This window comes from Bradyrhizobium sp. CCBAU 51753 (assembly GCF_015291565.1).
In the GTDB taxonomy this organism is placed as follows: Bacteria; Pseudomonadota; Alphaproteobacteria; order Rhizobiales; family Xanthobacteraceae; genus Bradyrhizobium; species Bradyrhizobium ivorense.
In genome coordinates this window covers 3,490,876-3,548,546 of the sequence record NZ_CP030037.1, presented here as the reverse complement: position 1 = coordinate 3,548,546, position 57,671 = coordinate 3,490,876, and the positions used below count along the sequence as shown (strand labels likewise).

Annotated in this window: 45 protein-coding genes (2 of these 45 only partly in view); 24 read left to right on the top strand and 21 right to left on the bottom strand. The window is 60.9% G+C overall.

The window, feature by feature from the left end; translation table 11 throughout:
- Positions 1 to 924, top strand: the 3' portion of a protein-coding gene (locus XH93_RS15690; protein WP_194474215.1) for a hypothetical protein. Its footprint begins 246 nt before the window's first position; the window shows 924 of its 1,170 coding nt (coding positions 247–1,170); its start codon lies beyond the left edge, outside the window; it ends in the stop codon at positions 922 to 924.
- Positions 925 to 1,021: 97 nt separating this feature from the next.
- Here the strand turns inward: XH93_RS15690 and XH93_RS15685 are convergent, their stop codons facing one another.
- The 7 genes from XH93_RS15685 to XH93_RS15655 form a co-directional block, all read right to left on the bottom strand.
- Entirely contained in the window at positions 1,022 to 5,977 is a 4,956-nt protein-coding gene (locus XH93_RS15685; protein WP_194474214.1) for an Ig-like domain-containing protein, read from the bottom strand.
- 319 nt (positions 5,978 to 6,296) lie between these two features.
- Positions 6,297 to 8,129, bottom strand: a complete 1,833-nt coding sequence (locus tag XH93_RS15680) for an ABC transporter ATP-binding protein (protein ID WP_194474213.1) — start codon at positions 8,127 to 8,129, stop codon at positions 6,297 to 6,299.
- Entirely contained in the window at positions 8,129 to 9,121 is a 993-nt protein-coding gene (locus XH93_RS15675; RefSeq protein WP_194474212.1) for a glycosyltransferase family 2 protein, read from the bottom strand. Before XH93_RS15675 ends, XH93_RS15680 begins: the two co-directional genes overlap by 1 nt.
- Positions 9,118 to 12,057: a trifunctional glycosyltransferase/class I SAM-dependent methyltransferase/polysaccharide deacetylase gene (locus tag XH93_RS15670; RefSeq protein ID WP_194474211.1), complete on the bottom strand. Its 2,940-nt coding sequence runs from the start codon at positions 12,055 to 12,057 to the stop codon at positions 9,118 to 9,120. The genes XH93_RS15675 and XH93_RS15670 overlap by 4 nt, the downstream gene beginning before the upstream one ends.
- On the bottom strand, positions 12,054 to 13,217 hold the full coding sequence (locus XH93_RS15665) for a glycosyltransferase family 2 protein (RefSeq protein WP_246799630.1): 1,164 nt from the start codon (positions 13,215 to 13,217) through the stop codon (positions 12,054 to 12,056). Before XH93_RS15665 ends, XH93_RS15670 begins: the two co-directional genes overlap by 4 nt.
- Before the next feature lie 12 nt (positions 13,218 to 13,229).
- Positions 13,230 to 14,213 (bottom strand): UDP-glucose 4-epimerase GalE, encoded by a 984-nt coding sequence (gene galE, locus XH93_RS15660; protein WP_194475157.1) that lies wholly within the window; start codon positions 14,211 to 14,213, stop codon positions 13,230 to 13,232.
- A 646-nt stretch (positions 14,214 to 14,859) separates the two neighbouring features.
- Positions 14,860 to 15,177 (bottom strand): hypothetical protein, encoded by a 318-nt coding sequence (locus XH93_RS15655; RefSeq protein ID WP_139482387.1) that lies wholly within the window; start codon positions 15,175 to 15,177, stop codon positions 14,860 to 14,862.
- 569 nt (positions 15,178 to 15,746) lie between these two features.
- Here XH93_RS15655 and XH93_RS15650 point away from each other — a divergent pair.
- From XH93_RS15650 to XH93_RS15630, 5 genes are all read left to right on the top strand, one after another.
- Positions 15,747 to 16,961 carry a glycosyltransferase family 4 protein gene (locus XH93_RS15650; RefSeq protein ID WP_194474210.1) on the top strand — a complete coding sequence of 405 codons (1,215 nt, stop codon included), beginning with the start codon at positions 15,747 to 15,749 and terminating at the stop codon, positions 16,959 to 16,961.
- Positions 16,961 to 17,953, top strand: coding sequence for an NAD-dependent epimerase/dehydratase family protein (locus XH93_RS15645; protein ID WP_229173220.1), 993 nt, complete (start codon positions 16,961 to 16,963; stop codon positions 17,951 to 17,953). The genes XH93_RS15650 and XH93_RS15645 overlap by 1 nt, the downstream gene beginning before the upstream one ends.
- 104 nt (positions 17,954 to 18,057) lie before the next feature.
- Entirely contained in the window at positions 18,058 to 18,885 is an 828-nt protein-coding gene (locus XH93_RS15640) for an FkbM family methyltransferase (RefSeq protein WP_194474209.1), read from the top strand.
- Positions 18,872 to 19,927 carry a glycosyltransferase family 2 protein gene (locus XH93_RS15635; RefSeq protein WP_194474208.1) on the top strand — a complete coding sequence of 352 codons (1,056 nt, stop codon included), beginning with the start codon at positions 18,872 to 18,874 and terminating at the stop codon, positions 19,925 to 19,927. The genes XH93_RS15640 and XH93_RS15635 overlap by 14 nt, the downstream gene beginning before the upstream one ends.
- On the top strand, positions 19,848 to 21,269 hold the full coding sequence (locus XH93_RS15630; protein WP_194474207.1) for a family 16 glycosylhydrolase: 1,422 nt from the start codon (positions 19,848 to 19,850) through the stop codon (positions 21,267 to 21,269). The genes XH93_RS15635 and XH93_RS15630 overlap by 80 nt, the downstream gene beginning before the upstream one ends.
- A 30-nt stretch (positions 21,270 to 21,299) precedes the next feature.
- Here XH93_RS15630 and XH93_RS15625 read toward each other — a convergent pair whose 3' ends face one another.
- The 5 genes from XH93_RS15625 to XH93_RS15605 form a co-directional block, all read right to left on the bottom strand.
- The gene (locus tag XH93_RS15625; protein ID WP_194474206.1) at positions 21,300 to 22,181 is read right to left on the bottom strand and encodes a polysaccharide pyruvyl transferase family protein; all 882 of its coding nucleotides are present in this window, start codon (positions 22,179 to 22,181) and stop codon (positions 21,300 to 21,302) included.
- Positions 22,178 to 22,990 (bottom strand): glycosyltransferase family 2 protein, encoded by an 813-nt coding sequence (locus tag XH93_RS15620; RefSeq protein WP_246799711.1) that lies wholly within the window; start codon positions 22,988 to 22,990, stop codon positions 22,178 to 22,180. Before XH93_RS15620 ends, XH93_RS15625 begins: the two co-directional genes overlap by 4 nt.
- A 150-nt stretch (positions 22,991 to 23,140) precedes the next feature.
- On the bottom strand, positions 23,141 to 24,646 hold the full coding sequence (locus XH93_RS15615; RefSeq protein WP_194474204.1) for a lipopolysaccharide biosynthesis protein: 1,506 nt from the start codon (positions 24,644 to 24,646) through the stop codon (positions 23,141 to 23,143).
- A gap of 425 nt (positions 24,647 to 25,071) precedes the next feature.
- Positions 25,072 to 25,977, bottom strand: a complete 906-nt coding sequence (locus XH93_RS15610; RefSeq protein ID WP_194474203.1) for a beta-1,6-N-acetylglucosaminyltransferase — start codon at positions 25,975 to 25,977, stop codon at positions 25,072 to 25,074.
- A 320-nt stretch (positions 25,978 to 26,297) separates the two neighbouring features.
- Positions 26,298 to 27,431: an acyltransferase gene (locus tag XH93_RS15605; RefSeq protein ID WP_194474202.1), complete on the bottom strand. Its 1,134-nt coding sequence runs from the start codon at positions 27,429 to 27,431 to the stop codon at positions 26,298 to 26,300.
- Positions 27,432 to 27,700: 269 nt separating this feature from the next.
- Between XH93_RS15605 and XH93_RS15600 the strand changes: the two genes are divergently transcribed.
- On the top strand, positions 27,701 to 28,507 hold the full coding sequence (locus XH93_RS15600; protein WP_194474201.1) for a galactosyl transferase: 807 nt from the start codon (positions 27,701 to 27,703) through the stop codon (positions 28,505 to 28,507).
- Positions 28,508 to 28,580: 73 nt separating this feature from the next.
- Here XH93_RS15600 and XH93_RS15595 read toward each other — a convergent pair whose 3' ends face one another.
- Entirely contained in the window at positions 28,581 to 29,936 is a 1,356-nt protein-coding gene (locus XH93_RS15595) for a family 16 glycosylhydrolase (protein ID WP_139857582.1), read from the bottom strand.
- Between the two features lie 297 nt (positions 29,937 to 30,233).
- Here XH93_RS15595 and XH93_RS15590 point away from each other — a divergent pair, with 297 nt between their 5' ends.
- From XH93_RS15590 to XH93_RS15575, 4 genes are all read left to right on the top strand, one after another.
- Positions 30,234 to 31,031, top strand: a complete 798-nt coding sequence (locus XH93_RS15590) for a glycosyltransferase family 25 protein (protein ID WP_172627908.1) — start codon at positions 30,234 to 30,236, stop codon at positions 31,029 to 31,031.
- A 13-nt stretch (positions 31,032 to 31,044) separates the two neighbouring features.
- Positions 31,045 to 32,295 carry a glycosyltransferase gene (locus tag XH93_RS15585; protein ID WP_194474200.1) on the top strand — a complete coding sequence of 417 codons (1,251 nt, stop codon included), beginning with the start codon at positions 31,045 to 31,047 and terminating at the stop codon, positions 32,293 to 32,295.
- Positions 32,296 to 32,395: 100 nt separating this feature from the next.
- On the top strand, positions 32,396 to 33,649 hold the full coding sequence (locus tag XH93_RS15580; protein WP_194474199.1) for a hypothetical protein: 1,254 nt from the start codon (positions 32,396 to 32,398) through the stop codon (positions 33,647 to 33,649).
- 319 nt (positions 33,650 to 33,968) lie between these two features.
- Positions 33,969 to 34,979 carry an acyltransferase gene (locus XH93_RS15575; RefSeq protein ID WP_194474198.1) on the top strand — a complete coding sequence of 337 codons (1,011 nt, stop codon included), beginning with the start codon at positions 33,969 to 33,971 and terminating at the stop codon, positions 34,977 to 34,979.
- Positions 34,980 to 34,997: 18 nt separating this feature from the next.
- Here XH93_RS15575 and XH93_RS15570 read toward each other — a convergent pair whose 3' ends face one another.
- Entirely contained in the window at positions 34,998 to 36,071 is a 1,074-nt protein-coding gene (locus tag XH93_RS15570) for a glycosyltransferase family 2 protein (RefSeq protein WP_194474197.1), read from the bottom strand.
- A 254-nt stretch (positions 36,072 to 36,325) separates the two neighbouring features.
- Here XH93_RS15570 and XH93_RS15565 point away from each other — a divergent pair, with 254 nt between their 5' ends.
- From XH93_RS15565 to XH93_RS15530, 8 genes are all read left to right on the top strand, one after another.
- Positions 36,326 to 38,248 carry an HAD family hydrolase gene (locus XH93_RS15565; RefSeq protein WP_194474196.1) on the top strand — a complete coding sequence of 641 codons (1,923 nt, stop codon included), beginning with the start codon at positions 36,326 to 36,328 and terminating at the stop codon, positions 38,246 to 38,248.
- Positions 38,249 to 38,306: 58 nt separating this feature from the next.
- Positions 38,307 to 39,743 carry an MBOAT family O-acyltransferase gene (locus XH93_RS15560; protein ID WP_194474195.1) on the top strand — a complete coding sequence of 479 codons (1,437 nt, stop codon included), beginning with the start codon at positions 38,307 to 38,309 and terminating at the stop codon, positions 39,741 to 39,743.
- Between the two features lie 35 nt (positions 39,744 to 39,778).
- Entirely contained in the window at positions 39,779 to 40,900 is a 1,122-nt protein-coding gene (locus tag XH93_RS15555; RefSeq protein ID WP_194474194.1) for a hypothetical protein, read from the top strand.
- 57 nt (positions 40,901 to 40,957) lie between these two features.
- Positions 40,958 to 41,197 (top strand): acyl carrier protein, encoded by a 240-nt coding sequence (locus XH93_RS15550; RefSeq protein WP_139857573.1) that lies wholly within the window; start codon positions 40,958 to 40,960, stop codon positions 41,195 to 41,197.
- A gap of 6 nt (positions 41,198 to 41,203) precedes the next feature.
- Entirely contained in the window at positions 41,204 to 41,665 is a 462-nt protein-coding gene (locus XH93_RS15545) for a VOC family protein (protein ID WP_139857572.1), read from the top strand.
- A complete protein-coding gene (locus XH93_RS15540) occupies positions 41,662 to 42,123 on the top strand; it encodes a hypothetical protein (RefSeq protein WP_139482365.1) in 462 nt (153 codons plus the stop codon). Before XH93_RS15545 ends, XH93_RS15540 begins: the two co-directional genes overlap by 4 nt.
- A 135-nt stretch (positions 42,124 to 42,258) precedes the next feature.
- The gene (locus tag XH93_RS15535; protein WP_194474193.1) at positions 42,259 to 43,242 is read left to right on the top strand and encodes an NAD(P)-dependent oxidoreductase; all 984 of its coding nucleotides are present in this window, start codon (positions 42,259 to 42,261) and stop codon (positions 43,240 to 43,242) included.
- Between the two features lie 500 nt (positions 43,243 to 43,742).
- The gene (locus tag XH93_RS15530; protein WP_194474192.1) at positions 43,743 to 46,157 is read left to right on the top strand and encodes a polysaccharide biosynthesis tyrosine autokinase; all 2,415 of its coding nucleotides are present in this window, start codon (positions 43,743 to 43,745) and stop codon (positions 46,155 to 46,157) included.
- A 385-nt stretch (positions 46,158 to 46,542) separates the two neighbouring features.
- On the opposite strand, the gene XH93_RS15525 is transcribed toward XH93_RS15530, so the two are convergent.
- Both XH93_RS15525 and XH93_RS15520 read right to left on the bottom strand, forming a co-directional pair.
- Positions 46,543 to 47,670 carry a polysaccharide biosynthesis/export family protein gene (locus XH93_RS15525; RefSeq protein ID WP_139482767.1) on the bottom strand — a complete coding sequence of 376 codons (1,128 nt, stop codon included), beginning with the start codon at positions 47,668 to 47,670 and terminating at the stop codon, positions 46,543 to 46,545.
- Between the two features lie 343 nt (positions 47,671 to 48,013).
- On the bottom strand, positions 48,014 to 48,199 hold the full coding sequence (locus XH93_RS15520) for a hypothetical protein (RefSeq protein WP_194474191.1): 186 nt from the start codon (positions 48,197 to 48,199) through the stop codon (positions 48,014 to 48,016).
- A 171-nt stretch (positions 48,200 to 48,370) separates the two neighbouring features.
- Between XH93_RS15520 and XH93_RS15515 the strand changes: the two genes are divergently transcribed.
- The 3 genes from XH93_RS15515 to XH93_RS15505 all read left to right on the top strand — a co-directional run bounded on the left by XH93_RS15515 (position 48,371) and on the right by XH93_RS15505 (position 51,247).
- Positions 48,371 to 48,889, top strand: coding sequence for a hypothetical protein (locus tag XH93_RS15515; protein ID WP_210340489.1), 519 nt, complete (start codon positions 48,371 to 48,373; stop codon positions 48,887 to 48,889).
- Between the two features lie 178 nt (positions 48,890 to 49,067).
- A complete protein-coding gene (locus XH93_RS15510) occupies positions 49,068 to 50,372 on the top strand; it encodes an O-antigen ligase (protein ID WP_194474189.1) in 1,305 nt (434 codons plus the stop codon).
- Positions 50,373 to 50,656: 284 nt separating this feature from the next.
- Complete coding sequence (locus XH93_RS15505) at positions 50,657 to 51,247, top strand: hypothetical protein (protein ID WP_210340488.1); 591 nt, start codon at positions 50,657 to 50,659, stop codon at positions 51,245 to 51,247.
- Between the two features lie 108 nt (positions 51,248 to 51,355).
- On the opposite strand, the gene XH93_RS15500 is transcribed toward XH93_RS15505, so the two are convergent.
- On the bottom strand, positions 51,356 to 51,682 hold the full coding sequence (locus XH93_RS15500) for a hypothetical protein (RefSeq protein ID WP_194474187.1): 327 nt from the start codon (positions 51,680 to 51,682) through the stop codon (positions 51,356 to 51,358).
- Positions 51,683 to 52,891: 1,209 nt separating this feature from the next.
- Between XH93_RS15500 and XH93_RS15495 the strand changes: the two genes are divergently transcribed.
- Positions 52,892 to 53,560: a metallophosphoesterase family protein gene (locus XH93_RS15495; RefSeq protein WP_229173195.1), complete on the top strand. Its 669-nt coding sequence runs from the start codon at positions 52,892 to 52,894 to the stop codon at positions 53,558 to 53,560.
- Positions 53,561 to 53,724: 164 nt separating this feature from the next.
- Here XH93_RS15495 and XH93_RS15490 read toward each other — a convergent pair whose 3' ends face one another.
- The 4 genes from XH93_RS15490 to XH93_RS41895 all read right to left on the bottom strand — a co-directional run bounded on the left by XH93_RS15490 (position 53,725) and on the right by XH93_RS41895 (position 57,204).
- A complete protein-coding gene (locus tag XH93_RS15490; RefSeq protein WP_246799629.1) occupies positions 53,725 to 55,101 on the bottom strand; it encodes an undecaprenyl-phosphate glucose phosphotransferase in 1,377 nt (458 codons plus the stop codon).
- A gap of 697 nt (positions 55,102 to 55,798) precedes the next feature.
- Positions 55,799 to 56,083 (bottom strand): hypothetical protein, encoded by a 285-nt coding sequence (locus XH93_RS15485; RefSeq protein WP_194474185.1) that lies wholly within the window; start codon positions 56,081 to 56,083, stop codon positions 55,799 to 55,801.
- Positions 56,084 to 56,605: 522 nt separating this feature from the next.
- Complete coding sequence (locus XH93_RS15480; RefSeq protein ID WP_194474184.1) at positions 56,606 to 56,758, bottom strand: hypothetical protein; 153 nt, start codon at positions 56,756 to 56,758, stop codon at positions 56,606 to 56,608.
- A 224-nt stretch (positions 56,759 to 56,982) separates the two neighbouring features.
- The gene (locus XH93_RS41895) at positions 56,983 to 57,204 is read right to left on the bottom strand and encodes a hypothetical protein (RefSeq protein WP_210340487.1); all 222 of its coding nucleotides are present in this window, start codon (positions 57,202 to 57,204) and stop codon (positions 56,983 to 56,985) included.
- 130 nt (positions 57,205 to 57,334) lie between these two features.
- On the opposite strand from XH93_RS41895, the gene XH93_RS15470 reads away from it, so the two are divergent.
- A protein-coding gene (locus XH93_RS15470; RefSeq protein WP_194474182.1) for a UDP-glucuronic acid decarboxylase family protein crosses the window boundary here: on the top strand, positions 57,335 to 57,671 show its start. It continues 692 nt past the right edge of the window; only the first 337 of its 1,029 coding nucleotides appear in the window; the start codon lies at positions 57,335 to 57,337; its stop codon lies beyond the right edge, outside the window.

Below are 57,671 nucleotides of genomic sequence, written 5' to 3'. Positions count from 1 at the left end.
GCCGCCATTCGTGGCGTCGAGGAGTTTTCAAAGCAGCAGATCGCGCTCGCACCACCGCAGGTTCCGAGACTGGAAGACGGTTCCGGCGCGGCGCGCGGCCTCCCTGCCGGCGACCTCGACCGACCGGTTCGGCAACGACGGCCGGCCGTTTCGATCGATCCTGCTGCTGCCGCACGCAGAAGGGCCCGCTACCCATTTTCGCCCCTCGCCGTGAGGACCATCGCGGTGTTGCTCGTCGTGGGCGGGGCCGCGGGCGTCATCCAGCAGAGGGAGCGGCTGGCATCCTGGCTGCAGGACCGGTCGCACGCGCAAGAACCGGCCGCGGTCTCCATCCAAGGGCGCGCGCCGATCCCCGCGATCGCTGCCGTCGCGCCGTCCCCGCCCCCGCCCCCGAAGCCCAATCCGCTACGACCAACGGATTACGGAGTCTATGCGATCGAAGGCGATTCCCTGACCGAATTGCAGCTACTGCCTGCCCGCCCGCCGGACATCCGCGTCGCCGTGTCGCCGGCGCTGAGAACGCCGAGCCACACGATGCTGTCGAAGAAACAGCCCAGGTTCATCGTGTTCCGCCGCGATGCGGCGACCAGCATCTCGGACCGCGCGGAGGTTCGCGTGATTGCCAGGATCGCGCGAGAATTCTCTGCCGAAGTTGCAGGCAAACGACCCGAGGATGGCGATAGCTGGGTCATACGAAACGTCACGTTCCCGTTTCGAGTGTCACCGCTGCCCGACAATCCGGAAATGTACGAGCTCCACAGTGAAGATCCCGCGTTTGAGCTGACGCCCGGCCGCTACGCGCTGATCGTCAAGAACCAGGCCTATGATTTCACCGTCGACGGCGAAGTCGTCGATCCCAAGCAGTGTATCGAGCGAATCGTTACGGCCAACGGCACCTTCTATTCCGACTGCAAGAAGCCCTGATCCTTTCCAGGAGATCCGGGAAATTGCCGCCGGATTCCCGGCGACGCGACCTGACCCCGGCTTTCGGCCGAGGTCCGGGCGTCGTTTGTCGGGGGCCTTAGTTGTGAAGCATGAAGTTGTGAAACCCCGCCAGATCCGCCGATACCGCAACGTCGGGAAGCGCGACATGGTCGGTCGCAGGCGGCTCTGACCGGAGATGGCTGTCGAGCTGCAGAATCGCAGGGTGGTTGACCGTTTCAAAACTGTAATCAGCCCCGCTTGCCGATGAGCCGAAACGATCAAAGGTAAAGCTGTCGCCCGCTACTGGTCCGGCCGCCGGAGCTTGTGGGAGCGACGTCGGCTGCGGCGTCGAAACCGAGCCGAGATCCGATCCATCCTTGGGCGGATCAATCACCAGCGTGCCGCCGGTGCCATCGTTCGAAAGATTGAAGGTCGAATGAGTGTAATCGCCGACCAGCGAAAGGCGCGCCGTGTGGTTTTGGGCATCAACCACGGTCAGCACGCCGCCGGATGCATCTCCTGAATAGGACGCGGTCGTTCCGGTTCCGAAGGCGATGTCCTTCAGGTCGATCAGGTTCGAATTGGATACGGTGTTGTCGCCGCTGAGATGGATCAGCCTTCCACTAAACTGCGACGCGTGATCGAGCACCAGCGTGCCGGTGGCGGCATTGAAGGTGATCGATCCGGAAACGGCGCCGGTCAATTCGAGGCTGGCCCCGGCTTCGATCATGACCGACTGGCTCATGTTGCCCAACGGCAGCACAATCTTCCCGGAAATATCGAGGACCGTGGATGGGGTGTTGATCACGCCATCGCCGTTGAGGTCCTGGTGGAAGACGGTTTCGAGTGACTTGAGTGACGCGTCGGCTCCAGACACGCTATTGATGATCTTGGACGCGAAGTTGCCGTTGCTGTCGGTGCTCCAAACCGAGTACTGGCCGCTGACCGAGTCCTTCCAGGCCACGTAGTAGCCGCCCGACGTTGCTTCCGCGCCAACCGGCGACCAGCTGCCGAATTGCCCCGCGACAACCGCAGCGCCGCCGTATTTCAACGTTGGTCCCTGGCTGCCGCCAATCGCGTCGAGCAAGTAGTTGCTGCCAAGTTTGTCCAGACTGGTTGCACCGGACGCTTCGATGGCGGTTTTTGGGGCCGGTGGCGAGCTGAGCGGCGGAACACCGATCACGCCATCGCCATTCAGGTCCTGGTGGAAAACCGGCTCGATCGACTGAAACGACGAACTGGATCCCGACACATTGTTCAGAATCTTGGAGACGTAGTTGCCATAGCGGTCGGTGGTCCAGACCGCGTACTGCCCGCTCGCGGAATCTTTCCAGGCCACATCATACCCGCTTGAGGTCACCTCTGCCGCCACCGGCGACCACGTACCGAATTGACCGGCCGTAACCGCCGCACCAGCGTACTTCAGCAGCACCGCGGCGTCGGCGACCGACATGTAATAGTTGTTTCCGACCCTTGTGAATGACGTCGTGCCGATCGCCTCGATCGTCGTACCGATCACCTCAACCAGGACATTGGACGATGGGCTTCGATTGCCAACCTCGTCGGTCGCGGTTGCGGAAAGCATGTGTCCGCCGGTGGCGAGCGTACCGGTACTGACGCTCCACGTTCCGTTGGATGCCGCGACCGTGGTGCCGAGCAAAACCGTCCCGTCATACAATTTAACGGTGCTTCCGGCCTCCGCCGCGCCGGACGCGGTGATCCTGCCAGAGGCAACCGTCGCCGAGATCAGACTGGGAGCCAGGGGTGCCTGCGTATCGACCGTCACGTTCAACTCGGCGGACGGTCCGCTCGGATTTCCGATGGCATCCACTGCCTGGGTGGTGAAGACGTGACTGCCGTCAGCCAGCGTCGGCGTCGCGAACGACCAGGCGCCGGATGCGTCGGCGACCGCGGTGCCGACGAATGTTGCCTGATCAAAGACTTCGACGGTGACACCGGCTTGGGCACTTCCAGTCAGAGTCAGGTGATTTGCTGCGGTAAGGCCCGAGGCGGTCACACCGCTATCGGCTGAGAACGAGGCCGTCGGAGCCGACAGCCCCGTCATCGTCATCGGCGTGTTCCAGTCAGTGACGAATGCGACATCCGACGCGGTCAGCTGGGTAACGCCGACCAGCCGCAGCGTGTCCGTTCCTCTCGCATCGTGGACGGTCCAGACGTCACCGACGTTCGTCAGGTAGGCGGAGGCGTCATAACCCTTCAGCGAGAGCATGTCATGCTCGGAACTGGTGCTGGTCAGAGCATGGAAATCGGCGATCGTGACATCGCCGCTGCCCGGGGTGTAGACGAACGTGTCGTTCCCCGCGCCTCCCGAAATCCAGTCGTTGCCGCCGCCACCGTTGAGCACGTCGTCGCCGCTTGAGCCCACGATGCGGTTGGCCAGCAGATTGCCGGTGCCGGTGAGACCGCCCATCATCATGGTCAGGTTTTCGACGTTGTCCGGCAAGGCATAGGAGGTCCAGGCTTCAACACTGTCGATGCCCCCGCGGGGATTCTCGACGATCTTCTGGTTCGAATTGTTGACGACATAGGTGTCGTCCCCGTTCCATCCGATCATGGTGTCGTCGACATTGAATGCCGTGATATCGTCGTTGGCCGAAGTGCCATAGATCGTGTGGCTGGCGACGCTTCCGTTGATCCAGGACGTGATCAGGCCGCCGACCGGAAGCGAACCGGGAAGCTGGAAATCGTCGCTGGTCAGCGACGAGATCGTCGTGTTGCGGAACACAAGGGTGTCCTGGCTCGTCAGCGCCAGATAGACGTCGTTCCCGACCTGGGTCATCGCCGCCTGGATATCGCTGAACGAGGTGAAGGCAAAGCCGTTGAGCTGAATGACGTCGTGTCCAGCCCCCGAGCCCGGGCTGAAATCGGTGATGATGTCCGAGCCGTCGCCGGCATTGAAGACGAAGGTATCCGCGCCGCCGCCGCCAGTCAGGATGTCGTTGCCCAGCCCGCCCGTGATGACGTTCGCAGCATCATTGCCGATGACGATGTTGGACTGCCAGTTGCCGGTGGCGTTGATAGCGTCCGGGCCCGTGAGCGTCAGGTTCTCGACATAGTTGGGAAGCTGGTAGGTGACGTACGACTTTATCGTGTCGATGCCACCGCCAGAGGCTTCGACGATCTTAGCGTTCGGGTCGGCGACGATATAGGTGTCGTCGCCGGCTCCGCCGCTTATGGTGTCGGCGCCCCCTGCTCCGGTGATCAGATCGTTGCCCGATGTACCGGTCAGGGTGTCTGCGCCCGCCGTCCCGGTGAGGGTGTTGGTCGGCGCTCCGCTGGCGAGCAGCGTGTAATTTGCGAGCGTGTATTCCGGCAGCTGATACGCAGTGATCGAATCGATCGTGACGCTCGCCGTCGCGTCAGGGGCCGCATTGCCGGCCCAGCTGCCGCCGATCGCAAGGTTGGCGATCATGTACATCGCCGTGTTCATGTCGGAGGGCGTGGCCATCTGCCCCACCTCCGCGCCATCGACGAAAAAGGTCAGCGTGTACGGCGTCCATTCCACCGCGAACGTGTGCTGGCCAGCAGTCAGGTTGGCGGTATTCGACCAAAATCCCTGATCAGGACCAGTCGAGGATCGGGCCCCCCAATGCGACTGATCGGGATGGGTGCCAAGCGATTCGAGCACGTCGAGCTCGGTGTCGAGGCCATGCGGGTTGGTGGGCAGCATCCAGAACGCGGGCCACGCGCCGGGCGTGCCGGACAGCGTGGCCGTCATCTGAAAGTAGCCGTAGGTCTGGGCGAAGCTGTTCTGGGTCGAGATCATCCCCGACGAAAACTGGTGGCCGCCGACATAGGGCGCCGCGCTCGCGGGCAGCGGCTGCGCGGTGATGACGAGATGGCCGTCCTGGATCGAAAATGGGTTGAGGCCGAGCGGCGCTGACGCCTGGCTGCCCGGCAATCCCGAAAAGCTCGGGTCGACATAGACCTGCTGCTCGCCTGCAAGCGAGTAGCTTGCCGGGCCGCTCCAGGCATAGCTCGTACGCCATATCAGATGCGGGTCCTGGCCCGCCGAGAGCGCGTTGAAATCGTCGTTGAAGGTCTGCACCAGGTCGGTGCGCGGCATGACGATATTGACGTTGGCCGCGGTGAAATCCCCGACCTTGGTATTGTTGAGCCTGATCGTTTCGCCGCTGCTGAGCGTAAGGACGGTATCGGTGCCGACCTGCTTCATGGCAGCGGTGACATCGGACAGAGTGTGGAAGCCCGTGCGGTTGAGTTGCAGGATGTCGCCGCCGGCGCCGGTTGTGAATCCGCTAATGATATCGTTGCCGTTGCCCACGGCGATGACAAAGGTGTCGCTGCCGCCGCCACCGTTGAGCACGTCGTTGCCCTTGCCGCCATCCATGACGTTGTTGCCGGCATTCCCGACGATGATGTTGTCGAGATCGTTGCCGGTCGCAGGCGATGGATCGCTGCCCGCCAAAATCAGGTTTTCGACATTCGGCGCATTGACGAGGCTGTAGCCGTCGACCATGCCGTCGTAGATGGTATCGATGCCCTGGCCGGCCTGTTCGACGACCTTGGTGTTGTGGTCGAACATGAAGTAGCTATCATCTCCCGCGCCTCCGATCAGCGTGGCCCCGGCTCCGTACGCCTGCAGGGAGTCGTTCATCGCACTGCCGGTCAGCGTGCCGCCGGCCTGGACCGAGAGCGCCACTGTATTCGGCGACGCGCTGCCCTGAAGCGGATTGTCGACGACGACGTTGGAGGCGACGAGCGACGACAGTGCGACATTCTGCAACGTCAGGGTTTCGGTGCTCGACAGGGTAACGGTCGTGTCGGACCCCACCTGCCTGGCAGCGGCGACGAAGGCAGCGAAGTTCGCAAACCCGTAGTTCTGAACACGCAGGATGTCACCGCCGGCGCCGGTCTGAAAGTCGCTGATCGTGTCGGAGCCGTACCCCTTCGAGATTGCGAAGGTGTCGCTGCCGGCTCCGCCGGTGAGAAGGTCATTTCCGGTGCCTCCGAAGAGAACATCCGATCCAGAGGTTCCGACGATAACGCTCGCGTAGGTTGGGTTTATTGCCATGATGGTGCCAGTGCTCCTTTGCACCCCACGCACCACGAAAGAGTTCAGGCCGGTTTACGAACTTCAGGACAAATTGAAGTGTGCGCCTGAATGCACGTACTCATATGCAATGACTGCGAAGGTTCCTTCAGCGGAACAGCGTGCAACAAGCGCTCAACTCGCACTCAGTTCTGCAGGTCGAGCGCCCGGCTTTGACCTGATCCGTGGTACTACGGACGTGATACTACGGGTGAGGAAGTGATCGCGGCGCGTCGATATGCGCGGTTGCAGCACTCTCGAGCCCTCGTGATCCGTGCTGAATGATTGCGCGACGACGAGCTCAATGTCCGGCCCTGCCGGTTCCCACGCGAAGGTTCCGGGAAAAGACATTGCTGGAGTCCGCAAGCAGCTTCGCCGGAGGTCCTTCCGCGCAAACCCGGCCAGCCTCGAGGCACACCACGTGATCCGCGTCGAGCACCGACTCCAGACGGTGGGTAATGAGCAACAAGGTCCGCCCGTTGAGCTGCTGCTGGATGGCGCGCTTGACGCTCTCCTCTAACGAACGGTCGAGTGCGCTCATGGCCTCGTCAAGGATCAGGAACTCCGGCTTGCGCACGATCGCGCGGGCCAGGCCAAGACGTTGTCGCTGGCCGCCCGAAAAGCGGGTGCCGTGCTGCCCGATCCAGGAATTGTACTTGTCGGGCAGCGCCTCGACCATTTCCGAAATGCCCGCGACGCGGAGCGCGTCCAAAATCTCCTCCTCCGATGCATCGTTCTTCGACATGCGCACGTTGTCGATCACGGTGCCTTCGACAAGGTCGACGTCCTGGCCGGCAATCGCGAGCAGGCCAAGCCATTCCGTTCGGCGAAGATCCCCGATAGGACGATCATCGATCCGGATGCATCCCTCGGTCGCCGAATAAAGACCCAGCAGAAGGTTCACGATCGTGGTCTTGCCCGCCCCGCTCGCGCCGACCAGCGCGGTGATCTTGCCCACCGGAATGTCGAAGGAGACGTCGCGAAGCGCCGAATCGGATCGGGCATCGTACCGGAAGGTCACGTTGCGGAACGAGATCTTGTCGACCAGCCTGCTGATCGCGAGATGTCCAGGCTTCGGATATTCCTTGTCGTCCTTCGCCAGCATGAGGCGGATGGAGCGCAACTGCGGCTCAATCTGCGCCATGTACAACAGGCTTGTCTCCAGCTCGCGCATATGCGGCTGCAGTCGGTAGAGCAAGGCAACCGCGGTAAGACTGGTAGCGAATCCGATTCCCCACATGTTGGCGGACGCGATGACAAGGCAAAGCACCACGAGATATCCGACTTCCGTAAGCGGAGACACCAACGCTGATAGACGGGCAAGTCCCAGCGCGACCCGGCGCGCTTCCGCAGACGCGCCCTCGAAGCGCTCCTGATGCACCTTCTCCTGGCCATAGGCACGGATCGTCCGCATGCCCTGAAGCGTCATCAGCATGTGCTCTCCCAGTCTCTGATGAACCAGCTTCACTCCGCTGCCCAGCTGCTGCATCGGCCTGGAAAGATGACGCATCCCGGCCGACACGACCATCGAAGCTGCGACAGCCATCACCGTAATCTTCACCGAGAGCGCAAGGAGAAACGACAGGAAGAGAAAGATCGAACAGGAGCTGACGATGATCCGGGTAAGGCTGCTGTACGCCCCGGAGATCAACCATGTTTCGGTCCCGAGGACCTCCATCAGGTAGGCCTCATCATGGCGCTGAAAGAACGAGTATGAGGTCGACAGATACTGCAGATGGACGCGGTTGCGCGCGATTTCGTTGATCTGCTCGCCGACATGTGCGCTGATCAGCGTATTGGCGAAGGCCAGCGCGCCACGCACTATGATGAGGAGAAGTACCACCAGAGCGGTTTCAGTCGAGCTGTGAAACCAGCCGGTCGCATGCCGAAGCGCATCGCCCAACACGCCGCTCGTCGACGTCGCGAGCTCGACCTGGCCCATGGCGAGGTAGAAGAAGAGCAACACGAGCGTTATCCCGACGGTCTCCGCCAGCGATGAAGCCACGCCAAGCGCGATCAGCAGCGGCGTAGCCCAACGCGGCAGCGGGGCCACCTTGAGCAGCCGCCACAATTCGGCCAGTGCCGCGCGCCGCGCGGCTCTCGGCCTCTTCATGTCGTCCGTGTTTTCTGCCATCAGGATTGACTGGGGTCGCCGATCAAGAACGACGGCAACGGCCGTCGGAGCTCTCTGTGTCGCAGGCTGCGGAACGTCCACCATGTCGCGGAGACGATATCCCGCGGCAGGCCAAGCGCTGCCACCCTGACAGCCAGTGACGGGTTCCGTCGGAATAGCAGCAGGAGGACCGATACAAAGTACTGCAAGCGGCCGCCGGCCAGCGCTCTTCGAAGCAGCCACCGGGCGTAGTTGCTGATTCCGCGGTCCAGCAAGGCGGCGCGATCGGGATGCCGGGCCGCCATCTCCTCGGCGACCAGCATCCAGGAGCGGAACATGCGCGTCATGTCGCTGGACATGTTGTTCGGCAGGTAGCGGTAACCGATCTGATATTCCGGCACCACCGCGAAGCGATAGGATTCCGCGACGCGGCAATAGAACAGCAGATCTTCGCAGCCCTGCGCACCCGATGCCCGGAGGCCACTCTCGAATCCGCGTGCCGCGATCAGGGCTTCCCTGCGAACCATCGCCGCACTTCCGTTACCGATGAAGTTGCCCTCGAACAAATAATCCAGCACCTCGCCGGCATGAAACACCGGATCGGACTTCACGCTCACGCGGCTCTTGGCATCGATCCAGGCGTACCAGCTATAGACGAGACCTGTTCGCTCCCCCCCGTCGATCATGGCCTGGAGCTGCCGTTCGACCTTGCCCGGCGTCCACAGATCGTCGGCATCGATGAACGCGATGAACTCCGCACGCGCGGCCTGCCAGCCGGCGTTGCGAGCGGCCGCGACGCCGGCGTTGTCCTGCCTGATGATCGTAATGCGCGCATCGCGATCCGCATGCCGCTCCGCGACCGCAAGCGTGTCGTCGGTGGATCCATCGTCCACCACGATGATCTCAAGCTGATGGTGCGATTGCGACCGGACGCTGCGAAGCGTCTCATCGATCGTCGCCTCGGCATTGAACGCTGGAATGACGACGCTGACCAGGCACGCATTTGTACTCATTGATACTGCTCCAAGCAGTGCACAAACGCCTCCAGACCATGGTCGCCCCTCACCTCGATGCGCGGAAGGTCGAGTAGATCATCCTGCAACCCGGCAGCCCGGTCGACCGTGTTGAATATCGCCCTATAGCCGCACTCCGCCGCGAGAATTCGAAGCCGCTGGTCGGTGCATCCAAATGGAGCCGCAAGCGACGTCATCGGTCGCTCCAGCCAAGTCTCCAGCTGTATGCGGGACCGCAACAGTTCCTCGGCGAGTTCTGCGCTTGAAAGCCTGTCGCTTCGTGGATGGCGTGCGAGGTGGCTGCCAAACATCGCACCTTCTCCGGCAAGTGCGATGATCCTGTCGACATCCATCAGCGGTGCCGGCGTTCCGAACGATGCATCCCATTCGGCTCGCGCGCCAACCAGATCGGTGACGATGAACACCTCCGCGGAAAGGTCATTGGATTTCAGTATGGGCCATGCCTGTTCGGCAAAGTCCTGATATCCATCGTCGAATGTGATCAGCAGCGGCCTGCCCTCAAAGGGGTAGTTGTTGGCAACAAACCATGCGAGCTCTTCCGAGTTGATCGTGTGGTAGCCATTTCTCCGCAGCCACAGCATCTGGTCCGCAAAGAGATCCGGATCGACGCGATAGCGCGCAAGCTGCTCCGGCCCATCGGTTGCGATTCGATGGTACATCAAGACCGGAACGTGCGAGCGCCGCTCCGATTGCCGGACCTCCGATCGCCGCCTGACGGCGCCATGCCGCACGACAAATCGCGCAACCTCGCTTTCGATCGGTGCATCGATCCCGGCGGTCGTCACCTGCGGGTCGGGCCTCATTTCGCCAGGCGCAAGGCGCTTGTAGCGATCGACGCGATAGAGCTCGGTCTGCATCGATGCCTCAAGCGCAAGCTCGGGCAACCGCGCCATCACCCGTGCAATCGTCTCGGCCCCGTACGGACTTTCCCAATCAAATCCGGTACGAGAGGTGTCGTCCTTCAGGACGTAACTATGAGCCGAGATGAGATGACCGCCGGGACGCAAGGCCTGCGCAATTCGTTGCACGACACGCGCCAGTTCGGCTTCGTCATCCAGGTAGTAGAGCGCCTCGGAGCAGCAGATGAGATCCATCGCATCGGGGAGACGGTCGGCCGACAGATCAAGCTTGACGAAATCCACATTGCGGATCCCTTGGCAGCGCATGCGCGCCCGCTCCAGCGCGGTCGATGAAATATCGGATGCCGTGAGGTGTCCGATCCTTGGCGCCAGTTGCCGACTAAAATGCCCTTCCGCGCACGCCAGCTCGATCGCACGTTCCGGCCGCTCAGGCGGCAACAATTCCAGTTGCCGTCGGTACTTCTCCTGCTCGTAGGGCGAGCTGTAGTTCCACGGATCTTCCCTCTCGAAGAACCTTTCCCAGAACAACTCGCGTCCAACGTCGCGTGGACCTGCTTCAAGCGCATGGCTCTCGCTTTTGTCCGGAACAGGCACGCTTGACGCAAACCGCGGTCTGACTTCGCCGGACATGCGCCCCTGCAACACCTGCAGCCGATGCTGGTGGCTATCGGGCCCTCCCCGCGCAAGTCGCCCTATTCGCTCTATCACCTTGGCGAGCCGGCTCAGATGTCGAAGTCGCCATCGCCTGCCCATCCGTACCGGCAGGTGCGCAAGGTGTGCGCGAACCAGCTTCACCCAGAACTCGAAATCCACCGCCCCGAGCAATCCGACATCGAGCAAAGCCAGAACTTGCGGTCCATCGCAAATGTAGGCGTAGAGCCGGTCCACATGTTGGGGCGGACAAAACGTCGGAAGTTGCCGAAGGTCGACGCGGAGACCCACCGTCAAGGCGAGCTCGCGCGGCGCCGACAGGTCATCATAGTCGAGCAGCACGCGCTCGAATCGATACTGGGTCCTTCGGGCTTCGCCCGGGTCATTCCAGACCTTTCCGATTGCAGTGATCAGCTTGGTCACACGGGCACCGAATCGCGCCCAGCGACCGGCCAATCTCTCCGGCGTTGCACGAGCCCCCACCGAGATTGCGTCGAGCAGGCAAAAGGCGATCTGATCCGCCGCGGTGGCCGATTGCGGTATCTCGGCAAGCACCTCTCTGGAAAGGCGGCTCTCCCTTCCGCGCCCGCAATCAATGCCCCAGCACCAAAGTGCAAAATAGGCACGCGCCGCCGCCTGCGGCCTCCCGCCGGCACAAGATGCTCCGTTCCGATGTTCCACCGCCGGCTTCTTCACCCGCCGGTCGGTGGAAAATCCTCGCGCAATAACGGCGGTCCCGTCAGCCAACATCTGCTGGACGTTGCCGGACAGCGAATGCTCGCTCGACCAATAGTAGCTGAGCAGCTCATCGACATGAATCCAGTTGCCGCCGGTTCGCGCAATCCGCTGCCAGAGATCCCATTCCTCGCAGGTACGAAGATTGACGTCAAAGCCGCCAACGCCCATGACCGCGCTTCTTTTGACAAGAACGCTGTGGACCGCGACGGGACAACTGCGCGCGAACGCTTCGAATGGATTGGCCGCAACTGCTGCATTGCTATAGCGAGGCGTTTGGCCGCCATCAGGCATCACGCGACAATGATCGCAGCAAGCGGCGATCGCCGAGGGATTGCCGTCCATCGCAGCGTTCATCTTGATCAGAAATTGCGGGTCAATCCAGTCGTCGCTGTCGAGAAACAGCATCCGCTCGCCGTTTGCGCTGGATAGGCCGACATTGCGAGCCGCCGATGCACCCCGTCCGTCGGATCGAAGCAGAATGAAGCGGGAGTCCCGCGCAGCATATCCGGCAACGACTGCCGGCGTTGCATCCACGGAGCCGTCGTCAACGATCAGCGCTTCCCATCCTGGATCGGTTTGGGCCAACAGGCTGTCAAGCGTTCTAGCGATGGTCTGCTCGGCATCGCGCGAGGGGATTACGATCGAGGTACGTGAACCGGCCGTCATTCGCGCTTCCCCTTGCTGTGATAGAAGCGGAATCCTGACGCACAGCCAGCGATCTCCTCCTTGAGGAAACGGTCGGCGATACGCTTGCGACCGATCGCCCTGCGAAGTAGTCGGTAAGCATACCATGTCGGAAGATACAGGTACGCACGCACCCGGTTCCCCTGGAGAGCTGTTCGCTCATGCTGGACCAGCAGCGCCGCGACATGGCCCCGCATGTAGTAAAAGATTTGGTTCGCGAGCCCTTCGATCGTGCGTCGATGAGAGTGGAACGCGACGGAAGACGGCGCGTAGCGGCAGGTGTAGCCGTTTGCGAGTAGCCGGTACCAATATTCCGAATCTCCGGAACATCCGGCCTGGCCGACGTCGAGACGTTCGTCGAACAGACCGATCCGCTCGAACACGTCGCGGCGAAACGCCATGCTGGCCCCAGCACCGATTTCCCACGCCGGAAACGCGTGCCTGCGATGCGACTTGAAGCTGGAACTGTCGAAGTCGCGCTCCAAATAACCCTTGCCAAATCCCCAATAGGTCTCGAAGTGACGCTGCGCCTCGGTCGCGAGTTCTGCCGGAAGGACGAGCCCGGTCACGGCGGCGACTTGCGGCCGATCGAATGCCGCCACCAGCCGCTCCAGCCACTTCGGATGAAGCAGGACATCGTCGTCGGTGAAGGCCACGATGTCGCCGGTTGCGCGAAGCACGCCGGCATTACGGGCGATATCGAGCCCAGGCCTGTCTTCGCGTATGTAGATCACTCCCGCCGCCAACGCGACATCGTGCGTGCGCGCATCCGATGACGCATTATCGACAACGATGATCTCACGCGGCCGGTAGCTTTGCCGTGGCAATGACGCAAGGCATGCGGCGAGTTGATCCGGCCGGTCCCGCGTACAGATCACCACGCTTGCGGAGACAGTCGGCCTGACTTGCCTCTGCAGCTCGTGCCCGATAGCCGGCAAAAAGTCGGCGTCGATGTGATCGATGTGGGTGCCGATCGGCCATCCCTCATGCATCAGCACGTGACCGATCGGCCGGTCGCCGTGCCAGAACACGGTCATGCCGTCGCGCAATCCAGCTCCGACAATGTCCGCTGGCGACGTCACCGCGACATGCGTGACCCCCTCGCCTAGCGGCAGGTCTGCGATAGAAGGGAGCATGGTCATGTCGTTGCTGCGTCAGGCCGGCGGATGGCGATCTCGCCACTCAAGTGCAGTCTTGATGATGAAGTCGATATCGGATTGCTGCGGCCGCCAGCCGAGCTCTCGCTCGGCCTTCGCGAACGATGCGACGAGCCTCGCGGGATCGCCTGCCCGGCGCTCGCCACGGCGCACGACCGGCTCTCGCCCGGCGGCGCGCTTCACCGCCTCGATCAATTCAAGCACGCTGGTGCCGACGCCGGTTCCCAGATTGAACACGTGGGTGCCACGCCGCTCGAGCAGCATTTCGCCTGCAAGCACGTGGGCTCGCGCCAGATCGTTGACGTGGATGTAGTCCCTGATGGCGCTGCCGTCCGCCGTCGGAAAATCCGTGCCAAGTATCGTAAACGGCCGATCGGTACGGCGCGCAGCTTCGATCGCAAGCGGGATAGCGTGAGTTTCGGGATCATGCCGCTCGCCAATTTCACCGTCAGGATCGGCACCGGCCGCATTGAAATAGCGCAAGGACACCGATCCGATTCCGTAAGCCCGACCAAAATCCTCGAGCATCCGCTCGATGATCATCTTCGACCAGCCATAGGGGTTGATCGGTGCCTGCGGATGACTTTCATCGATCGGGACGTGCTGGGGGATACCGTAACTGGCGCAGGTGCTGGAGAACAATATGTGACGACACCCTGTTGCGCGCATCCCGTTCAGCAGCGCAAGCGTGCCGGCGGTGTTGTTCTCGTAGTAGATCGCCGGGTTCTCGACCGACTCGCCCACATAGGCGAAGGCGGCGAAATGCGCGACCAGATCCGGCCCGTGCGTCTCCAGCGCTTCCCGCACCGCGAGTGGATCGCGAACATCGCATTCCACCAATGGCCCCCAGCGCACCGCGTCACGCCACCCGCGCGAGAGGTTGTCGAGCGTCACAACAGTCCAGCCTGCGCTGGCGAACGCCTTGCAGCAGTGGGAGCCCACATATCCCGCACCGCCGGTGACCAGTACTGTCCTGGTCATGCCGGCTCTCCGGCGCGGTAACAGCTCGGCTTGCTGATGCCACAGGTGATCGGCCATGCAAGTCGGCGACACGATCGCAACGACGAGAGGCTATCGCGCACATACATCATGACGGCATGGCCTTCGGAAACTGGGAGCACGCTAAAAACTCGATTGTCTGCCGCCGAAATCGGATTGGCATCACTCGTCGCGCAATGTTTTCCTTCAATGTGGCGCGGCCGTGTTTCCGGTTGACCGCCAACCTATCGGTTCAAAATGCGGCTTCTTCACGATGAAGGCACGCCACCATGCACTACGGACACTCCGGCTCACAGTCGCGGCGTTTACGGCGCGAATATTGTGCAGGGCTGCACGCTATGTCGTCGGCGCCCGCCCGTCGAAGTTCCACTATGTCGGTTGCGACGACAACACGCTTGCCGCATCACTGCGCACACACGTGCCTCTGGATGAGCATATTCACGCCTGCAATTGCGGCTGCCAAGTTCCGTCAACAAGTTCCGTCAACAGGTTCCGTCAAGCGGCGACAATGTGGCGGCTCACGCATGAGCGCCGTCAATCCAGCGTGCGAAGAAAATGGCGACAGGCACTTCCCGAGCGGTTCCGGACGATCCAGCGATGTCATCCGACCGGTCACGGGAGTTCAAGGCTAGTGCTGTGCAAGCTCATCCGAGGGATAGTAGCGCGCCTTGCGCGCCTCGGACAAAACCTCTCCGGTCGCCGACTTGGCCTGCGCCGTCCATTGGTACACGCCCGGGTTGCACGGTGCGAAAGTTCGAAAGGTTCCAGACGGCAATATGCCATTCTGGGGAATGGGCAATTCCTGTCCGCCCATCTCCCTGGCGCCCTTAGTCAGCGTCAGCGACAGGCGCTTGGCACCTGCGGGAACATTGTGGAGATGAAACTCCGGATTCGGGAACAGCGAGACGCAACCCTTCTCTCCCCCCCAGGAGAAATCCAGCGTCATGGAATCAGCGAAGGCTGCATGACATCCAGCCAGCCATCCGGCCAGGGCCACAACAACGCACCTAGATGACATAGGACCCCCAAGGAACGATCTATTCGAAAGGCGCACTGCACGCGTCAACCTCAGTGCAACCGTGCGACGAGAGCAAGACGATATAATGTGCGGCGCGAACGCGGGATCAAGCCACCGACGCGTAGGCACTCCTTATGTGGCCGCTTTGAGGCAAGGACGCATGCCTCGACGAATTTTGAGCACGCGTGTTGCGGTCGCTCGCCATTGCCGTCACTTGGCATCGATTTTGAATTCACACCGACACAAGATCTTCTTAGTCGTCGAATAGAAGCCGCGATCATGCCTCACTCAGCTGTTGTCGAGTATTCGAGCAGAGTGCCTCCGAAACATGAAGCCCACAGGCACGCCAGGTTGCGTCGCGTTCAACAAGGTTCGAAATTGAGGATAATGCAAACCGACGACAGACAGCTTCGATCCACCGACATGCGTCGAACGATCCTGCGCTGCGAACATCTTAGTGACGGTCACGTGCCGGTTGCGGGATTGGCGGTGCGGTTGTGAAGATCTTTGTGCACGACTACGCGGGCCACCCGTTCCAGGTCGATCTCAGCCGCGAACTGGCTTTCCGGGGACATGAAGTCAGCCATGCCTACTTCCACGGCGATCTCGGCCCAAAAGGCAAGCTGGCGAGATCGGCTGCCGATCCCGCCCATCTCTCCTTTACCGGCGTCAAGCTGTCACGTCCCTACGACAAGGCGTCTTTCGTTCGCCGCCGATTCGACGACGTCGCCTACGGCAAGGCAGTTGCGAAATTGGTGCATTCGGACAAGCCGGACATCGTGATATCGGGCAATACGCCGACGGAAGCGCAATCGGCCATCGTCAACGCGTGCAAGCAGACCGGCTCGAAGTTCGTGTTCTGGGTTCAGGACTTCTACAGTGTTGCCGTCTCGCAGCTGTTGCGCAAGAAGCTGGGGCCGCCCGGTGCCATGGTCGGAGCCTACTATCGGTTTCTTGAGCGACGCCAGTTTCAGAGTTCCGATGCGGTCGTCGTCATCACAAACGCGTTCTCGCCACTTGCAAGCAAGTGGACCGGCACCGAGGACAACGTCTTTGTGATCGAGAACTGGGGTGCATTGAATGACATCGCACCTCACCCCAAGGACAACGCCTGGGCCCGCCGTCACGGGCTGCACGATTCGTTCAACTTTCTCTATTCGGGAACGCTCGGGCTGAAGCACAATCCCGATCTGTTGGTGCAACTCGCCAAGATGGTGAAAGGGCGCGCCAATGTCGTGACCGTCAGCCAGGGCGTTGGCGTCACCCATCTCGAGCAGGCCAAGGCCGAGCTCGGGCTGGACAATCTCGTCCTGCTGCCGCTGCAACCTTTCGAGGATCTCCCGATGGTGCTCGCTACCTCCGACGTCGCGGTTGCGACGATCGAACCGGAGGCAGGAATATTCTCAGTGCCCTCAAAGGTGCAATCCTATTTCTGCGCCGGACGTCCAGTGCTGCTTGCCGCGCCGCAGGAAAATCTCGCTTCCGATCTGGTTCGCCGCAATGGTGCCGGATTAGTCGTCGATCCCGTGGATCAGGCGGCCTTCCTGGAAGCGGCGCTGCGGCTTCTCGATGATGAAGCCTTGAGAGCAGATGCAGCCGCCAAAGCAAGGTCGTTTGCGCTCGAAAACTACGACATCAAATCGGTGACGGACCGATTTGAAACAGTATTTGACTATGCAATCGGTTCGGGAACTGTGGAAAGGAAAATCTAATGGCGACGAAGAACATGTCCACCGCGCTCGTCTGCGGCGCGGGTGGCTTCATTGGCGGGCACCTGGTCAAGCGACTGAAGCGTGAAGGCTTCTGGGTGCGCGGTGTCGACCTGAAATTTCCACCATTCGCGGAGACCGAAGCGGATGATTTCGTGGTTGGCGATCTTCGCGACCAGAGTTTCTGCAGACAGATCACCGATCGCAAGTTCGACGAGGTCTATCAGCTCGCCGCAGACATGGGCGGCGCCGGCTACATCTTCACCGGCGAACATGATGCCGACGTGATGCATAATTCGGCAACCATCAACCTCAACATGCTCGATGCCTGCCAGAAGCGGAACGTGCGCGGCATGTTCTATTCGTCGTCGGCCTGCATGTATCCGGAATATAACCAGAAGGACCCCGACAATCCGAATTGCGCCGAAGATTCGGCCTATCCGGCAGCACCCGACAGCGAATATGGCTGGGAAAAGCTGTTTTCGGAGAGATTATATCTCGCCTACAACCGCAACCACGGCATGCGGAACCGCGTCGCGCGCTATCACAACATCTTCGGGCCCGAAGGCACCTGGGACGGTGGCAAGGAGAAGGCGCCCGCCGCAGTGTGTCGCAAGGTTGCCCAGGCCGCCAGTCATGGCGAAGTCGAGATCTGGGGCGACGGCACCCAGACGCGCTCGTTCCTCTATATCGATGAGTGCCTGGAAGGCACCATTCGCCTGACCCGGTCGGACTTCGAAGGTCCGGTCAATGTCGGCTCGGAGGAGATGGTCACAATCAACCAGCTAGTCGATCTCGTGTCCGACATCGCCGGGAAGAAGGTGATCAAGAAGCACATTCCGGGTCCGCTTGGCGTGCGCGGCCGCAACTCGGACAACCGTCTGATTGGCCAGAAGCTCGGTTGGAAGCCGTCCGCGACACTCCGTTCCGGTCTGGAGAAGACCTATGAATGGATCGAACGCCAGGTCCGCAGCAATATCAGGGCCGCCGCCTGACGGGCGGCCCGACCGGCCGGGCTCACGAGACAGGAGAACGTTCGCGCGGAGCCAGTCCAACAATCATTTTGAAGGCTTGATGGGCAACCGATAGGAGCTTCGCAATGATTGCAGACCTGATTTACGACGTTGGCCTGCACAAGGGCGAGGATGCCGCCTTTTATCTCAAGAAGGGCTTCAAGGTTCTTGGGATAGAGGCCAATCCGGAGCTCGTGCAGCACTGCCGTTCGCGATTTCGCAACGAGGTCGCGAACGGGCAGTTGCGGATCATCGAGGGAGCCATCGCACCGGCGTCCGAGGGACCCGCCATCACTTTCTACATGAATTCGGACTCCGTCCTCTCCACCATCAACAGGAACAGAGCCGAGCGCACCGAGAAACTGGGCCACAAGAGCGAATGCGTCGTGCTGCCTCGCGTCGACGTTGCCGATGTCTACCGCTCCTGCGGCGTGCCGTATTTTCTCAAGGTCGACGTCGAGGGCGCCGATCATCTGGTGTTGGAGGAACTGAAGCAGCAACCCAATCGCCCTCAATACATCTCGGTCGAATCCGACAAGGTCGACTTCGACGAGGTGGAGATCCAGCTCGGCCTCTTGCGCGACCTTGGCTATCGGAAGTTCAAGGCAGTGCAGCAGCAGCGAATTCCTGGATCGCGGGTCGACACCACGGCGCTCGACGGCTCAAATGTCGCGCATGTCTTCGAGGGCGGCGCTTCCGGTCCGTTTGGCGATGACCTCGGCAGTCAATGGTTGGACTTTGACGGCATCATCCGCCGCTACCAATCGATATTCCGGGATTATCGCTACTTCGGCGACGACTCCCTGCTCGCCAAGTTTCCCGTTTTGGCCTTGCCGTTCAAGGCGGTCTACAAGCTCGGCACAGGTCACCGCGGTTCGCTGCCCGGATGGTACGATACACATGCCAGTCTGTAGCGGGACCGCTTCCGACACGATCGAGGTCAGCCTCCCGGCCCCGCGACGGGCGCAGGACCCGATTGCGGACACCGATCCAACCAGAGAGATCGACGTATCGATCGTCATCTGCACGCGCAACCGTGCGCGCCGCCTGTCGGGGACGCTGGGCGCCCTGCAGGCGTTACGCACCGATAAGGCCTACGAGGTAATCTGGGTCGACAACGCGTCCACCGACGATACAGCGGCCGTGCTGCAGCGTGCATTCGCCAACGACCCGGTGTCGAGACAGACCCTGTGCGAGCGGATCGGACTCGGCGCTGCCCGCAATCTCGGCTGGGAAAACGCCCGTGGCAGAATTGTCGCCTTTACTGACGACGACTGCTATCCTGCGCCCGACTATGTTGATGCGATCCTCGCGGCGTTTGCCGATCATCCCGGCGCGGGCGTGATCGGAGGCCGCATCCTGCTCCACAATCCGAACCACGCCAGGATCACGATCGAGGAAAGCACAGCGCCGCGCGTCTACCCCAAGCGGACTTTTGTCAGGGCGGGGACGCTGCAAGGTGCAAATCTTGCATTTCGGCGCGAGGCGCTGCAGGCGATCGGCGGCATCGATCCCGATCTCGGCGCGGGCACGCGCTTTCCCTGCGAGGACATTGATGCGGTGACCGCGGTGCTGTGGGCCGGATTCGACGCCTGCTTCGACCCCCGCCCCACCGTGCAGCACGATCATGGCCGCGTCGATGCGGACGTGCCGGCGCTGCTCAACTCGTATGATCGCGGCCGCGGCAGCTTTTATGCCAAGTATATCCTGCGGCCCGATACCCGCACGACCTTCATCCTGCGCTGGCTCAGCTCGACCTGGCGCCGGCGCGACTGGCAAGGGCTTCGCACCTTGCGGACCGAGCTGCGCACGGCTGGCCAATACGCCATCGCCAAACGCAAATTTGGGGCGCTGGCACTGGCCGTCCCGTTCGGCCTTGCCGCGCTGGCAGTGCAGTCTCTCGTGTCCTTTGGGTTCTCGTCCGGGCGCCGCCTTTGGGAGACAAGGAGCCGGTGAAGCCGAGATGATGCGCGCGACGCGAAGGACGCTGCTCAAGGGCTCGGTCGGACTTGCGTTGACGGCCATCGGCCCGCTCACGGTTTTCGACACAGCGGCCGCAGCAGACGGCGTCTTGTCGTTTGGCGACGCCACCATCACCGTGGTGGACACCACGGTCGGATCCGCTGAACTCTGGGCGGAAGTGCCGGTCAAGCTCAAGGCGCCGGTCACCTGCACCATCGTGCTGGAATATGAGACGCTCAACGGCAACGGAACGATCGGGGTGTTGCCGGGCACGGCGACGGCTGGCGCCGACTTCGTCGCGGCTCGCGGCTTTCTGGTGTTTCAGCCGGGCGAGCAGGTCAAACTGGTGAGGATACCCCTTGTGCGGCCGCTCGAGGTGGGCAAGTCAATCATTCTCCAGATATCGGATTACGGATATCCGCTGTTCGGCTTTGCCCACACCGCCGGCGAGGTGAGATCGAGCGAGCAACCCTCGATCGTCGCCGCGTATGCGAATGACGAGGTGGCGCTGCCGCCGCTGCCTTCGCACGGCTCGGTGATATTTTCGGATCGTCTGCTCGATCGCGATTTCGCCAGCGATGACGGACGTTCGCCCAGCGGCGCGCCATGCTGGCAAAGCCGTCTTGCCACCGGACGCCGCCAGGACGGCAACAGGGAATTGGGTTACTATGCCGATCCGGCACTCAACCCGGAAACGACGGTGTGGGGAATAGATCCGGCAACGGGCTGCCGCTTCATCCAGGCCGAATATCACGATGAGGGGCTGTCGGATGGACAGGGCGGCAAACTCGTGCCGGGTTGGCGGAAGGAAACGCCGTTCCGATTTTCTGCTGCGATCGTGACGTCGCGGACTCTCTTCAACCGCATCACCATTGATAGCTACGTCGAGTTCGATATCAGAATGATGAAGGTCCCGGGCAGTTGGCCGGGGCTATGGCTGCTGCCCGTCGCCCCCGGCTGGCCGCCTGAGATCGACATCCTCGAGGCCTACATCACCGCGTCGCCGCAGTATCGGGAAGACGTCATATTCTCCAGCATTCACTGGAAGGGCGAGAAGGGACCCGACGCCCGCGGCGCGGCGATGCCGCTCAAGCTGGTGGAAGACGGCGCCAACCTGTTTTCCCGGTTCAACCGCTTCGGCTGCCTGATCGGGAGGCAACAGATCGTCTACTACTTCAACGACAAGCCGTATTGCGCCATGCCGAACCTGGTCGGCGCCGGGCCCTGGTACATGCTGATGGATGTTGCCGTCGGCGGTCCCGCGGGCGAGCCGAGCGATCCCGGCGCCTTTCCCGCCAGACTGTATATTGCCGGCGTCAAGGTGATCCAGTTCTGAAGCCTGTCGCAGACGTGCGTCGGCTCGCGTTCAACGATCAAAATCTCGCCGGATCTGATCGGCCGCTTCCTCCAACTTCGCGACGGCCCTCGCTAGCGCGATATCGGAGCTGAGTACCGGCTCCATCTCGCTCAGCCGCCGCAACCCGCGCGCGGCAACATAGGGCAGCGTGTCATTGGCTGCTCCGACCGCCAGTTGAATCAGCCGATTCTTGCTGGACATCCAGTTGCCATCCCTGCCCGTCTTGGAAACCCAAAGGTCGTGCAACGTCGCGGGAAAGGTCGGGTACGGTCTGAGATTGATCTCGAGGGCGCCGGCCCAATCCGACCATTTGAATCGATGAGACCGGTGGAACGGAAGAACCGGCACCCACGGCACCCGCAGCGCGTCCGCCACGATGGCGCCGTGCATCGCCTCGGTTATGACCGTGTTCGAGGCCTGGATCATTTCGAGGACCCGATCGACCGGCCAACGCGGATCGATCAGTTCGACGTCAGCCAACTCGCAGGCCCTCGGCCAATTGCCGTTCAGCAGGCTCTGCCAATGCGGAATGTAGCTGAACTTGAAGCGTTTCGGGACCTCTCTCTTCATGTGACGATTGACCAGCACAGCGGCATCGGCCGCGACCAGCCGCTCGTCGAGTCCCAGCGCCTGCGCGGTCAGCGGTCCGCGGACGCAATAGAACTTCCAGCGCTCGTCGAGCCGAGGCGCCGCGGTGTACTGCCCGAATCCCGATCCAAACACCACTTTCATGGCCTGCTGCGGATGATGGTCGAACAGGACCGATCCGATCGCGAGGAACAGGACCACCTCGTCTTCATCGAAGAAGCGCGGGAAAACCTTCGGCATCAGCGCGTTGTTCAGATCATCACCGAAGTTCGGTGCGATGCTCCGATAGTAGTAGAGTTTCATGATCGCGCCTGACGCAGCATGGTCGAATAATATTGCACGGCTCCTCCGAGCAGCGGACCCACAGCGGCGCGCTTCCTGATCTGTCGGCGGATGTCCCGCGCGATCTCCACGACCGTCGCGGGAGCATGCGCCGTCAAGAGGTGTTTGGCGTACACGGCGCCGGCGCCGATGTCGTAGTAGTGCCCGCGAACGAACGCTTCGCTGTCAAAGCGGCCGTGATCGTGGGCCACGCTCGGCTCCGGGAAGTACCCGCCCCTCCAGCCAGCATACGACGCTCTGACGGCGACTTCCCATTCCTCGCCGGCAAACGGAGTGCCGGCGCCAAAGCGGCTGTCGAACATGCCGGCATCGGTCAAGCACTGACGCCTGAAGGCCATGTTGGACCCTTGGACGAAGCCGCGCTGAACAAAGGTGGACTGGGAAAGTATCTGCGTCGTGGTGCTGGTGTTGCAACCAAGCGGCGATTGCCGCGCGTCATACGGCAGGATCCTTCCGGAGCCAAAGCCCAATCCGGGATCTCCCGCGAATATCGCTCTCCAGGCGGATGCAAAGTCGCGATCTGGGTAGCAATCATCGTCGATGAAGAGGATCACCTCGCCGGAAGATGCGGCAATCCCGGTATTTCGCCCGGCCGAATTGCCCGGTTTGGTCTCCAGGATGGCGCGCCACAGAGCTGGGTTGGCCGCACAGAACTCCTGCATGGCCGCGAAGGTGCCATCCGTCGATCCGTTGTCGACGAGCACGACTTCGACGGCGTCAGCGCCATCCATCGACCGGATCTGGTTCAGACACTCTCCGATGGTCCTCATCCCATTTCGGGAGCACAGGATCAACGTTAACGCAACTTCGTGCATTCTATTTGCTCGGGCCTTGGCCAGGTTCGAGAACCGACAGACATGTAATGCAGCGAACGTCGGGCGTCATTATGATCATTGAGGCAGGTGGTGCAATCGACATATTCAACCAGGCGTCGACGCCACTCCCCGGTGTCCTCGCGACTTCGACCCGATCGATCCGGCGAGCAGCCTCGCGACGTCCATGGCCTGGTCTCTGGCAATCACCAGCATGGTCGCAAGATATGACAGTGCTCCGGCGGCAATGCAGATACTCAGCGCAACGACCGGGGGAAGCTCAGGAAGAACATGCCGGACCGCGGCAATGACCGCTACCATGACTACGCTTGAGCCAGCCGGGCCGACGAAGACGCGCAGATACTCCGACACCGGCTCCGACAGGAGCCGAGAGGTCTTGACCACGGCAAACGGCCATCGAGCGATGGTCGCGATCAGGACGGTGGCCAGTAGCGCGGTCACACCGAACCTCGACATCACCACCAGAATGCCCAGCGTGACTATTCCGGCGGCAAGTTGATAATAGAACCACCAATGCGCATGCCCGCGGCTGTTGATGAGGCTTCCCTGAATCACACCGATACAGGCCATCAGACCCAAGCCACAATACAGCCGGATCGGGTCAACTGTATCGATCCAGCGCGATCCGAATACGACGGGAACCGCGAGGTCCGCCACCATCGCAAACCCGATGAAGACCGGAAACGACAACGCCGAAGACAGAAATGTCGCCAGAAGGAAGCCCTTCCTGACCCGATCCACATTCTCCTGGATGGACGAGAACATCGGATGGGCCACCGCGCCGATCGGTGTCGCCAGGACGCTGAGGATCATTTGGAAGAGATTCCGGGAAAAGGCATAGATACCCGCCTGATGCGGCCCCAGATAAAGTCCCACGATCGCCGGATCCGCCTGCGTCGTCAGAGCCTGCATGGCACGGGTCCCCGACGAAAACGCGCCGTACCGCGCGAGCGATTTGAGCGCATCCAGACTGATGCGGAATTTCGGCCGCCAGCCTGCGCCCCACATCGCGGCCACCGCCGCGGTGACCGATGAAGATAGTTGCGCGATCAGGAGCGCCCAAACACCGTAGCCGGCCAAGAGAAGAAGCACGGTCAGCGCAGCCGATACCATCGTCGCAAGCAATGTCCGACCGGCAATCAATTCAAAGGACATTCTTCGCGTAATGATGGCCTGCGGGACGATGCCGGCGGCATCCGCGAACAACCTGAGCCCTGCGACGGGCAGCAGCACGGCAACCCATTCCGAGCCGAGCATTCGACTGAACGGTCCGCTGCAGATCGCAAGCACGGCATACGCGATCAGCGCGCAGACCGCTGCAGCCCAGAACGTAGAGTCGAGATGAATGTCGTCCACGGACGACCTCTGAACGATCGCCTCGGCAAAACCCGTCGGCAACAGCACCGCGAGCAGTGCGACCAGACTGCCGGCAAGGGCGACGACGCCGAACTCCGCCGGACCGAGATAGCGCGATGTCACCAGGAAAACGAGAAAGCCGGCGAGCGACGGAATGACCGAATTGACGCTCGACCAGAACACGCCCCGGATCGCGCGAACGGCATGTGTACGGTTGCCAGGCTCCGTGCCTACCATCAGCAGTGTTCTTCCCAGCTCGTGATGCTTCGGGCGCTGTAACCGGCGGGCGCGATCAATGCATCGAACCGTGCAAAGATCGGCTCGCGCGCAGCCGACTGGCCTGCGGGCAGCTTCCGACATCCATGCGACTTGATTGTCATAAATGGTCCTGGAACGGGGATCAGCCGAACATGCGCCCGGCCCGGGCCGCGCGACCCGTGCGCCGCCAATCAGCCAAGGAGACCGCTGGCAAGCAATCCGACCTGCACATGCAGGAGGCATGCCTGCCCTTCGCGATTTCTGTGCGGATCAACGCTTTACCAGCTCCGAAATGCGACCAAATTGCAGCAGAGACGCCGCGCCTGAGATGATTTGCGTCGGGCAGACATAGTCTGCGCACGGTTTCCTCCGCCATCAAATGCGAGCAATGCGACGAGAGCGTGTCACATACGCGCATTCCGCTGCCGGATCATGGCCGCAAGTTGATCGGAGACAGCGGCGTCGGTGACCTTGCGACAAAACAACAGCTCACCGGAGCCGTAGATACCATCGATCCTCATGCGGGGATTGGCGCGGAACATCGCGATGTGGCGCTCGCCGATCTCTGACGGATTTGCTCCGCCTCCGCTCCAGTCCGAATACGTGATGCTGCGCCGCATGTTCGAACGAAACGGCGAGTTCGCAAGGATGGTCTGAAATACCATCTCATCCGGCACATGGGTGTTCTCATAAAACTTCATAAACTTCGGATGATGGGCGGCGAATCTCTGAATGTAGATGCAAGCGTCGCGCGTCAGAGCCCACCATTGGTTGCCGGCGTGGGGGACGAGCTCGCCCAACCACCTCTTGTAGTCGCGCGCCAGCGGCATCACGCCGAGTTCTCCGAGCAGCCTGCGGCTCTTGCCGACCCACCAGCCGACTGGTCCCGGACGGCCCTTATAGCGTGTCAGGCGGGATAGCGGCTTTGCGGCAGCCTCGGACGGCATCGCAATCGAATCGATGAATTCGATGCCATTGTTCTGGCGAAAGAAATCCTCGATCTCTCCCGCCGAGCGCAGCGGATAATCCGTCCCGCTGATCAAGACCAGATAGTCGAAGCGGCGCGGTGATGCCAAGGCCGTCTCCATGAGCACAAGGGCCGCCCTGATCAACGAATAGTCACTCCACCGACTCGGAATTCGATTCGTCGTAAAACTCGCTTGGGAACCGACCGCCCGCCGGAACGGCTCGATGTCGGAATGGGCATCGATATGCACAAACACCTCCGACGATGGAGCCTGGAGTTCGCGAACCAGCCGGGCAAGCTGCTCCGGCCGGTCGTGGGCAAGAATGAGATAGGCAACATTCATCTCTTGATCCGTCCCGATATGGTCACGCGATCGCGTGACGAGAGCGCTGGGGTTCAGTGACGAAGTCAGAACGCTGGTGGGCCGTGCCCAAAAATCGTTATGAGGGTTGCCGGTTCCGCAACCTGGTCTCGCAATCGAGCTTCAACGGAAGCTCACACTTAACGCCGCGCGGCCCGCGAGGATCCCCGGCAGTCTTCTTGAGGACCGCAGAGTGCAGAGCGCCTCTGCGCCACAGGCATTCCTGACGTGGCCAGTTCCGCGAGAGGAAGGCGTCCGCTCCATAAGACTTCGCTCAGGAATTAGGCAGAACAGTGCCCGCACTACTCTCCCGCCGACTGGACCACCGAGACCGACGAGCTGGCCTCCCGCAATCGCGGGCGCGTACCTCCACGCTCGACCGCGAAGACGGTAAGAAATCGCGAGCGTAGCCAACGTGTCATCGGGCGCTCGACCTTGAAGTAGACCAAAAATCCCACCAGCAGCGAGGCCGCCGCAGCGAGAATTGCAAATGACGCGAACTGCAGCACGCCCTCCAACGGAAGCCGAAGAAACAGGCGGCGAGCGACGAAGAGCGTCAGTGCGTGCGTGAGATAGATCGAGTAGCTCGCATCCCCTAGCAACCGAAGCCATCCAATGTCGCGAATCTTGAAGGATCGTTCGGCCGCGATCGCTCCGACCATGATCAATGCTGCACATAATCCGTTTTGCAGGAACAGGTACGGAAGCCGCACGACATGTGCCGCGAACAGCGCCAGAAACCCTATCGGCAACAGCAGCCAGACATTGGGAACCTTCCCGTTCAGGAACAACCATCCCAACACGATGCCCGCCGCAAATTCCAGCATCAGCGGGTGCGTATACATCAGGAGTGGGTGCGTATAGGTGTGAAAGATCGATTCATCGGTCGAGACAAAGAGTCCGAACACAACGAGCAGCGAAATCAGACAAAGCGAGATCAGCAGCGGCTTGCGAAAAAAGAGGCCAATCGCAAAGATCAGATAGAAGAACATTTCGAAATACAAGGTCCAGCCCGGATTCAGCACCGGCCAGATGGTGCCGGAAAAGATCGAGCTGTGGTGTGGAACGAACATCGCGGAAAGCATCACGTCGTTCGCGAGCGCCAAGCCCGGCTTGGCGCCTCCGGACAGCAGAAGCAGACCCACCGCGCAGAGCGTCAGGACCCAGTACAGAGGCGCGACCCGAATGAGCCGCAATCCGGCGAAGACCGCGGGCGATTCAACCCGCGACGACACGTACATCACCACACCACTGATGATGAAAAAGATGTCGACACCGGCTTCTCCCATGTCGAACGTCTCGAGCGGATTGTACAGATTCGGCCATGGGTTTCGGATGTGGTGCAGGACCACCATCACCGACGCGACGCCGCGCAGATACTGGATGGTCAATAGCTGCGTGGAAGATTTTTGATCCAGCGCCGTTCCAGGAGTCATCAGCCGTCACATCAAAAAGGGAGAAAATTGCGCTGAACCGATCAGCAGCAGCGGATTGTTCCGAAGCTGGTCAGGAAGCGTCCGAAGATTGGACAAGAGGTCCTTGCACACGCAAGAGGCATCTCGCTTCACAGCTTTGCCACAAACCTCCCGCTGAGAGTTCATGTGAACTTGCTGCTATGCATCTACCACGCCAACGGGGCATGCTACCTTGGCGGAGCCATCGCGCGATGCGCACCAGAGCCCACGACGTCCATGCGAGACAATTCATGTTGACCTTCATCATACCGGTTCGCCATCCGGCAAATTCCAAGAACTGGGACGCTCTCAAGGCGCGGCTTGCGCAAACCATAACATCGATCTCGGGTCAGAATAGTGACCGCTGGCAAGCCATCATTGTGGCGAACAATGGTGCAGACCTCCCTGATCTGCCGAAAGGCTTCTCCATCGAACGCGTCGATTTTGCACCGAACCCGCAGCACGACCGCATTGCCACCGACGATATTGAGATTTTTCGCGATTTCTTCCGCATCGACAAGGGGCGCCGCGTGCGCGCTGGAATGCTGGCCGCACAGAACGTGACTTTCTTCATGATTGTCGACGACGACGATTTCGTCAGCTCCCGCCTTGCCGAATACGTAGCGCAGCATCCCGATGAAAATGGCTGGTATATCGATCGCGGCTACATGTGGAGCGAAGGCACCCCGCTGCTCGGGGCCATTTCAAAATTCTTCATGCTATGCGGCACGTCCCACATTATCAACGCCCGGTTGTATGATCTGGAGAAGCTCAAGGGAAACGATGCGGACGAGTACCTGAAGCGAATGCTTGGCGGCCATATCGCCGTCGCCCAGGAGCTGGCCACGGCGGGCACCCCGCTCAAGGCGCTGCCCTTCTTCGGCGCGATCTATCGCGTCGGCCATCTGGGAGCCCATAGCAACTCCCCAGGGCTGATCGCAACTTTCTTCAAGAAGGCAACGCTCGCCAATCCGCTCCGCTTCATCAAGACGGCACTGTCGCTCAGGCTCCTGACACCGAAACTACGACGCGAATTCTTCGGAGCCGAGCGCGCTTAGTCAAGTCAACAGGCGAAGCCACCGTCCGTCGGCATGGATGAAAGCGCAGTGCGTTCGGCGCACCCCCGCGGCCTCAGTGCGACTGCGCCTGCACATCCAGGTTCAACAGCTTGCACACCGTGGCCTTGGGAGGCTGAACGACGTCCGTGCTGCAAGTCACCGGACTGGACAACGTGCTGTTGGCAACCTGTGCGGACAGCCGGCCAAATAGGATATAGTTTCCAGGGCGCTGAATGGCAGGCAGAGAAGCCACGGCAATGGTGGGGCCGTCGGTCCGCTCCTTGTCGGGTTGGACCTGCAGTTTGGTATCGGCCGACGACACGATAGACCCTGTCGCCTTGTCGTAAACGGTCAGCTGAAGCGTCCGGTTGGACGGATAGTCGGCCGGGACTTTGATCGGTATTTCGACATTGAGCTTGTCGCCGGTGCTCAGCGCGAGGACGCCGGCGTTGGGCTGCTTGCCGGCGACCACCTTGTTGACGGCCAGGAACGCCGGCTTCGCCATATCGTTAACTGGCGCGGAATAGCCGAATTGCTTCGGATCCGGCGTCGATTGGCTCGGCCCACATTGCCGACCGCCGCGGTCGGAGGTCGTGTACTGACATACGCGCACATAGTCGACCTTGAAGGTTTGCGGAAACGCGGCCTCGTCAATGCCGTGCCGTCCTGCCCATTTGCTGCCGCCGACAGCGAAGTTCAGATCTACATGCGCGGGTGGTCCAAGCTTTCCATCGCTGCGCAACCACTGGTAGTTGCGCGTGTAGATCAGCTTGCCATCCCAGAACATCGAAATCTTGTCCGGCGCCCACACGAAGCCGACGGTATGCCAGCCCTGGTTGAGATCCTCGCTTCCATACATGTTCTGGAACTTGAGCTCGAAGGAACGATCGACATAGGTGTATTGCTTTGGATCGATGGGTGCCACCACGTTCGAATGCAGCGAGTTTGCCTTGTCCTCGACGCCATTGATCACATACTCGAAGATGTCGATCTCCGGCGGATGCCAGGTCTTGCCGTCGATGTCGTAGTCCGCCTCGAGCCAGAACGCCGGCCAGATTCCCTTGGCGTTGGGCAGAAACACACGAGCTTCATAGTACCCGTAGTAGAATGTTTGATGACTGCGGATCATCGCGGATTCGTACAGGCTCGGCGACCCGGGCATCTTCTTCGCAATCAGGTTGAGAATGCCATCCGCCACGACGTGGCCATCGCGATAGCGCTGGTTCTCATCGTTGAAGTGGTCCATCGTCTCGTTCGAATAGAGATAACGCGTGGCCCATTTGTTACGATCAAGCTTGTCGCCGTTGAACTCGTCCGAAAACACCAGTTCCCACCCTGCCGACTGCGCCGGTGTCGGAGCTGCTGTCAGAGCCGCTATCAGCAACACCAATATCGGGAGAACACGTTTGGCAGTCTCGATGAGGTTCATTCAGCGAGCCTTCTGGCTGATCGTTATGAGGTTTCGATGACAAGACCCCCGCCGTCATCGACGCGCAGCGGTCAAGTTGACAGCCCTGCATCGGTAAGACAGGTTAGCCCTGCACTCCAGGCGTTACCAACGGTCGGTCGTTCACATTGACGAATTGGACGAAGACGTCACCTGGGATAAAACATATCAAGCTTGTCGATGATGTGGTCGCGCTGCCGAATTTGTGTCCGGAGGATGACGAAATTTGCGGCAGCGTCGCTCGCGTTGTGCAAGCGGTAAATCAAACGTGAGAGGATCGTGGGAACCGACGCAAACATACCAGCCTTCGTGATCAACCTTGATCGGGACATCGCACGATGGCAGGACATCTCGGGTGCGCTGACGCGGCTCGAAGTCCCCTTTGAACGAATCCCCGCGATCGATGCCAAGAAACGGATGACGCTTATTCGCCGAGTGATCCGTCGCGACTTCCAATTTGCGCCGGCCAATCGCGCGATGAAGGCGGGTGAAATCGGCTGCTACCTATCGCACATCGCGGCGCTGAAACGCATCGTGCGCAAAAACCTGCCGGCGGCGATCATCTTCGAGGACGATGCCGCCTTCGATGTACGTTTTCCGCAATTCTACAGACACGACCTGCCGCGCTTCCTGATGACGAGCGATATTGTGAAGTTCGAAGGCATTCACTATGTGCACACGTCCAAATCGGGCGTCTCGCTCATCAAGGGTGAAGCGGCTCAGCTCGTCGTCCCCCTGAAGCCCGCGCTTGGATCTGCCGCCTATGCCGTCACCCGAACGGGCGCAATCAAGCTCATCAAAGCGCTGTCGGTCGCTGACCGGCCATTGGACCACAAGCTGGTCTACTACGATCGGCACGGAATCGATTTTGCCGAGACCCAACCGTTTCTCGTCAGACAAGCCGACTACGACAGCAGCATCGAGCTGCGCAATCTCGATGCGCCCCCGCTACAGCCCGCGGAGCGGCTTCGCCGAGAGGTTGCCTCCGTTGGTCGTGGCGCGAAGCGGATCGCCTATGTCGCAAGGCTGTTGATCAAGCGGCGACTGCTCGGCGCGAAATCTCCCTCTGCCGCCTGATCCCGAGCAGCCGATGCGCGCCTTCGGCGCCGGCATCGGCACTCTGTTCCGAGTGTTCATTCGAGATCGAGCGATGAAGAAGATTCTCTGGATCGTCGGCCGCATCCCCTCGCCGCTCTTCAGTGGCGACGCGCTCTATTCCGCGGGGATACTCACGGCGCTGTCGAGAACCGGACAGGCCGAGGTGACAGTGGTCGGCTGCCGGCGTGAGGACGCGCCGGTCGAAGACCGCCTGCTTCGCTTGCCGGGCATAGTTTTTGCCGAGGCGCCGTGGCCGCGACGGCTCGGAATCCGGAGCTTGCTGACGTCATCGCCGAGAGACGCCTATTGCCTCGCGCCACCTTCGATCGGGACCACGCTCGCCGAGCTCCTGAACCAGCGCTGGGACTGGATCGTGTTCGATCACGCGCGATCAGGCGCGTTGCTACCGATGGTCCTGAAGCAGCGGAAGCGAGCCTCGATCTGCTATCTGGCGCATAACGCCGAGGGCAAGATCAGGCCCGCGATCGCCAATGACTTCACCAACCCGCTGCGCCGCGCGATCATGCGCTGGGATGCTGAAAAGTACCGGCGGCTGGAGCAACGCATCGTCGACGCCGCAGACAGCATTCTTTGCATCACCGACGCCGACGCCGCCTATTTCGCGCAGCCCGGCAAGACCACGTTCGTGGTCCCGCCGATCTATCTCGGAGCGGCCGCGCCGAGCGATCGCATCGAGTCAACCCGACCGAAGTCCATCCTGCTGCTCGGCTCGTTCGAATGGGTCGCGAAACAGCGCAATCTCGAGCACATCATCGGCACGCTGCTGCCGACTCTGAAGCGCCAGAACGTCACCCTAGATGTGGTCGGAAACGTTCCTGAGGACATCAAGGCGCGTTATGCCCATGAACGGCCGCACCTGGTGTTCCATGGTCCGGTGGCCGATCTCGCGAACGTGCTTGCGAGATCGCGCGCAGGGCTTGTTGCGGAGACGCTTGGCGGAGGGTTCAAATTGAAGCTCTTGGACTACGCCTTCGCACGGCTTCCCATCTTCGGACTTCGCGCGGCCGTCGACGGCACCACGGCCGATGAGCAATCGGCGATGTATCTCGCCGACACCATGGACGACCTAGCAAAGACCATCGTGGACGGAATCGACGACCTGGCTGGCCTCAACCGGAACCAGACCAAACTGTTCGAACTGATGTCGAACCGCTTCGGGCTCGAGCAGGGAACCAGGCGCCTGCACGATATCCTGGTAGAGAGGGCTGGCGCGGCGCCATGACTGGAACCGTGCATCGATCGATACAAGTTGCCGGATTGTGCTAGCGTGACCTCGATCCACCCGGGCAAACGTCGCTATGACTCTTGAGATTCAGGTTCCGATGGCGCCCCTGGGCGGGGCAGCGCAGCTGGCACCGTCGGGCACCGAGCTCAGCAAATCGGGCCGGCGTGCTGTCTGGATGTCGCTCATCTCCGTTCTGTTCCTGTCGCAGATCGCCTACAACATCAACACGTTCCCGGCATCGACCGACCTCATCTGCTATGCCGCCGTGACGGCCTATCTGCTGGTCAGCGGCTTTGCGTCGATCGGGTTCCTGTCTCTGGCACTGTTCATCGCCGCGCTGGTGATGGCCTGCTTCGGGACGGCGACCGCGACGTCGTCGACGTCGTGGACCTCGCTGATGCTGCTTTTCGTTCTTTATGCGCCGTTCGCCATTCGGTTGAAGGGGGAGCCGGAGGGCGCCCACGAGTATGTCCTGTCTGCCTACGTTTCAGCAGCGACCTGCATCGCCTGCATTGCGATCGTCCAGATCGTACTGGTCAACGCCACCAAATCGTCGCTACTGACCAACATCTACTTCACCCTGCCCGAAGCCATTCGCGGTGCCGGACACTACACCTTCGTTCGCGAGGGCGGCGGAATCATCAAACCAAACGGCTTTTTTCTGCGCGAGTCGGCGGATCTTTCGCTCGTCGTTGCGCTGGCGCTCCTGATCGAGTTCGGGTCGCGGGCGAGGCTGCGTATCATGGGCATTCTCGCGGCGGGACTGCTTTGCTCGCTATCCGGCACCGGCCTCCTTGCGATCACCGCGGGGTTTTTGCTGCCAAGATCGCTCCTTCGCATCCCGCTCTTCGTCGTATATCTCACCGGACTGGTCCTGGCGCTGTATCTGCTCTACAGCCTTGGCATCCCGGGCCTGGACCTGTGGTTCGATCGCCTCTCCGAATTTCAGACGCCGAATACCAGCGCTTATGCGCGCTTCGTCGCACCAATGGAAATGATCGGCCACAGCCTGGACAACGGTCCTCTCGCCACCTGGTTCGGCAACGGCGCAGGCAGCTATCTCAGGGACGTTCAGCTCTATCACATGAACTATGAGGTCAACGACCCGACCTGGGCGAAGCTCATCTATGAGTACGGCGTGCTCGGATTTGTCCTGATCTTTGCCATTCTCGCGCAACGATTGTATTCGAGCCGGTTGCGCATTGAGATCTGCAACTTTCTGATGTTCAGCTGGATCAGCGTCGGCGTCGTGCTCAAGCCGAGCTTCGCGCTTGTCGTCTGGTTGCTGACCTTGGTCGGACAGTCGGCAAGCCGACCGACGACCCAACGCGCAAGACCACGAGCGGGTTGAGCTCCCTCCAGCTTGCTGTGGCGCAGGTTGCGCATGATCTTTCTCTCACGCGCTCCTTGCAGCGCGACGCCCGATTGAACGTTGCTCTGGTTCAAGCGGACTCTGGTCGCAAAAACAACGCATAGCGTCCACACGAACAACGAAGTCAGTCGGAATATGGGAGGCCTCGTCAAAGAACCGGCCGCCATGAGCATCGGCGGCCGTGCTTCGCACCGCAGACGCCCGAAATGCGATGGACCGATGGCCGCGCATGCAAGGTGTTACGCGGATCCATTAGGGACGCCTTTCGGGCAGTGGCGATCAGCTTCGGGAGACCGCGTTGCCCAGGCTCCTCTCCATCCAGTATTTGAGAGCGTTTGCGGCCTTCGGGGTCGTCGCCTTTCACGCGCAAGGCTTCACCTACGGCCGGGCGCTTGTCATTGGCAGCGCCGGCGTCGACATATTCTTTGTCGTCAGCGGATTTGTGATGTGGACAGTGTCCGCGTACCGCCCGCAGACGCCGGCAGAGTTCTTTGTGAACCGCCTAATCCGGATCGTCCCGATGTACTGGTTCGTGACGCTGTCCTTCGTTGCCGCGGCCATCGTGCTTCCAACGCTGTTTCCGCGGCTGGTCGTCAGCGCCACACACACACTCGCATCCCTTTTCTTTGTTCCAATGCGATCTCCGAGCAACGGCGAGATCTGGCCGGTCGTGGTGCCGGGGTGGACCCTGAACTGCGAGATGTTCTTCTATGCCGTTTTTGCCCTGGCACTCTTCCTCACGAGCACCACGACGCGGCTCGTCTTTCTCGCCATGACGTTCTTCGTGCTTATCCTGGTCGGCCGTATCTACACCGGCGACAATCCGGCGATCACATTCTACACCGACCCAATCATGCTCGAGTTCCCATCGGGGATTCTGCTGGGCAGAGCCCTCGAGCAGGATCGCTTGCCGCGGCTACGCTGGGGCTATGTGCTGCTGGTCGCCGGTGCGTGGCTGTTTGCCGCTTCCGCCTGGTTCGATGTCAGCTCACCGCGCGTGCTGGCGTGGGGCATTCCTGCGTTTCTGGTCGTGGCTGGGGCCGTCATCATCGAAAAGAACCGGAGCGTCCCGCTTGTTCCTGCACTTGCCCTGCTCGGCGATGCCTCATACTCGATCTACCTCACGCACACTCTCACCATTTCCGCGATCGGGAAATTCAAGGCATATTTCAATGCACCGGTATTTTTCGTTGCCAGCCTGACGCTTTCCGCCTTGATCGGCGTTGCGGCATGGCGGCTGGTCGAGCGCCCGTTCGCCGAGTTTCTGAAGCCTCGTCCCAGGCTCCGGCAGCCGCATCTGGCCGAGTGAATCGTGCCTGGTTTTGCATCAGGCGGCCGCTGGCGCTTTCTTCACCACCCGGAGCAGGCTGAGCGCTCGCTTCATCCATTGCGGCCGCGCCGTCGGCACATAACGCCAGCCCACCACGGAGCGCCGCAAGCCGCGCGGGCCGAACAGCGCAAGGATCATCCACAGCAACAGCGACGTCCGCTGCGCCTGTGAGAAACCTTGCGGAAATGCCAATGCCTTGAAAGTGGCAGACGCAATCTGCATCGCACTGTCACCGGCAATAGGATGGATGTCGGGCCGCAGGGAATACGACGCTGCACGCAGGCAAAGGAACAGCAAATTCCTGTTGAGCGCGCCCGCATCCACCGGCATACCCGCGCTGCTCGCCACTTCCGTGAAGAATTTGTGACGCCGACGCGTGAGGTCGACTTCGCGCGCGAAGCGGCTGTCGTCCAGCTCAAGATGCGCGCCATGGTTTAATCCATGAACGCGATAGTCGACCAGCGGCTTGGGGATCGTGATGACGTCGCCGTACACAGGAGCTGCCGCAATCAGATAGCTGTCGGGCGCGCGATCGATGAAATCAGATTCAAAATTGAAGATTCGCTCGACCACCGACCGCGGATAGGCGCTGCCCGATCCCGGAGGTGTCGGATAGACACCGGTCGTCGTAACCCAGGAGCGAATGTCCTGAGGCGTGGGATGTGAGTAATACTGCGGCAGGATGCTGCCCGTCGGGTTTCCCCGGGCGTCGACAACTCGCATCTGAAACTGAAACTTGCTCGCGGCATCGGACCAGGCTGCCGCAATTTCGGTCATGATGTCCGGATGAAGGGCATCGTCGGAGTCGAGAAAGATCACGACGTCGCCAGTGCAGCGACGGAACCCGTTGACACAAGACGGCATCTGGCCAGCGTTCGCCTGGCTGATGACGGTGATCTTTTCAGCATACGCCTTGATCACCTCGAGCGAGTTGTCCGTCGATCCATCATCAACGACGATCACCTCGACGTTCGGCCAGCGAATGTCGAGCGCGCTCCTGACCGCGGTGCCTACGTAATCGGCGTAATTGTGATTGGGAATTACGACCGACAAGGCGAGTTCATTCGTCACTTCGGGTTCCTCATGCGCAATCCAAACCGAGTTCCTATTGCGTATTTGCGCGGCGTGACAACAGATTATCGTAGCACCCGCAAGCGTTGCATTCCTGATAGCGTCGTAATCGTGTCATTGCGTCCGCATATGTGGCCGCGTCTTCACTCGCCATGAAACTGTCGAATTATGGATAAAGATTGTGGCTAACAACAGCGAGGGGAAACGCAAGCAAGTCGGGCAATGATCCAGTTGCCAACGTAAAGGAAACGGCCGTGTCCGCAGAGCTGTATCGAGAACTCGCCTGGCTTCCAAAACCTCCGTCCGATTTCTCGATCCGCTGCAAGGAACTCGCAAACGGTTCCGGCGACGCGCTCGGAAAGAAAATCAGAGCACTCGCGACCTACGCACTCGATGAGGCGCAACTGTCCAGACTCGGACGGACGATTCGATCGTTGCAAGCCGGCGGCGCCTCCCTTGCACCGCTCGTGCCATTTCGGCTCGGCCTGATCGGGAACGGAACGCTCGATCTGATCGTTCCCGTTCTGGTTGCAGCGGCGGCTCGCCACGGCTTTGCGCTCGAATGCGTCACCGGCGCCTATGATCAGTATCTGCAGGACGCGCTGCAGCCGGACTCCCCTCTCAACAAGGCGCGGCCCGACGCGGTTCTCGTTGCGCTCGATCATCGGGGACTGTCGCTGCAACCGTGCCCGGGCAATGAGCAACTGGCCGCCGAAGCCGTTGACGCGGCAATTGGATTGCTCGATTCGATCCGCACCGGCATTTCGCGCAACAGCGGCGCGCTGTGCATTCTGCAAACGCTCGCCGCGCCGCCCGAAAGCCTGTTCGGATCCTTCGACCGGTCTCTGGTTGGCACAGCCCGCAATCTGGTCGACCGCTTCAATCAGAAGATCTCCGCCGCCGTGCTGCAGTCGACCGACATGATGCTCGACGTCGCCGGCATCGCCGAGACCGTTGGCCTGGCCGATTGGCACTCTCCGGCGCAGTGGAATCTCGCAAAATTGCCGTTCGCGGATGCTCTGGTGCCACTCTACGCCGAGCATGTCGTGCGCATCATCGGCGCGCTTCGCGGCAAGAGCCGTCGCGTTCTCGTGCTCGATCTCGATAACACCGTCTGGGGCGGCGTAATCGGCGACGACGGCATGGAAGGCATCCAGATCGCCCAGGGCGATGCCACCGGCGAGGCCCATCTTGCCGTGCAGCAACTCGCGTTGGCGGTACGGGCGCGCGGCATCGTGCTCGCGGTGAGCTCGAAAAATACCGACAGCGTTGCGCGGCGGCCGTTCAGGGAACACCCTGACATGCTGTTGAAGGAAGAGCATATCGCTGTGTTCCAGGCCAACTGGAACGACAAGGCGACCAACATCCGCGCCATCGCCAAGGAGCTCGCTCTCGGCCTCGATTCCTTCGTCTTCCTCGATGACAATCCGGTCGAACGCGGCTTGATCCGGCAGGAGCTTCCGGAGGTGGCGGTGCCCGAATTGGATGCCGATCCCGCCAGCTACGCTCGCACGCTGGCCGCTGCCGGCTACTTCGAGGCCATCAATTTCTCCGAGGAGGACCGCGCACGCGCCGAAATGTATCAGGCCAATGCACGCCGGCTCAGCCTGCAGGGCCAAGCAACCGATCTGAAGTCCTATCTGCGGTCGTTGGATATGCGCATCGTGTTCGGCCCCTTCGACCGGACGACGCGCGCCCGCGTGACGCAACTCATCAACAAGAGCAACCAGTTCAATCTGACGACGCGACGCTACACTGAATCGCAGGTCGAGCAGTTGGAAGGCGACGACGCTGTCATGACGCTGCATGCGCGACTGATCGACAAGTTCGGCGACAACGGCATCATCTGCGTGGTCATCTGTCGTGCGACCAGCCGTGAGACCTGGACGATTGACAGCTGGCTGATGAGCTGCCGGGTGCTTGGACGATGCGTCGAGCAAGCCGTGCTGGCCGAGATCGTGCTGCAGGCACGCGCCGCCGGCGTCACGACCCTGGAGGGCGTCTATCTTCCGACCGACAGGAACGAGATGGTCCGCGACCACTACGGCAAGCTCGGCTTCGTGCGCCTCGACGATGGCGCCGACGGAAGCAGCCGCTGGGCGCTCCGGACCGACGTTGAACTGGAGGCCTTACCAATGACGGTTCAGCGCGAGGAGAAGCAGTTTGAGCCGGCTTGATCGGATCAGATCGCCGACAACTTGAACGAAAACCTCGGACAGCCTTGAGCCAACGGACATGAGTCTGACATCCCCTCTGTTTTTTGCTTTTCTTGCTGCGGTCGTTATCGCCTTTCACATCAGTGAATCGGTCCCCTACCGACGCTTCGTGCTCGGGGCCGCGAACGCAATCTTCATCGCAAGCTACCTGAGCAACGTCACGCAGGTGCTGCCGCTGCTCGCCTTCCTGGGGCTCGGCTATGCCTCCATATACGCGCTTTACCGCCGCCAATCGCCTCTCGTGCTGGCGGCGGGCGTCGTCGCGATCCTGTGCTGCTACGTATTTCTGAAACGATTCTCCTTCTTCGAGGGGTTGGGCCAGCTTCCGTTCCCGTATCTGACCATCGGGCTGTCCTACATCCTGTTCCGCATCCTGCACATCATGGTGGATGTGCGATCCGGGGACCTCACCGAGCGAATTGGTCCGCTGGCGTTCTTTCGTTTCACTTGCAACTTCCTGTGCTTCGTCTCCGGCCCGATCCAGCGCTATCAGGATTTCAGCGCGATGGACGGGAAGGCGGCGGTTCAGATCGACGCATCGGTGGTTTATGCCGCGTTTTCCAGAATCGCCACCGGCTATGTGAAGTTTGTCATCATTGCCGCGACCGCCGACTACGCCTTCACGTTCGTCAGTCCGCACCTGTTGCAGCCGTCCGGCTATTCGTTCCTTAAGCTTTGCGCCGTCTACGCCACGGTCGCATCGCTCTATACGGTCTATCTGTACTTCAATTTCTCCGGGTACATGGACATCGTGATCGGTATCGGAACCCTGCTCGGGCAGACGTTGCCGGAGAACTTCGACCGGCCGTTCTCGGCGCGCAGCTTCCTTGAATTCTGGCAGCGCTGGCACATGACGCTGTCGCAGTGGTTCAAATTCTATCTATTCAACCCGCTCCTGATGCTCCTGATGACCTGGCTGCCCTCGCCGGCGCTCACGTCCTACCTGGGTGTTCTCGCGTTCTTCATCACGTTCGGTGTGATGGGCATCTGGCACGGCACGACCGCGGTCTTCGTCATCTACGGCCTCCTGATGGGTGCCGGCGCAAGCATCAACAAGCTCTGGCAGGTGGCGTGCACCGAACGCCTTGGCAAGAAGCGCTATCGCGCGCTGACCGAATCCACCGCCTACATCTATTCGGCGCGCGGCCTTACGGTTGCCTATTTCGTGCTCGCATTGACCTGCCTCTGGGTCCCCGAACTGCCTCAATTCACCTCTCTGCTGGCGCGGCTCGGCATCGCCGGCGTAGTTGCCACTTTCGTCGTGGTGGCGGCCGCGTTCGGGATCGCAGCGTTCATCCTGGATGTCGTCCAGGCTCGCCTTCGCATCCCGACGCTGTCGGGGATCAACGGCGGCGCGATCACCAGGAATCTGCACCTGGCAGGGAAGATGATGGCAATCGTCGCCGTCGCGACCCTGCTGCATAAGGCACCGGACTTCGTCTACAAGGCGTTCTGAAATTGAAATACATCCTTCGACAGTCGGCGTTGACCTTGTTGTCATTCGCCTTTCTTTACGTGCTGCTCGCCGGCGCGTCGTTCCTCGTGTTTCCTGATCCATCGAGCGCCGGCCCGCGGGATTTCCAGGCCGCGGAACGAACGCTCTACATGACAGTTCCCAAATACGTCTTCCTCGGCCGCAGCGTGCTCGCCAACCCGGACCGGAAGATCATTCTGGTGGGAGCGTCGAATACCGGGGTCGGGTTCCGGCAGAAGCTCGTGCAGTCGAAACTCGGCTGCGCCAAGGTCAGCAACCTCGCGATGGGCGGCGCCAACATCTCCGAGGTCAAGCAGGTGATCAACCTGGTCCACGAGGTGCAGACCGATCGGGAACGCCAGCAGAACACCTTCGTCATCGGCATCTGGTTCGGCATGTTCATGGATTCGGATGTGCATTTCTCGGACGGCGATCGCCATCGCGGCGAGACCGATGTCGATATCGAACGATACCGGTACGGCTTCTATCGTCGCACCTCGGATGGTCCGGTTGCGGTGCTGCCACCGCAATGGCTCGACGCGGGTGTGATGGCGATCCGGCCGTTCCTGCTGATCGAGAAGGTCGCGCGCGAGGCCAGAGCCGGCGTCAATCTTCTGCTGACCGGCCGCACCAGCGCACAGCGTACCGACGACGAGCGCGAAAGCGTCGTGATGTCGGACGCGGACAAGCAAAAGGCGCTGGTGTACTGGAAGGAGAGCATGGGGCGAACGAGCGACATTTCTCCAGCCCAGGTCGACATCCTGAAACAGACCGTTCAGGCGCTGCTGAGTTCGGGAGAGAATGTCGTGCTCGTCGACCTGCCGATCCCCGCCTGGCATCGCGATGCCAGCCCGTATGAACCGAGCTACCGACTGGCACTGAAGGACTTGCTTCGGGAATTCGGCGACCATCCGAACTTTTTGTCGCTGAGCATGGACGACCTCGACAACGACCTCGACTATTCGGACGAGGTGCATGCCAAGCGGCATTTGGCCGATGTCTGGTCGATCAGGCTGGCGAACACGCTGGATTCGTTCGTCTGCCGACAGAAGCCCGACAACGCTCCGCGGGTTACCACCCTGCGCTCTTCGGAGTTGATCGCAAACGACCCGCAGGTGAAGACCGTCCCGGGCAATTGACCGGCACGCGATCCGCACGCCGGCGCCACCACAAATCAATCGACAAAGGAAGATGCAATGCAGAAGACCGAAGTCTACAGCAAGCTCACCGCTGTTTTTCAGGACGTGTTTGACGAGGACGACCTTGCCCTTACGCCGCAAACCACGGCCGACGACGTCGATGGCTGGGACAGCCTGTCCCATATCCGCCTTGTGCTGGCCGTTTCGAAGGCCTTCGGCGTGAAATTCTCCGCATCCGAGATCGGTAACCTCAAGAATGTCGGCGAGTTCGCCGACCTGATCGAGAAGAAAGCGTAACGGCGCGTGGACTCTCCAGCGAACGACATCGCGTCGGCAACGGCGGCACTGGCTTTCCACCACTTCGGGCTTGCGGTCGCCGCTCCGGAGGAGGCTTTTCGTTACCTGGCGTCACTCGGCTATCTCGCGGGTAACTCCGCCTTTGACCCGATACAGCGGGTCAATCTCGCCATGCGGCATCACCCGGTCATGCCGGACGTCGAAGTAATCTGGCCGGGTCACGGTCCCTCTCCCATCGACAAGCTGATCAAGCGGACCGGCACCATGATCTACCATCTGTGCTACGCATGCCCCAATGCCGAACAGGCGCTGGACGCGCTGGCTGCGTCCGGGGTCGAGATCGTGCCGGTCGGCGTGCCTGCGCCGGCAGTCTTGTTCGGCGGCCAGAAAGTCTCGTTTCACCACGTTTCCGGCTTCGGCCTCATCGAGCTTCTCGAAACCGGCACTGAACCTCAAGCGATCGCATGAACAACGAGCACCGGTCACACCGCTTCGGTCACCTCATCCGCGTTCCGTGCGGCCTGGCGATCGCTGCACTGCTTGCCGCATCGTCGGCACAGGCCCAGACCGTCGGCTTCGGAAGATCGACGGCGCCAATGTACGGAGGAACCGGCGTGTCGCCAATGCCTGCGAACCCGTTCCCACCGATGAAGGGTACATATGCTCCCCCCCACAAGGCCCCGGACGGGACAGTCTGCATATCTGTTCGTCCATCTGCGCATCCGCAAACCATCAATCCGAAGATCATCGATCAGATCGTGACCGTGAACAACACTTGCGGCCAGTCCATCAACGTTCAGGTCTGCTATGCCGGCAGTTCGGACTGCATCAAGGTCGCGCTGAGCGGCTATCAGAAGCTGCAACGGATTCTCGGGATCTCGGCGGGATCGACCGCATTTCGCTACGAGTACCGCGAGCTCTATTGATGCAAGTGACACCAACCGCGGTCTTGGTCGGCTGGCACGTCGCTTGCCCGTCAATTCATATGGTCGCTCATGACATCCCGACGGAGATCCATCGCGCCGGATACAGCATCCTCACCCGAACCGGACGTTGAGCGCATGTCGAACACCACTCAGGCCATCGTGTTCGGAGGCGCCGGCTTCATCGGAACGCATCTGATGAACCGGCTCGTCGCCTCCGGACAATATGATCGGATCATTGCCGTCGACATCGGCAAACCGAGGAGCCTCGTTGCCGGCGTCGAATATGTCCATCACGATGTCCGTGAACCGGTCGATCCGCAGCTCGCAGGCGGCGTACCCGCCGACGTCTTCAATCTCGCGGCAATCCACACGACGCCGGGCCACCCGGATGGCGAGTATTACTACACCAATGTCCTCGGTGCCGTGAACGTGTGCCGGTTTGCCAACGAGACCGGCAGCCGGAACATCATCTTCACGAGCTCGATATCCATCTACGGTCCGAGCGAAGCCCCGCTTGATGAAGACTCTCAGCCCGCGCCGGTCAGCGCCTACGGCCGTTCGAAGCTATCAGCCGAAGCCATCCATCGCCTGTGGCAGTCCGAGGACGCGGCACGCCGACTCACGATCGTTCGCCCCGCCGTCATCTACGGCCTCCATGAGGGAGGAAACTTCACGCGGCTGTCGAAGCTGATGGAGCGACGGGCTTTCGTCTATCCCGGCCGGACCGACACCATCAAGTCGTGCGGTTATGTGAAGGACCTGGTTTCGTCGATGCTTTTCATGGCGGCACGCAACGATGGCGTGTCGGTATACAACTTCTGCTACGAGCACCGCTACACGATCAGCGAGATCTGCGCAGCGTTCTCGCAAGCCGCCGGCTACAAGAGACCGACGCTGACCATTCCGATATGGTTCATGAATCTCGCCGTCCTTCCGTTCGAGGTGCTGCACAAGGCCGGCATCAAGACCGGGATCAATCGCGAACGCATTCGGAAACTATGGTTCTCAACGAACATCCTGCCGAAGCGGTTGGTCGCCAGCGGGTTCAAGTTCGACTACGACGTGCCAAGCTCGCTTCGCGAATGGAAGCACGACTCCGGCGTCAGCGACTTCGACTGATCGTCGCGCCCTGAGCTTTGCCGGGGCGAACGGCAGGTCCGCGACGAGTTGCCTGTGCCTGGCATCCCGCCGCTCGAACCGGCGCTGCCGTTCTCCGTCGGCACCAGAGCCGGTCCGCCGCGCACGAGGGTTCCCGTCTCATTCATGGAACTCGAATCTCGCGCGGTGCTGCGCCGGGATAAACGCCCTGATAGCGATGGCGATCATCCACTCGCGTCATTCTGGTTGCATTTTTGCCTTGCTCGCTTGTGGCTCGCCAATTTCCTGACGATTTGTTGTGCACATATGTGACCGCGGCAACCGGCACGGGAATTGCTCTGTCTTACCGGAACCAGGGTTGACCGGTGACGACCCGGCGCGACTACTGCAAATGCATGATGCACTGCACTCTTGCTGACACATTTGTTTGGCACGTTCGCGCCGCTGATGCATTCAGCCTGGGCTGTTTGCTCACTCCGACACGGCACAATCCAGGAACTCAAGCCAGGTAGACGAGCCGTATGCTCCAAACTCGAATCACACCTCCTCGCGAGATCGACTCTCCCACACAAGAATCGGCCTCGCTGGAGCAGACGGTCTCTTCCGCAATCGCGCTGATTGGCCGTCAGTACCCCGTGATCATCTTCGTGATGTGCCTGTGCATCGGCCTGGCCGGTGTTTATTTGCTGACCGCACCGAAGCGATATACCGGCACCGCCGTGCTGCTGATCGACAGCCGCAAGATGCAGGGCTTGCAGACCCAGCAGGCAACCGGCGCCGACAGTTCGATCGACTCGGCGATGGTCGACAGCCAGGTCGAAGTGCTGAAGTCGGAGACCATTGCAACAAACGTCATCAAGCAACTGCACCTGCTCGATTCGCCTGAGTTCACCGACGATGAAGCCGGGCTGCTCACCAGCATTTCGAACCTGTTTTCCTGGATGTTTCCCGAGCAACGTCCGTCCGAGGCCGCGTTGATGCGAATCGCGATTGGCAAGGTGCTCGGGTATCTCTCGATCAAGCGCGTCGGTCTGAGCTATGTTATCGAGATTTCCTATCAGTCGCGTTCGCCCGACGAGGCCGCCCGCATCGCCAATGCGGTGGCCGAAGGCTACATCAACGATTCGCTGGAATCGAAATATCAGGCGTCGCGGCGCGCGGCGGTTTGGCTGCAGGATCGGCTGAAAGAGCTGCGGACGGAGGCTTCCACCGCGGAACGCGCAGTCGTCGACTTCAAGGCGAAGAACAACATCGTCGATGCCGGCGGGCGCCTGCTTACCGAGCAGCAGCTGGCGGAGATCAACAGTTCGCTGACGCAGGCTCGCGCGCAGCGCGCCGAAGCGCAGGCCAAGCTCGAGCGGATCACGGCGATCCTGAATTCGGATGACGGCGACTCCAAGGTCATTCTGAACGACCTGGCGACCGTGACCGACACCATGAACAATCCGGTGATCACCAAGCTGCGGCAGACCTATCTCGATTATGCTGCGCGTGAGTCCGACTGGTCCAATCGATACGGACCGACCCACCTTGCGGTCGTCAACCTGCGCAACCAGATGCGCGAAATCAGGCATTCGATCACCGACGAGCTGCGGCGCACGGCCGAGGTCTACAAAAGCGACCTCGCGATCGCGAAAGCGCGTGAGGAATCCAGCCAAAAGAGCCTGAACGATACGATCACGCTGTCCAATGGCACCAACCAGGCACAGATCGCCTTGCGCGATCTGGAGAGCAATGCACAGAGCGCCCGCGCGCTGTCCGATAACTTCCTGCAGCTCTATATGGTCTCGGTTCAGCAGCAATCGTTTCCAATCACGGAAGCACGCGTGATCACGCAGGCGTCCAACGCTCCCAACAAGACATCGCCCAAGACAACCCTCATTCTGCTGGCGACGCTGATTGGCGGCGCCATCCTCGCCGGGGGCGTTGCCGTTCTGCTCGACATGATGGACCGGGTGTTCAGAACGGTGTCTCAGGTCGAGCAATACCTCCGCACCAGCTGTCTTGCTTCGATCCCGACGATCGGGAGCGAGCAGAACCAGGGTCTGGCCGGGCACACCCTGCTGTCCAGGGCAGGACGGCTGCTCGCAAGGCGGAAGAAGCAACCCCAGCCGGCGGCACCGAAGTCGGTTCCCGCGGCAGCTTCGGGTCCGCCGCTGGGAAAATCCGAACCCAGATCGAAACAACCGCAGCCGCATGGCGATCGTCTGCTGACGGCCAACCAGAGCGTCGGCAGATACGTGATCAACTCGCCCTTCTCGCGTTTTGCCGAAGGCTTTCGCTCGATCAAGCTTGCATGCGATCTCAGCAGCTACGGATCGGCCAACAAGGTGGTGGGCATTACGTCCGGGCTTCCCAATGAAGGCAAATCCACCGTCAGCGAGGCGCTCGCCCAGACCGTCGCACAAAGCGGCGCCCGCACGCTCCTGATCGACGGTGACATCCGCAATCCAAGCCTCACTGCGAGGCTGGCCCCCTCCGCGCATGCCGGCTTGATCGATGTCGTTATTGGCAGGGTGGATTGGACGGATGCGGTTTGGATCGATCCCCAGACCAATCTCCATTTCATGCCCTGCGTCGTGACCTCACGCTTCTCCAATTCCAGCGACGTGCTGGCCTCGCCGCAAATGGAACGGCTGTTCCAGAATCTGCGGGAACACTACGATCGCATCATCCTCGACCTTAGCCCGCTCGCACCGGTGATCGACGTTCGGGCCACCGGCGCGTTGGCGGACTCGTACATTCTGGTCGTCGAATGGGCCAAGGCCAAGGTCGATATTCTCGAGCGCGTGCTGAGCGAGACTCCGATCGTCCGCGAACGCATGCTTGGCGCAATCCTCAACAAGGTGAACATGGCGGTGATGAGCCGCTACGACATTTACAGCGCCGGCTACTACCGCAATCGGTACTACAAGAGATACGGATACGTCGACTAAGCATGATCCGTCGAAGGAACGACCTTATCGTCCGGTCGGTCAGCGGCGCGGGTCGCTCGGCTGCGCCCCGTGCCATAGGCTGATCCCATTTCTTTGTGTCCCGGAGCGCCCGCGGTCGGGGTTCGGGAGTAGCGGCCGCGCTCACTGGATGGCTTTTAGCCAGAGCATGATCCGGAAAAGTGTGAAGCGGTTTTCCCTCGCGACAAACGCGAAGCGTTTGCGCGGAGATCATGCTCCAACGAAGAGCTAAAGCGCGATGATGATTCAACCTGATCTCATCGCGCTTTAGCCAAACGGCATCGCGCTCCGGCCTCGATCCGCGATGTCGATCTCCACGGGGCGCTGAGACGGCGATGCCGGCCCAGCGCCCCTGATTACGCGAGCATCACTGCCGCGAGTTGATCCGCAGGATCTGCGCGTTGTTCGCGGCGACGATCGTGCTGTTGGCGGTGCCGACCACCGCCTGGACGAACGTCAGGAACTTGGTCGTGTCGACCGTGGCAGCGTTTGCGGCAAACAACACATCCTTATCCCGCATTTCAAACTTGCTGGCGAGGAAGAAGCCGGACGGATCGCGGAAGTCGGCGTTGTAGACCACGGGTACCAGCGGGCCGGTGAACTTGGAGCAGTCGACACCCAGCCGCTCCACCAGCTCACGCGGCTCGCGCCGATAGACATAGACGCCCGCCGGCTCGGCCTGCGCGTCAATCAGGCCGCCGGCCTTGGCCATCGCCTGCGCCATCGTGATCTTCCACATATCGAATGGGAACTGGGCCTGACCGCCGAAGTTTCCGCCGATCGTGAACGCGCCGAAGGCGAGGAAGACCTGCGGTTCGCGGTAGACATAGATCGTGTCGCCGGGATGGATCCAGACGTTGTTAGCCGGCTGATACATCAGGGCGCCGAACGGAACGGTGGCGCGCTTGCCGCCGCGCTCCAACGTCACCCAGCTCTCCCAGCCCGGCCCCGCCAAGCCGCCGGCGCGCGCGATCAAGTCGAGGATACGCTCGCCGGCCGCATTGGCCGTCAAGCGAGCTGGCGTTTTCACTTCGCCCAGCACGCTGATGAGTGACGTGTTTTGCGTGATCAGGGACACCACCACCTGGGGCTCAATGGCGCGGTTTCCAATTGCCTTCACGATGTCCCGCTGGATATCAACCGGGGTCCGGCCGTTGGCCTTCACTTGACCTGCATAGGGGACTGTAATGTTCCCGTTCAAATCAACATTCTGGTTTGGCAACGCCACAAAGTTACCTGGCCGCACGCCCGCTTCTGCCGGAATAAACAATCCACCGGCAGCAGCTTCAAAGATCGACACCGCCACCGTGTCCCCGATGCCAAACCGGATGCCCGGCGGAGGCCGATGATCAGGAAATGACCCGGCGATGGCGCCAGGGCCGTATTCCTTCAAAATGTCGACGGCGGTCGGTGTGAGCTTGACCAATACGTAGTCCGGGCCCGATCTTGTAATCTCGCTCTTGATGACGTGATCCTCGGGGCCCGACGACGGCATGATCGAGCATCCTGCGGAAGAAAGCAGAATGCCGAGCAAGACTCCCCATACCAAAACGCTACGCCTCACAACGCGTCCCCCTCACACCAAGATACACTTCGTCAAAATCCCCAAGCCGCGTCAACGAAGCCTTAGGAGATGGTCAGAATAAGGAGACGTTGTTGCAGCGCAGTTACAGGCGACCGGATTCTGAATGGACAGGAGGGCTGCCCGATACGGGAACATTGCCCAATATTTGATATCGAGGCGCAAGTTCCAGTCGATGTCCAGCGAAATCGACACCCATCGTTAGTTCCATGCGACCCGGCTCGACCGCGGAACATTCGTCTTCAAATGTTCCGTTTCACGCAGTGGCGAAATGCATCACCTGGCACCGGATCGCCACAGCGACCGGCGCTCGATCAAAATCGAGATCAACCTCCAGCGGATCAAGGCAGCGTCTGCGAGCGGAACCGGCAGCAGAGAGGCCGCCCCCTGACGCAGCGGCATTGCAGTTGCTTGCAGCAAATTGAGCGATGCCATCGATCATCTTTTGATGCTAGTGCGGCGTCGTCGGGCAACGCCCGCACCGGCTCAAATGAAGGTTCCGCTGTCGTTGCCCATGATACGATCAACATTGCTCTGCACGGCTCTGATGGTTCTCGCCCATGGTTCCGCGCGGGCTGAGGCCCCGCGTCCAAGTGTGCCGCGTCCAGGCATGATGAATTGCGCATCCGGGGTCAGTCCCGAGCAGCGACGACGCTGCGACGAGGAGGCCTTCCGGCAAGTCGAGTCCGGCAGTCAATCGACGCAGCTCGAGGGCGGATGGCGATTGGTGAGAAGCAAAGATCCCGAAGGCGGCGCCGACGCCATTTCGGTAATGCATGTCGTCGACAGCTCAAAATCGGACCCGCGCCTTGCCGGCTTGAGCCTGCAATGCGGACGCGACGGGATTGACGTCGCGCTCATTGTCCTCGAACCCTTGTCGCGTTCGGAACGGCCGACCGTGGCCTTGGCGGCGGGAGGAAAGCGCGCGGAGTTCGAAGCATCCGTGGTCCAGGGCGGCGCGGCACTACGGCTGCCAGCGGACGCGTCGAAGCTTGCGGCCGGCGACTGGCAGAGCGCCGCCGACCTCTCGGTCGAAATCGCGAGCAAGCCGAACGCGATCCTTGGTGTGGTGCCGATCGGCGGATTGGCGGCGGCTCTCAGCTATCTGTCGCAAAACTGCCATGCCAGATAGGGTGGTGGCGGGAACCTCCCCGGTTCCCCTTTGTGAAGAACGTGCTCGCTCGACCAGCAGCGATTGGCCACGCGTGTTGGCGTCGCGTATTCCCATATGCGATAGTCGGGGCTGGCCGCCTCATGTCGCGGTGAAATCATTCCCGCCCTGTTCCCAGCCCAGGTTCGAAGTCTCGCATTTGACGGTCGCCTCTTCCCTCCTCACGATATTATTGGCTGCGATCCCGCCCCTGATCATCGCAAATGGCGGTTTCGCACAGCATGCGCTCGCACTCGTCGCCGCTGTCATCCTGGCCGCGGCAGTCAGAGGTGCGGACGCTGAACTCACATCGACCGCGCAGCTGCTGAAGCGATTTTCAGTCACGATCCTGGTCCCCGCTATCTGGATGATGGTGCAGATCCTGCCGTTGCCATTCTCGTCGCTGGTAAATCCGATCTGGTCGGCGACTTCGATCGCGCTGAACGAACCCTCGCTACGCGGCCGCATCAGCCTTGATCCGGGCGCTACATTCGAAAGCCTGTTTGTCTATCTCGTCTACGTGTCGCTGGTGGTGTCGACCGTCATCATTTGCAGGGATCGCCACAGAGCCGAAACGATCCTGTTCGTGTTGTGTGCAGTGACGACCTTCATGTCGCTCGAAGTCGTGCTCGGCCGGCTTGATTGGTTCGCCGCCATGACTCCCGCCACAGATGCCCCGATGAGTCCGTTCCCCGCAGCAGCCGCGCTGGCCACGGTCGCCAACACCGCGCTCGTTGCCCGGGCGCTCGAAAGACACCTGCACCGACGGGACATCCGCAATCTGGCCTCTATCCGGCTTTGGCTCGGAGTCCTTACCGGCATGTTCGGAATTGTCGTGGGGATCATCGCGATCGCGGCCCTGGCGCGATACACTCTGTTGGTGGCGGCTGGCTTCGGACTGACTGCGATCGCCTTCATCGCCGCGGTTCGCCGCCTCGGATTTCGCTCGTGGCCGTCCGCGGTCTTGTTTGCAATACTCGTAACGATCGTCGGCGCTCTCACTGCGCCGCGCTTGCAGTCCGGCGGTTCGAGCCTGCTTGGACTTGTCACGTTCCCTCAAGAAACAGTGGCCCTGGCAGGGCGCCTGCTCTCCGATGCACCGTGGCTGGGAAACGGAGTCGGAACATTTTCCGTGGCGTCTCGGGCCTATCAGGGCGTTGATGCCACAGAGCAGGTTGTCCCCCCTTCTACGGCGATCCTGGTCGCGATCGAGTCGGGGCGACTGGCGCTCGTGATCCTGGCAGGCTTCGCCGCCCAGCTTTTTGTCTTTATGTTTCGCGGCGCCGTTCGGCGAGGACGAGATTCCTTTTTCGCATCGGCCGCCGCCGCCGGCGTTCTGATCGTGTTCTGCGAAGGCTTCCTTGACGCAAGCCTCGCGAGCCCTGCGACGAGGATCATCGTTGCCGTCATGATCGGGCTGGGACTTGCACAATCGGCCGGCCGAACAAGCGGCCTCAAACGCTAGAGCATGATCCGGAAAAGTGTGAAGCGGTTTTCCCTCGCGACAAACGCGAAGCGTTTGCGCGGAGATCATGCTCAAACAAAGAGCTAAAGCGCGATGATGATTCAACCTAATCTGGTCGCGCTTTAGGCGAACCTTGTGGTCGCGCAACAGAATGCCTTTACATTGAACCGCACATTGAACCGCGCCTGAGCTCTCGACCGGACATGGCCTCATTGAGCAGAATTCGCATCCCCCTGATGGCACTGGCACTGACCGTCGGATGTTATGTCGTGGTCTCCGCCGTAGTGCGGACGACCGCGCTGGATCGCGCGGCATTTCCATCCGATGCCGCCAAGATCAGTTCGCCCTGGGACGGAAAGGTTCCATTCCTGTCGGAAATGCTCTCGCCTTTCAAATCGGAGCTGGAAAGCAACCACGCTTTGATCGTCGCGCTGCAGGCCATCGAGGCCGGCCGGAAAAAGCCGACGACCGTGCAATCCGCCCAGTACACCGACGCCATCCGCCGGGTCAGGCAAACGCTATCGATCTCGCCGTACAATCCCGAACTGTGGCTCGCGCTGGCGCTGCTTCAGGCTCAGCGCGACCCGCACGATCCCATCGTGTTCGAGGCGCTGAAGATGGCTTATTTTACTGCTCCAAACGACACACGGTTTGTGCCGGTGCGGCTCGACGTCGCGGGCCGATTTGAGCTGCTTGCCGACCCGGACATCAAGGACCTCGCCCGGAACGACATTCGGCTGATCATGACCCGCCGGCCGGAGCTGAAGCCGGCGATCGTGTCGGCCTTTCGCCGGGCATCGGACCGCGGCAAGGCTTTCCTGCAAGACGCCGTTCAGTCGATAGATCCGGCGTTCGTTCCGATGCTGCGTGGCTAAAAAATCGGCGGGGAACGATCACGAATTCAGCCGGCTGACCGGCGGCGCATGCGAGAACGAGGGCGGTGCCAGCTCTCATCGGCCGATTCACCGCCATTTGAATCCGGCTTAATACTGAAACACCAGATCGGGATTGCGCGGATTCACATAGCGGACGTAGGTCCGGTTACGTCCATAGTAATAGTGTGGCTCGTCGCTCCTGGTGCGCGGATCGAACGTGTAGGGATAGGCCTGCTCGAGCGAGCGGTGCCGAACATAGACCGGGGCGGGGCAGCCGCATTGCGGGCCGCAATAAGGGTTCGGCCCACGGTCAATCTGCAGCACCGCCGAGCGCGCTTTCCGCGGATGGACCGCATAGTCGGCGGCGAACGCCGGCGCGGCCGAAATGATCATCGTCGAGGTGAGTACAACCAGACCGGCATAGGATCGTGACATTGCTTCTGTCCCCCTGATCACAATTGGACCTTAGGTGCTCGCGCCGAGACAAGCAACCGGACAAATATTCCGACCGAAGGTTGGACGAAGTGTGACCAGGACGGGGCCACGCGACTGTCGGCGCCCTGCCTTGCCGGTGCGGCTTGATCGAGCCGACGGATGGCGACGGCCCAGAGCATGATCCGGAAAAGCGTAAAGCGGTTTTCCGAAAAGATCATGCTCAAACAAGGAGCTAAAGCGCGATGACGGTTCAACCCAATCTCATCGCGCTTTAGGGGCGCGATCGAGACAGCTCCCAAGCCTTACGCGATATCCCGTGCTCTAAATCGTTCGAGCGTCGGCTGGCTGTCAGACGATGCGCGCCACGACTCAGGAAAGCTCGAGCCGCTTTGCGAGGATACATAGCGACCATACATCATGTAGTGCGCGCGAAGCTTGCGCGATCGCCATGCACGCGTCGCGTAGCCAAGGCAGAATCCGAGCAGAAAAGACACCGCCAAGATCAAGGCTGGAAGCATTTTTTAGGTCCTGTGCAGCTCAAGGATATTTCCACTTCTGGGCTATGACGTCATCATGATTCCCGCTCCGCACGACCGGTCACCCACTCAAATTATTGTGCAGGGCAACACGCTGCAGATGCGCCAGGCCGCAAACTCGCCAAATTCCTACACAGTTGGTGTAACGCCCGGTAAGCCTCATTCACCGAGACGTCTGGAATCCGCCCTGCAAGCAGGCGACAATCCAGCGCACTTGCGCGGAGCGACCCGCGGGGCGCTTGCGCAGGGTCCATGGTAAGACTATGCAATTCGTGATCCGACGCGGAGCTCAGACGCTTGGCGGGCGTAACCCAACACGGTGACGATCGGAATGCCGAGCCACGCTTGCTCCTCGACCTCTATAGCGGCGCCTTGTGTCGGCCCAGCCGGGCCCGCGAGCGTGTGTGCGCGCATTTCACTTCGCGCCGCGCCAGCAGGTCTGCGCATGGTTACTCTCATGATGTCGTACCTGGACCTCTTCGGCGCGTGCCTTGGCACTCCAACAAGCGCTTGCGAATCTTGATTCGCGAGACCGCGCTCCCGGTTGGAGCCCATCAGAGCTAACATGTTCCGATCCTTTCGCGAGAGCCCCCGCCGCAAGCTCCTGTCACCGCGCCGATCTCACCCATCGAGGCACAAGCCGCGGCTGCCCGACGGGGTACGCATCTATGCGATGAGCGATATTCACGGTTGCGCCCATTTGCTGAAGCAGATGCTGCGGGTGATCGACGCCGACGTCGCGCGGAGCCGTCCACGTCACGCCATCGAGGTGTACATGGGTGACTACGTCGACCGTGGCCCGGACTCACGAGCCACCCTCGATATCCTGATCAACCGAAGCCGCCGGGGCAACACCGTCTTCCTGAAGGGAAACCACGAGGTGTTTCTCGGCAACGTCTTGCGCAATCCGTCGCTCCTGACCGAGTGGCTCCACGTTGGCGGGTTGTATACGCTGATGTCCTATGGGTTGGCGCCGTCCAGTGCCCCAGGAGAAGAGGAGCGACAGGCTCTGGTGCGAGATTTGGCGCGCGCGATGCCGCGCCAACATCTGGAGTTTCTCGCCAGGCTGCGCCTTACATTCAGCTGCGGTGATTTTTTCTTCGTCCATGCTGGCGTCCGCCCGGGAGTGCCGCTTGCCGAGCAGCAGGAGGCAGATCTGCTCTGGATCCGCGAGGAGTTTCTGCGAAGCAAGCAAAATTTCGGCAAATACATTGTGCACGGCCATACACCGGTGCAGATGCCCGAACTGTTGGACAACCGTGCCAATATCGACACGGGTGCCTTTGCGACCGGCAACCTCACATTGTTGACGATCCAGGGCAGCAGCATGCTCGCCGTCTAAAGCGCGGTGACGATTCGACCCGATCTCATCGCGCTTTAGGTAACGTCATCGTGGCGGCGGCTGCGCCGCCGGGACGTATCTAACCCCTCGGGAAGTCGCCGTTGGCGACGCCAACTGCCACGGGAAGGCGTTGCCCCTCACTGTGGCTGCACGGCGCTTCGACCTCAATAGGCGTCCTGGTACATCAACGCGGTCGCCGTCCGGATGAGGATCCGGATGTCGAGCCAGATGCTCCAGTTGCTCACATACCAGACGTCATATTCGACGCGCTTTTCCATCAGATCGATGGTCGGGGTCTCGCCGCGGAAGCCGTTGACCTGAGCCCATCCGGTCAGGCCCGGCTTCATGTGGTGCCGGTACACATATTTGCTGATCAGCTGGTCGTAGTAATTATCGTGGGCCAGCGCGTGCGGACGCGGACCTACCAGTGACATCTCGCCGCGCAGCACGTTCCAGAGCTGCGGCAGCTCGTCGATGCTGGTCCTGCGCAGGAAGCGTCCGACCCGTGTCACCCGCTTGTCCTGCCTGGTGGCCTGCGTGACATTGGAGCCGTTCTCGGCCACGGTCATGCTGCGGAATTTCCAGATCTTGAACGGCTTGCCGTTGAAGCCGCGGCGCGACTGCCGGAAGATGATCGGGCCGGCAGTATCGAGCTTGACGAGCAGCGCGGCGGTAACGATCAGCGGCGCCAGCATCAACAATGCAAAGGACGCCAGCCCGATGTCGAGGCAGCGCTTCTGGACCCGCTCGAACACCGTCAGCGGCGGCCGCTGGATTTCGATCGCAACGGTTCCGCTGACCGGCAGGAACGGCCGGGAGACCAGGTCGGCGATCGGAAAATCGGGCAGCAGCCGGATCGGCTGCGGAACCACCCGCAGGTGCTGGCTCAGCTTCTGCAGCATCGGCAGCTCGTTCCAGTCGATCGCCACAAGATATTCGTCGACATCGGCGGCGCGCGACTGCCTGATCACGTCGGCAATCTGCTCGCTCCAGGCCGCATCGTCCTGGTCCGGGCCCACTGTGAGCACGAAATGACGAACGACGTCGAACCCGTGCCTGCGAAGGTCCTTGAAACGGCTCGACGTGAAGTCCAGCGAACGCAGGCTGAGCAGGATGACCTTGCGGTCGATCAGCCTTTCCTTGGCGAAGGCCGATGACAGGCAGTAGCGCCAGATCACCCGGTGCGTGACAAGTCCGACCGCCCCGATCACAGTGAACAGGATGATCGTGCCGCGCGACAGGTTGGCGGTCGATTTCAGGAGGAAGGCCGCGACGGCCAGCGTCGTCAGCGCGAACAGCCAGGTGAAGACAACCTTTCGCGATTGCCATAGCGTATCGAGCAATTTGTGGTTGTCATACGCGCCCTGAAAATAAGCAGCCACCACGAATACCATGCCGACAATCAGGCCGGCGCCGACCGAATTGTCAGGATCGGTCGGCGAATTCATGAACTCACGATAGAGAGCGCTCGCCGCCATGTAGCAGAGCAGAATGAGAAGAAAGTCGCCGGCGATGATGAAGAGCTGGAACGGTCTCTGCAACGACGTCCCGCGGTTCGACGTGGTTATGCGGAGCCCGTCAGAGCCATACGTTGTTACAGACATCTCGAACCTCATCATCACATCAACGGCCGCGCGCGGCGTGAAAGAAAACGGACAAAGCCAAAATGTCGGGTGAAAAAAGTGACTCGGCTATTGCGAAACGATCTAACACCAAAGCCTTGATTGGGACGTGTGGTTCGCGAGAGCGCGGGCGCAAGGTGTTTACTAAACGCAGCGACATTGTGGCGTCGCACCAGGAAAATCAATTCACTCTTCGCATTGCAAACGTATGACGCGCACTGCGATCACAGCATGATGCATGAGCAATCAATTCGTGATGCGCGATTGTTCAGCGCGGGCAAGGAACCTACGCGCCATCAGCGTTGTGCAACGAAAAGCGACCGGTTGCACGACCGGCATCATGCAGCTGACACGTCCTTGAGCAACCGCCCGCTGCACGCAGCACTCGCACGCGAAAGAAAGATCTGTTGATTCTTTTTTCGAGCGTGTGGTTCCTTCCACACACAGCCTTGACGTCAGGACGCCCGCGCTGGGTCGTCGACCAGGAGGAACCTTTGGCGGTCAGCGGTTCCACCGAACTGGAATGTAAAGTCTTGCGGCCGAAACACGGCGAAAGCAGACACGGTCCCGATATGGAACGCCTTGCGAGACGATCGCATCCAAAATCGCCTCGTCCTTAGCTGAGAATGGGCAAGTCCTTTTTGCGCGCATTACGCGCACTCTCCATCCACTGCAACCACGCACGATCGTGCTTGCTGTACAATTCGAGCCAACGCTGCGCCGGCCCGCTGGCCGGGCGGCCGCTGGGGTCCCACAGCACGTGCCCGGCATCGTGCAGATCCGACAGATGATCGAGCCGCTCGAACTCGAAGGTCTCCTCAAAAGTGAGACCGATCAAAACGCGCCGGCCGTCATCGTCGATGAAATAGCGCCGTGGCGAGTTCCTCCTGAGGTCATTCATTTTACGGGAACTCGTTTTGCGAGCGAGAAGCAGGCTCGAGCCGCAAGCCGCCGCCGGGCTGATCCGGGCGGGCAGGCAACGGCGATCGGGGTATTCGCGGAACGACCAACACCCGGTTCCCCTCAGCCAGTTCGACCGACCTGACGCGTTTTCGAGACAGCGGCCATCGCCGGCGGCAACACAGGCGTCCGCGCATGATCAAGCCGACGCGTGACTGCGGCCGTCATCACAAGGCGCGAGCCTGCTGCGCGATGGCCGGCAAGGCTGGAATGCTAAGGCTGGAATGCTTGTGCGATCGCCAGGCCCGAAGCGCGTAACGGCGAACAAGCCCACCGAGAACGTCGTCAACGAGATCAGACCACCAAGCATGTCCATCTTCCCAATTCGTCCCGCTTTCGCATCTACAGTCCGAAGTTGTGACCACATCGTGATTCAGCGCGCCGAAAGATTGTTCATCTGCCAAATTCTTTGTGCAGCCCAACGGCGCAGAACCGATCACACGCGTGCATGTGGGTTGCTTCCTCACGAGAAGAACCATAGCGCAAATTTCAGGAACATCGTGCTCAGCAGATAGATCCATCCCGTAATGGCAAGAACGACCAGGCCAACAAGGACGCCGGCAAGACTCTTCTCTTTCAACTGCGTCAGCAGAGGAAACTTGAATCGATAAAACATGTATCCGGCTCGCCCCCAAGTCGACGATCAGACGTACTCATCAAATTCGATCATCTCATGACGGGCTGTCGCGCAGTCACACGGCACCATGCGCATGTCGAACGATCACATTCACAATTGCGCGTACACAGACGCTTGCGCGCACACAGGCGCTTGAATCATCAAGGCGCTCGCCGAAGAGCCCTATTCCGGTCTGTGGCGATGGCCAGAATGTTCGTGACTGCTCAATGTCGCGGATCATGCGCGCGCCGCACGCCATTGGCCAGCATGGCTCGGCCGACGAGACCGATAATGTCGGCGGACGCGACGAACGCATCAAACTCGAGGTCGTCCGGCGCCTCTGCCGCCGGCATGATCGTCACCATGCCCAATTTGATCGCACGTGTGCATGCAACTCGCTCAGGCGCAGCCGCGAGGCGGTACACATTCAACAAGTTCCATTTCATGTCCTCGCGGTCACGCGATGAACAAACCTTAACTTTGACATGTTCTTCGCATTCTTCGGATGGCAGGACGCTTAGCAGTCACGACATCCTTCGCTTTCCTCGATTGGTTGTCGCAAATGTAGGGGAAGTCATGCCTTACAATCTGGCCGAACGGATTTTGGTGACTGGCGGCTCAGGGTTTCTTGGTTCGCACCTCTGCGAGCGTCTGCTTGCAAGCGGCGCGGAAGTCCTTTGCGTGGACAACTTCTTCACCGGGACACGAAGCAACGTCGAGCATCTTCTCGATCATCATCGCTTCGAGCTGTTGCGTCACGACGTAACGTTCCCGCTCTATGTTGAGGTCGACCAAATCTACAATCTGGCCTGCCCGGCTTCTCCCGTGCATTACCAGCACGACCCGGTTCAAACCACCAAGACCAGCGTGATCGGCGCCATCAATATGCTCGGGCTGGCCAAGCGGCTCAAAG

What these genes read in the sequence shown, in the direction of transcription:
- XH93_RS15540 (WP_139482365.1), top strand. Translation starts at nt 41,662, where the DNA reads ATGAACAACGAGCACCGGTCACACCGCTTCGGTCACCTCATCCGCGTT.
- XH93_RS15515 (WP_210340489.1), top strand. Translation starts at nt 48,371, where the DNA reads ATGAATTGCGCATCCGGGGTCAGTCCCGAGCAGCGACGACGCTGCGAC.
- XH93_RS15530 (WP_194474192.1), top strand. Translation starts at nt 43,743, where the DNA reads ATGCTCCAAACTCGAATCACACCTCCTCGCGAGATCGACTCTCCCACA.
- XH93_RS15550 (WP_139857573.1), top strand. Translation starts at nt 40,958, where the DNA reads ATGCAGAAGACCGAAGTCTACAGCAAGCTCACCGCTGTTTTTCAGGAC.
- XH93_RS15585 (WP_194474200.1), top strand. Translation starts at nt 31,045, where the DNA reads ATGCGCGCCTTCGGCGCCGGCATCGGCACTCTGTTCCGAGTGTTCATT.
- XH93_RS15675 (WP_194474212.1), bottom strand. Translation starts at nt 9,121, where the DNA reads ATGAGTACAAATGCGTGCCTGGTCAGCGTCGTCATTCCAGCGTTCAAT.
- XH93_RS15620 (WP_246799711.1), bottom strand. Translation starts at nt 22,990, where the DNA reads ATGAGGACCATCGGAGAGTGTCTGAACCAGATCCGGTCGATGGATGGC.
- XH93_RS15655 (WP_139482387.1), bottom strand. Translation starts at nt 15,177, where the DNA reads ATGACGCTGGATTTCTCCTGGGGGGGAGAGAAGGGTTGCGTCTCGCTG.
- XH93_RS15665 (WP_246799630.1), bottom strand. Translation starts at nt 13,217, where the DNA reads ATGACCATGCTCCCTTCTATCGCAGACCTGCCGCTAGGCGAGGGGGTC.
- XH93_RS15525 (WP_139482767.1), bottom strand. Translation starts at nt 47,670, where the DNA reads ATGCCGTCGTCGGGCCCCGAGGATCACGTCATCAAGAGCGAGATTACA.
- XH93_RS15625 (WP_194474206.1), bottom strand. Translation starts at nt 22,181, where the DNA reads ATGAAACTCTACTACTATCGGAGCATCGCACCGAACTTCGGTGATGAT.
- XH93_RS15610 (WP_194474203.1), bottom strand. Translation starts at nt 25,977, where the DNA reads ATGAATGTTGCCTATCTCATTCTTGCCCACGACCGGCCGGAGCAGCTT.
- XH93_RS15560 (WP_194474195.1), top strand. Translation starts at nt 38,307, where the DNA reads ATGAGTCTGACATCCCCTCTGTTTTTTGCTTTTCTTGCTGCGGTCGTT.
- XH93_RS41895 (WP_210340487.1), bottom strand. Translation starts at nt 57,204, where the DNA reads ATGAAATGGAACTTGTTGAATGTGTACCGCCTCGCGGCTGCGCCTGAG.
- XH93_RS15600 (WP_194474201.1), top strand. Translation starts at nt 27,701, where the DNA reads ATGTTGACCTTCATCATACCGGTTCGCCATCCGGCAAATTCCAAGAAC.
- XH93_RS15495 (WP_229173195.1), top strand. Translation starts at nt 52,892, where the DNA reads ATGAGCGATATTCACGGTTGCGCCCATTTGCTGAAGCAGATGCTGCGG.
- galE (WP_194475157.1), bottom strand. Translation starts at nt 14,213, where the DNA reads ATGACCAGGACAGTACTGGTCACCGGCGGTGCGGGATATGTGGGCTCC.
- XH93_RS15500 (WP_194474187.1), bottom strand. Translation starts at nt 51,682, where the DNA reads ATGTCACGATCCTATGCCGGTCTGGTTGTACTCACCTCGACGATGATC.
- XH93_RS15685 (WP_194474214.1), bottom strand. Translation starts at nt 5,977, where the DNA reads ATGGCAATAAACCCAACCTACGCGAGCGTTATCGTCGGAACCTCTGGA.
- XH93_RS15670 (WP_194474211.1), bottom strand. Translation starts at nt 12,057, where the DNA reads ATGACGGCCGGTTCACGTACCTCGATCGTAATCCCCTCGCGCGATGCC.
- XH93_RS15580 (WP_194474199.1), top strand. Translation starts at nt 32,396, where the DNA reads ATGGCGCCCCTGGGCGGGGCAGCGCAGCTGGCACCGTCGGGCACCGAG.
- XH93_RS15615 (WP_194474204.1), bottom strand. Translation starts at nt 24,646, where the DNA reads ATGGTAGGCACGGAGCCTGGCAACCGTACACATGCCGTTCGCGCGATC.
- XH93_RS15485 (WP_194474185.1), bottom strand. Translation starts at nt 56,083, where the DNA reads ATGAATGACCTCAGGAGGAACTCGCCACGGCGCTATTTCATCGACGAT.
- XH93_RS15480 (WP_194474184.1), bottom strand. Translation starts at nt 56,758, where the DNA reads ATGTTTTATCGATTCAAGTTTCCTCTGCTGACGCAGTTGAAAGAGAAG.
- XH93_RS15605 (WP_194474202.1), bottom strand. Translation starts at nt 27,431, where the DNA reads ATGACTCCTGGAACGGCGCTGGATCAAAAATCTTCCACGCAGCTATTG.
- XH93_RS15535 (WP_194474193.1), top strand. Translation starts at nt 42,259, where the DNA reads ATGTCGAACACCACTCAGGCCATCGTGTTCGGAGGCGCCGGCTTCATC.
- XH93_RS15680 (WP_194474213.1), bottom strand. Translation starts at nt 8,129, where the DNA reads ATGGCAGAAAACACGGACGACATGAAGAGGCCGAGAGCCGCGCGGCGC.
- XH93_RS15640 (WP_194474209.1), top strand. Translation starts at nt 18,058, where the DNA reads ATGATTGCAGACCTGATTTACGACGTTGGCCTGCACAAGGGCGAGGAT.
- XH93_RS15635 (WP_194474208.1), top strand. Translation starts at nt 18,872, where the DNA reads ATGCCAGTCTGTAGCGGGACCGCTTCCGACACGATCGAGGTCAGCCTC.
- XH93_RS15520 (WP_194474191.1), bottom strand. Translation starts at nt 48,199, where the DNA reads ATGATCGATGGCATCGCTCAATTTGCTGCAAGCAACTGCAATGCCGCT.
- XH93_RS15595 (WP_139857582.1), bottom strand. Translation starts at nt 29,936, where the DNA reads ATGAACCTCATCGAGACTGCCAAACGTGTTCTCCCGATATTGGTGTTG.
- XH93_RS15645 (WP_229173220.1), top strand. Translation starts at nt 16,961, where the DNA reads ATGGCGACGAAGAACATGTCCACCGCGCTCGTCTGCGGCGCGGGTGGC.